Genomic DNA, 57045 nt, shown 5'->3' with positions numbered 1-57045 from the left:
CCAGATGCTGGGTTCGGAACCGGCCCCGAAAAAACCGCCCGAAAGAAAGTTTATACCTGCGCCGGTGAAAAGGGTGGAGTTCATCTTGCGGAAAATCACATCGGTGGGCATGATGAGGCTGGATATGATACCCACATTTATGAGACCCTGGATTTTTTGTCCCGCCATGGCCATCATGGAACCCACCTGCTCCATCATACCGCCCACCATGGCGAATCCGTAAAGCATCACCACCAGGATGCCGGTGTTGAGGGTGGAAAGCCTGGAGCTGCCCCACAGGGCCACCGAAAGCAGGATAATGGGGCCCAGTATGAACAGCAACATGCCCTGTATTAAATTCGGAATTTGAATAATAATCTTAGCCCCCAGAATTTTATTTAAGGCGATAATGGCCGTAAAAAACAATGCACTGTAAAGGGATATCATGGCTCCTATACCCAGGAACTTGCCAATCACCACTTCCCATCGCCGTATGGGCTTTACCAGCAAAGCCTGCATGGCGCCGCTTTCCACATCCCCCGAAATGGCGCCCACTGCCGAGAAAGCCACCAGAAACGCGACAATGAAGTTTGCAAAATAAAGCCCCACGGAAATCAGCTGTGACGAAAGTGCCGCCCTGTATATCTCATTGGAAGTACCGTGCCGGTAAACCTCTCTTAAGCCGAAGCCGTAAAGAGTGAGATACACTATGGTAAGAAAAATTACAAGGCCGAGGGCTTTTTTATTGAGCATTTCCTTAAACGAGAATTTTGCTATCGTCATCATGTTTACCGCCCTCCTCCAGCAGCTTTACAAAAAAGTTCTCAAGAGAATTGTTTGCAGCCTTTATTTCATACAGCAAAGTCCCGGATTCCACGATTATTTTGATGATTTCCGGCACGTCCCGCCGGTTTTTTACCTTAAAGATGAGCATATCGCCTTTGAGCTCCAGATGTTCTGTTTTTCCTTTTAGAGCGTTCAAAAGATTTTCTGAAGGGTTCGAGATCCTGGCCTCCATTCGGGTCCCCGCTTCCAGCATATCCGCAAGTTCGCCCCAGGCAATGATCCTCCCCCGGTTTATTACGGCGACCTCATCGCACACCATTTCCACTTCGCTCAGCAGGTGGCTGTTTAAAAACACGGTTTTACCCTTTTCTTTCAAAGATTTAATAATCCCGCGCACCTCTATTCTTCCCACCGGGTCCAGCGCCGATGTTGGCTCGTCGAGAAACAGAAGGTCCGGGTCGGGGAGAAGCGCCACAGCCAGGCCCAGCCTCTGCTGCATGCCCTTGCTGTAGCCAGACACCCTTTTTTTCTCATGGCCGGTGAGCTTCACCAGGTCGATGAGCTCGGAAATCCTTTTTTGGGGATTTTTCATCCTGTAAAGCTCCGCATGGAATTTCAAGACCTCCAGCCCAGACATCCAGTCGTGGTACTTGAAGTTTTCCGGCAGATAACCTATGCGGCTTTTCACTCCCGTGTCTCCCAGAGGTCTGCCCAGAATTTTTGCGGTGCCGGAAGTGGGCTGCAAAAGCCCCACCAGGGTCTTTACCAGGGTGCTTTTACCGGCGCCGTTGGGGCCCAGCAAGCCGAAGACTTTGCCTTCACCGACCGCAAGGCGGATGTCTGTACATCCGCCCCGGCCGTTATACTGCTTCGTAAGGTTAAAGGTCTCTATTACCATTTTTTCACCTCAAAGACTCCGCTATCTGAAGAACCTGCTCTTCCGGCAGTGAAGTATTTATCCAGTACATGAATTTTCCATCGGACCATACAGCGGAATTACTGTGCCGTGTAGATATAAATATCCCCTGACTGCCGTTTACAGCGATATTCCTGACATCCGTATCATCTCCGACAGGCACGGGCAAAGTATTTTTCCAGTCTTTTATATCGACCAGCTGTTGCCTTATATTTTCCGGCATAAAGGGAAGAGAAACCACTGCGTCCCTCACGGCTTCCAGGTCCACATTATCAGGCACAAGAATATCAGGTGATTCCGTTTCCTGTATGGTTATCCACTGCGTTATACCGCCGCGTTTTAATGAGCCTTCATAGGACAAAACGACGTCGTTTTTTACGGAAATTGAAAAGGTCTTGCCGTCCAGGACTTCGGGAAAGAACTTCGTCCCGCCGAATGTGGAAATCAGCTGATTCAGATTTTTAACATTGGGAGTTATCTCTATACGTGCGGGATTCGACACCCGTATATTTGTCAGTCTGAAGCCTTCGGGGACTTCCGGCAGCACAATGTCTATACCCATATCATCTTCTATTGATTTTAAAGCTGATTTTAAAACCTCATCCGATGATGAACCTTCCTCAAACTTAAGCTCTTTACTCAGACCCCCTCCTTCAACCTTCACCCTCCCATATTGTTTAAGGTCAATATTTTTCATACCTTTTTCTTCAAGTTGCTCCTTTATTCTGGCCAAATCGTCGGAGGTGAAAGTTACAGCTTTAAATTTGGATACTCTGAAAATGCTCAGGAAATCCGCCGCCGCATTTCTCACGGGAGCCACCCATATTATTGAAGAGATAAGCACCGCTGCAGCCGCTCCGGCCGCTATCTTTTTGTACCTGTTTATCATGTAAAACACTCCTTTTTCAATATTGTTTTTAGCGGGGCGCCGGTTAAATCTATCCCAGGCCCCGTCTTTGCAGAGAAGGTTAAAAGCCTTTTCCTCCATGGCCAGCTTCTCTTCCACAAAAGCATCGACTGCACTCATCTCATCGTATTTTCTCCGGCATTTTTCGCATATTTTCAGGTGCTTGCAAACCTCTTTCGATTCCGCCGGAGAAAGTTCCAGGTCTATATACGCCTGGATCATGCCCTCATCATAGCACACGCTTCACACCTCCCCGTACAGTTCTTTAAATTTCCTCTGGGCCCTGGCCACAAGGGTCCCCACCGAAGTCTTTTTCACCTTCAAAACTTTTGCTATCTCATCATAGGAATAGTCCGAATGCTTCATTATCAGGATGGTCCTGTCCCTTTCATCCATCGCGTTTAAAACCTCGCGCACATGCATCACTTCTTCATTTTGCTGAAAGGGCGTGTATACAGGCAGCCCATCCATCTCCCACACCCTGGCTTCTCTCAACATACGGCTCCTGTCACTCCTTATGCGGTTTAAAGCTACGTTTTTCGCCACCCGGTAAAGCCATGCTCCCAAATACTCTTCATTTTTCAGGGGATGTTCGTAAAGCCTTATAAAGACTTCCTGGGCCAGATCCTCCGCCAGGTACGGGTCATGCAGCATGCATGCGAGCTGTCTCAATATCCTGTCATAGTATTCCATGAATACTTTCTTGAACTCCAGAAGAACACCCCCTCCTCCGGGCCCGGTCTTCATATATATTAACACAGCAAAAAAGGAAAATGTGACAGAAGGCAATAAATTAGCTATAAAACAATCCCGATCATCAGTTCTTCGCCCCTTTTATTGCCCGTTACCCCGTCTATGACCTCCCGCTGGAGCTGCTATCATAAACCCGCCTTTTAATGCTCAGTGGCGGGCCCGTAATATCACAGGCTGTCCTGGCACCCTGACTTCGATAATTCAGAGTTATCCCTCCCGGTCTAGAAGTCATTTTTCATTCTTCTTCTTGCGGTTTCTCATTCGTGAATATTTTTGAACACCTCCGATTAAAAGACCGATGGATATGAGGAAAGGAATGATTAAAGATATTAAAGAAAACAAGGTAAATTTCGAAGAAACGAGAACCATTATGGCTGGAGCAATATATAGCAGGCCGACAATAATGAGTAAAAGGGGGTATTTTGTTAACCTGCCTACAGGTCTCGGGACGCGGCCTGTGCCTATGTAATGTCCGGGGTTATACTGGTTATCCAGCCAATCCTGTAAATCTTCCATATCCTTTTCAAATTCATTTTTCTCTTCTGGGGAATCTTTTTTCAAGAAAAAACACCTCCCATTTTACGGTACTACCCGTTATGGGGCCATATATTTTTAACCATCATCGGGGGTCTTGTCGCTTCAGGTATAAGTCACCGCAGGTTTCTGGTTGAATTGCCCTGATCTGCGGAAGATGCGGTAAGCCGCCGGCGGCAAAACTACAAAAAGTCGCCATAGAGGCGGAAAAGGCCGTGGCTCCTCCCGGTGTATTTACAAGGCCTCCCCATGTACCGGCCGTTGAAGAAAAGAATATGCAAAAATCCTCTTTTAAATCATGGTCTGTTCTATCAGCTGTTCTTTTTTCTGCCTCAATTGCGCCATTTCCGAGGCATTTTGACTCAGCTCCTCTTCCAGGCGATCCTTCAATCGTTTTACCCTTTCGTTCACTTCACGGGCTTTGTTCAGTGCTTCATTGATATTGGATTGCACCATCCAGTCCACTATGATCCCATCAAAGAAGTAATCGGCAAAGGTCAAACATCCATCTATATTTATTTCAAGATCCGTATCCATCTGGACATCTTTCAATTCTCTTTGCAGGCGTCGCAAATTGTATTGAACATCGGCTATGGCGTCTCTGGCGTCATCGATTTTTGAATGTTTTATGGCAGTGGAAATCAGGCCTCCGCCGAGCATATCCCATATTCCCCAACCAGCGGCACTATCCAGGCTGTCCAAAACCCTTTCCAGAGATGATAGCACATAACCTGCAGCTTCTCTGGCTTCCAGGAGTTCCTTTTCCCTGGCCTGAAGACGCCCCTCTTCCTCGGAAAGCTGAAACAGTTCGCCCGCTGCCTGGTTTTTCTTATTTTTCAATATTTCCTCTTTTTCTTTCAAGAGCATTTGATACTCCTGCTCGGCGTGTTCCAGTGATTCCATTTGAGAGCTCAGAGATTTTAACTGCTTTAAAAGCTCTTGTTCAACTCTCTGAGATGTTTCATATTCCAACCTGGCCGCAAGATACTCCTGCTGTTCTTTGTCAAGTTTCTCATCTTTGTTACCCATGATGGTGGCAAAAACATTAGCAAGACTCAAATGTTTTAGATTTTCCACATCTCTTCTTTCTTTCTCGAGAATCACGGCTAATTCCATTTTTCTCTGCGTTGATTGGGATAAATCTTTTTTAACAGATTCCAATTTTTTCTTTATTCTTATAGCCGTATCCCGTTTTTCTCTCGCTTCCCGAATTCGTTTTTCCAGTTCACTGTTCATGATCTTTCCTCCCGATTCTTGTAATTATATTTTAAATATCAGATTTGAAACCATTCAGGTTCATTACCACTATATACTATTTTTAGATGGTGAAGGAATAGAGAAAGGTTTAAATATAGCCTTGGAAGTTCATTACCACTATATATTATTTAGACGGAAAAATGGCCGAAAAAGTTCCGTCCTTTTAAAAAAACATGGGACTAATTCCGCCATCTTTCAGAACAAAAACCCCGGGCATAAGGCCCGAGGGTTTGAAACAAAGATTCTTGTATTTTTTCTCTCAATTTTAATCGATATACTGTAATTTTTCGTAAAATGTTATCATATCTTTTTCTGCTATAAAGCCTGAGGCGGTAAAAAAATTTTTTGAGAAAAATGTATTTTCATGGAATAATTTTTGAGGTCCGATGTCTTTATATCATAGTAGAAGGTTACGGGTCAGTAATTGAAATTTGCTTTCTTTTCTATAGGACTCAATAGTTACGCCGATTTCTTCCATGGCAGAATAATTCTCAGTATAGCCTTCTACGACCAAATCACAGCAGTCCCTGTTTAAAAACAGAAACGGAATTCACCTCTCCCCAAACTTCATAAGTGTTATATTCTTCAATGACAGACTATGTTTCATACTCTGACCATTTTTCGTCTGTATATCTTTCCAGATAAAACCTTATACCAATAGTGTCGAACGAATAATAATCCATCTCTCTTTCAAATATTTTCTTATAAAACCTGTTATTGGCATTTGCCCTTTCGATAAAATTCAATTATCTCAAGAATCAATTCCTTTTCAAGATCTTCCCTGATATTATGCGTTGCCAAACGGAAATATTTTAATATCAAAGGCATGTATTTTTTTTATTATCTTTTCTTCCATAATCCCTCCTTGTTGCACTAAGTCTTTTTGCAATTTTTATTACTCCCTTCTTTTGTATCCTATTCGGTTTAAATAATCTCTCATTTTTTTAGGGCTTTCTTCATCGTTTTACTTACTTTTGACTAGCTGATTCTTAACTTTTTGGCTATTTCGGTTTGATTGTAACCTCTTACGCTGATAAGATAAATTTTTCTCTCTAGAGACGAAAGAATTGATAAAGCTTGTTTCAAAACTAATCGTTCACAGGCCTGATCTTCAAAAACGCTATCTTCTGTAGCTATCAGGTCAATTACCTCAACTTCATTACCTTCCATTACCACCGGACAGTTTAATATTAATTTCTCTTTTTTATTCTGAGCATGGTTTTTCTTCAAAAACCTGTAAGTTTTATATTTAATCCATTTTTCAATATACGATTCCATGAAAACTCCCCATTTGCATTTCCCTATATATTAAGACGAAGAAATGCAAAAAAAGGTTTCATTTTTTAAAAATTTTTTTAGAAAAGTGGGTTTTTATGGAATAATTTTTGAGCTCAATGTCTTTATATATAGTAGAAAGGTAATTTATTGGGAAAGAGGGTGATTCCATTGAGATAGGCATCGGTTCTTAGAAAATAGTGATAAAACAAGCTGAGAACAATTTGTACTGGGAGGAAAAATTTTAAGAGAAAGCATAAGATTCTTTTAGATACAATTTAAGTTTAAAGGTTCAGACTAGCGGATCTTTTTATAGTGCAGTATATAACGGATTACTTTTGTCAAGAAGGAGAGGTTATTTATGAGAAAAATAATTAGCATTTTAGAAGCGGCTACTGATATGGTTATAAAAGCTATAACGAAAATGGTACAATAACTTAGACGCATATTCAATGACAATTATTCCTTTTTCCGGACAAGGGGACTCAATTTTTACAATTATGAATCCTGGATGTACATTTTCAATCTCTTGAATTAAGTCCTGGTGTTCCTCTACAACAGGTAGTTTTTAAGGCCCTGTGTATGCTCTTCCATAAGTAAAGTCTACCCAATCGCCATTATTGTCTGTGCAGCCTTTCTCTTTGACATCACAAATATCGGATAAAACGGCCGCTATTACTATGAGACTTACACCTATCAATGGTCAAGCAATTACTCGCGATTTTTGAGAGGTTGTAAAATTTTTGGACAGTCAATTTTAGCAGAATGCGATCAGAAAACATGAGCAACAACAAGAAAGTCTATGTTATTGAAATGCGAATCAACGATTTAGGTTTATCACGACTTTTTTCAGTTCCTTCCTGCCTCTTCTGCTGATAATTGCTTTTTCTTCAATACAAAAGAACTCTATTTCCCATTCACCATAATTGTTAATAATTCTCTTAATATAATTTAAATTTACCAAAAATGATTTATGGCTGCGAAAAAAATTGTCACCCTTCAACTTACTTTCAATCTCTTTTAAAGTGTTTTTAATAATATAAGTTTCCCCGGTTTTTGTATATATTTCGGCTAATTTACTTTTTAGACAGATCATTACAATTTCATTTGGATTAAGGAAAACAATCTCGTTTTTATTTTTAAGGTCAAAACACACTGTTTCTACATTGCTCATTTTCCGTCTACATATCCCCTTCCTTCCCAAGTTTGGCGACATACCTTCTCCGGTATACGCACCAAAAATTCAGTTACATTTTCCCCGTTAATATAGACGAAAAAAGTGCCAAGAAGGTTTCTTTTTTTAAATGGATTACAATAAAAAAAGAGCCCTCGGCTCCTTTATAATTCAGTTAAATTGAATAACTTTTATTATGCTTGCTTTTATTACGCTACTCCTCCCGAACCTCTTATTTGTTTATTATCAGGGCTTATAAATTTAATATAATATTTTTTACTTCTAGACAAATTATCTATCATCCATCTATATCCATCGTCAATATATTCTTCAAATTCTGCAACAACTTTATTTGTTCCTGACTCTATTAGCTGCATTTTCAGGTTATGTGAAGTCTCGGGTTTATCAATTGTAATACATATAGATGGAGCAATTCCATCATCATAAGGTATATAGTTATAATCTGAATATAAATATGATTTAAAACTATACGTAAAGCTTCTACCACCCTTTTGTAAATCCCAGGTTTTAGTTGGTATGCTTGTTCCATACGGGCTAACCTCATCATCACTTAAAACGCTGATATTTTCCGGCGAATCTTTTTTATAGCCCCGCAGGCGCCTGCCTTCCAGTGCTTTGATAATTTCCTCACCTTTAATAATAATTGTTTGCACTCCTTGATCTTTTTCCGGCGAGGTATAATTGTAAGATCTTATAATACCTCTATCCGCTAACTTTTTGAAATTTTCTTCCCCCTTAATAATAATCGATTTTACTCCTTCGGTTTGTTCATTTTCCGGGGTTTTATTATCACCAAGCTTAACTTTTATACCTGATACAATATCAGATGCAAAAACAACCGACGCTGAAGTTATAATAAGCAAACTACAGATCAGCAGCGATATGAGTCTTTTGCGGATAAACATTTTTGATTCCTCCCAGTTAAAATATCATGGATTCACCCTCTTCTTCACATAGGGGAAAGGCCCGGGATAGCTTCTCATACTGTATCATGGACGCCTAGCTTTAACCACATCACCATCCTCTCTTTGTTATTTGAAAATGGTGAAATCTCAGTTATATTATATCATCAATTATGGCCAGTTTAGGAAAATGTATCCTTATTTGCATATTTTTAAACCTTAACTGTCAATTTTGCAATTTTTTTGGTCAATTTTTCAACTTTACGGTTATAATTTTAATCGAATGATAAACCTCATGATAAAAAAGCGGGCCAGCAAGGCCCGCCAGTTTTTTAATTTGAGCGCTTCCGGTAACACTTATTGCAATAGCCGTAAATCTCGAAGCGGTGTTCCGTGGGGGTAAAGCCCCGGGCGTCCAATTCTTTTTCCATGGCTTTCATGGGACAGAAGTCCACAGGAATTGCGGCCCCGCACCCTTTGCAGATGACGTGGTGGTGGTGATTTCCCCGGCGCCGGAGTTCGTACAGCACCCCGCCGCTTTCCGAGGCTATCCGGCACAGGATTCCCCTCGAAAGCAGCAGGTCCAGGTTGCGGTATATGGTGGAAAAATTGGTGCCGGGCACGAGCTTTATGACCTCCTGGAAGAGCTCCTGGGCGTTGAGGAGTGCCTTTGACTTTTCAAGGACCTGCAGAATGGCCTTCCTCTGGGGGGTAACCTTGAGTTCGTTTTCTTTGAGCAGTTTTTCTACATCCACCGGCTTCTTACCCCCTTTAGGATGAGGACGGCCATTAACACGGCCACCGCTATCAGCACTATAGCGCCGCCGGGGGCCAGGTCCAGGGCAAAGGATACATAAAGCCCCAGAATTACCGAAAACAGCGCCACCGCCAGGGCCACGCCGAAGGCCGCTTTAAAACTGCGGGCCAACTGAAGGCTCACGGCGGCGGGTATTACCATAAGGGCCGAGACCAGCAGGGTTCCCACAACCCTCACGGAAAGGGCCACCGCCAGGGCCGTCACTACTGTAAAATATATGTTCACCGTCCGCACCGGAACTCCCGAAAGCCTTGCCGCCTCTTCGTCAAAAGTGATGGAGAAGAGTTCCCGGTAAAGCAGGGCTATCGAAATGATTATGAAAAGGCCGGTGCCGGTTATTATCCTGACGTCGGACGGCGACACCGCCACCAGACTGCCGAATAAATAGGAAAAAAGATCCGCGTTAAAGGATTTCCCGAGGCTGATGAGCACCACCGCAAGACCCATTCCTCCGGACATCGTCACCGCCAGTGCGACTTCGGCGTACTTTTTAAAAGCCTCCCGGATAACCTCTATGAAGACCGCCGCCACGGCGGAAAAAACCAGGGCGCCGTAAAAGGGATAAAAGCCGAACAGCATGCCGGATGCCACACCGGCCAGAGAAGCATGGGACAGGCTGTCTCCCACCATGGACATGCGCCTCAAAACTATAAACACCCCGATGGCCGAAGCCATTACGGCTGTCATAGTTCCGGCCGCAAAAGCCCTCACCATAAAATCATAGCTGAAAACTCCCATCTTAATCTCTCCACATCTTTCAAAATCCTTTACCCGCAGCAGCCCGGCACCGGGGGATATCCCTAGCCGCCAGCCGCCCGGGAACCATGCGGTAGCCTGTAGCCCAGAACTTCCGCGATATGTTCCTCTGTAACTTCATCCGTATTTTCGTGGATAAAGACCTTTTTATTTTTTACGCAGCAAATCCTGGTGGCCTTGTCGAAGGCCGCCCCGATGTCGTGGGTTATAATAACTACCGTAATGCCCAGGTCTTTGTTCAGGCGCACCAGCAATTCATAAAATTCCCGCTGCGAAGCGGCGTCGATGCCTGTGGTGGGTTCGTCGAGAAATAAAGCTTCGGGACTCCTTACCAGGGCCTTTGCCAGGAAAACCTTTTGCCTCTGGCCCCCGGAAAGCTCCCCAACCAGGCGCCCCGAAAGCTCAGCAATGCCTGTGAGCTTCAGAGCTCTCTTAACGGCCTCCTTCCTCGCAGCGTTGTCAAAAACTTTTCCAAAGCCGCTGTAGTACCCCAATGAAACCACCTCTTCGACGGTGGCAGGAAACTCCGTATTTATCTGACCCGCCTGCTGTGATACATAACCTATCCTATGCCATTCCTTAAAATTCCTCACATCCGAGCCGAACAGGCGCACCCGGCCCGCCTTCGGCCTCAACAGCCCAATCATGATCCTCATCAGAGTCGACTTGGCGGCGCCGTTGGGCCCGATGACCGCCACAAAATCCCCAGCCTTCACCGAAAGACTTACATTTTCCAGGACGGTGCCGCCGTCATAGGAAAAAGTGACGCCCGAAAGCCCGACCACCTCCCTTCCGGCAGGGGCGAATGGAGCTTTCCCCGCGCCGGTCTTGAAATCAGAATCTCCGCATCCGGGAAAAATCCCACAGAACATAACATCACCAGCCTAAAAAAGTTTCGGATTTTTCATCATTCCGAAAGTGCTTTCTTTAAGTTCACCAGGTTCTTTTCCATGATCGAAAAGTAATCCTCCCCGGCCTTGACTTCTTCGGGAGTCAGGCCCTCCAGGGGGTTTAAGACCAGTGTCCCGGCGCCCACCTCCCGAGCAAGAGTTTCCGACAGTTTGGGGCCCGTCAGGGTCTCGAAAAAAACGTACTTTACACCTCTTTGCCTGCATAGCTCTGCCAGTTCCACCATCTTCCTGGGAGACGGCTCTTCCTGGGGCGAAAGGCCCGTTATAGGTATTTGATTTAAACCATAGCGCTCGGCAAGATATCCAAGTACCGCATGAGAAGTCACAACGTCCTTTTTTTTGGCTCCGGAGAGGGTCTCTCTGTATTTCCGGTCAAGGTCGTCAAATCTTGCTGCAAGCCGTTCAAAATTTTTTTCATAGTAGGCCTTATTTTTTTCATCGATTTCCACCAGTGCAGTGAAAATCCTGCGGGAAACCTCCTTTGCCAGCACGGGGTCCAGCCAGATGTGCGGGTCATCGCCCTTTATCAGGTTTTTGCCCGCTTCAATGACCTTCACCCCTTTGCCTTCTAGTTCTCCCTGCAATTTCTTCGCCCAGGGCTCCATGGTCCGGCTCAAAAATATAAAGGCCTTTGCCGACTGTATTTTGGCCACATCCCTGGGCGACGGCTCAAAGTCATGGGGCTCCACCCCTGCCGGCACCACGTTTTCAACCCGGACCTTATCGCCCGCAATTTTTTCAGTAAAATCGTACAGGGGATAAAAAGTGGTGTAGATTTCCGGGGAAACCGCCCGGTCCCCCACGGGTGACGGGAGGCTATTTTTTACGGCGCAACCCGCGGTTGAAATAACAAGGACAGCAGCCAGCAAATACACGATGATTTTAAAGGTGTTCCTGTCTTTTTTCATAAAGATAAGGTCCTCCAGCTGCAAAATATTTGCATTTGCATTTGCATTTAGTATTATATATTTTGCCTTAATTTATGTCAAATAATTCATGAGTCATTTGTGGTTATTTTATGATAATGTCACCTTGTAGACTATCGTGATAAAATGTCACTATGGGGAATGAGGTATTTTAAAAAATTTAAAAACCCGCCCCGAATCAGGAGCGGGTCTTATGCCATTTGACGGTAATGAGAACATCAGGAAAAATTTCGCAAGGTTTTTATTACAACTTTTTTTCACACACCGATTTCGGATAAAAGCTCGCGCTTTGGCCTGAAGCCTATCATCTTGTTGACAAGCTGGCCGTTTTCAAACACGAGCAGGGTGGGGATGCTCATAACCCCATAGCGGGCGGCGGTGTCCGGGTTTTCGTCGACGTTCAGCTTGCCCACTTTCAAAGTCCCCTCGTATTCCTCCGCGATTTCGTCGATCACGGGCCCCATCATGCGGCACGGCCCGCACCAGGGCGCCCACATGTCGACCAGAACTTTGCCTTCGGCCTGGATAACCTCCCTGTCGAAATTTTCATCGGTTAATGTTATCGGTTTCATGGTAATTCCTCCTTACAGATTTTCAAGTTTTTAATTCGGGCTGAAAGTTCAGCCCCTTGCCGCCGGAGAATTCGGAGCAAGGTTTCAATATAGGGGATGGTGCAGAAGTTGTAACAGTCAGTAAAACCGCATTCTGATTACTTTTTTATTTTCCCTTAAAATGCCTAAAAAATGTATGGCGCATCGAGCCTGCGGTGTGTCCCGGCAGGCCCGTGTGTGCTCATTGACGCCGGTTTATGGTTATACTATAATGTAACTATAGTATATATAATTTTGTGAAGTACCATTAGGGCAATCCTTTAAGTGATATCCGTTATGTTTTGAGAAAATGCCCAGACAGCGCTTCGAAAGCATCGCCTGGAAAGTATATGGAAAGGAAGTCATGCTTATGATAGACGGCAAATTAATCCGGGATTTCCGGCGTAAAAGAAACCTCTCCCTTCAGGAGCTGGCCCGCCGGGCCGGCCTTTCGGTATCCTACCTGAGCGAAATCGAACGGGGCAAAAAGCAGCCTTCCCTTGAGACCATCGATAAGCTGGCCACGGCTCTCAATATTTCCAGAGAGGGATTTTTTGAGCGCCCCGATGCGCCCGCGCCCAGACCCGTGGCCCTGGGGGATAAGATATCGCTTCTGCGCCGGGAAAAGAAGATGACCCTTGCGCAGCTGGCGGAAAAGGCGGGCATATCCGGCGCCTATCTGTGCCACATCGAGACCGGCAGGGCCATGCCGTCCCTTTCAACTTTAAAGAGCATCGCCGCCGCCCTGGGCGTATGCCCCGACGACCTGATGGCCGCCAGCCACGTGGGCTACAAGCTGAAAAAGGTCAGATGCGAGCGCGGCCTCACCCAGTCGGAACTGGCTAAAAAAGCCGGAGTCTCCCCCGGCCTCATCGGCCAGATAGAGAGCGGCAGGGTGGAACCCTCTATCAAGACACTGGAAAAGATAGCCTCCGCCCTTTCCCTTTCCCCCTGCTACTTCGTGGCCGACGACGACGAAATATCCGCCCTGCTGCGTCCCATGAACCCGGCCCTGAAAGAGCTTTTTCTGGATCCCAGGGTGCGCTCGGCGCTGGAACTGCTGGCCGACTGCACCCCCGACGAATTCAATTTTATAATAAAGTTTATACAGCTTTATAAGGAACACCGCAAATAGCCTAATAGTTGAGCGGTGCCACCGCCAGGCCTTTAAACGGCCCGAACCCCGACATGAATATTTTGAGTCCGTCTTCCAGTCTCACGAAGGGGCTCACATAAACCCTTATGCCGTCCACATCTTTTACAGTATATTCGCTGGTATCGGCTGGTGCGCCTACATACACGGCAGGCAAATATGTGCAGCCGGCTCACCCCCCGCCGTAGCGCTCCAGCTTAACGGTTATCGCGTCGTTATTCTTGTCGAGAATGTATTTTCTGGCCCTGTCGTCTATTATTATGTCTCCCATCAATGTCACCTCCACTTACGGTAGTTTTATTATACTATTATTATTTTTCGCTGTCAATAAGTATATGCCGTTTTTTATAAACCTTGAGCAAACTTTTAGATTTCTTTAACAATTTTATAACAACTATGTGATAAACTAATAAAAAAGTTATGGAAGATGGTGGTAAGCTGAATGAACGTAGGTAAACCATTGTCAAAAAAAACAAAAAAAATAATTAAAACTGCCATTATAGCGTTTTTAATCGTCTCGTCAACGGCAGCAGGTTTTTTGTGGTGGAAAAAGAATGCTTCGGGGAAAACCCAGGCGCCGTCTTTCAGGACGGCCAGGGTGACCCGCGGTAACCTGGATGTGGTGCTGAAAAGTTCCGGCACGCTGGAACCTGTGGAAGACGCTACCATTAACCTGAAAGTGGACGGCAGGGTTAAGAAAGTGTATATTAAGGAGGGTGATGTGGTTAAAAAAGGCGATCTGCTGTATGAGCTTCAGGATGACGAACTGGAAATCGAGCTGCAAAAAGCCCGGATAAGTGTATCCCAGCAGCAACTGAATCTGGAAGAGGCTTTAAAGGACAGAAATAAAACAGAAATCTACGCCCCCGAAAACGGCGTGATAACGGCCGTTGATGTAAAACCCGGAGATTTGGTAAGTTCCGGCACGGTTTTAGCCACTTTAGAAAACCGCGAAAAGGCCAGAGTCAGAGCGCCTTTTAATCCCGCCCAGATTAAAAGTATCAAAGTCGGTCAGAAAGCCGATGTGCTCTTCCTGGATTCTCTATATTCCGTAGAAGGGAGAGTAACCGGTGTAGACAGAGCCGGCACCCCTTCTGCCGGCGGCGGCGTGTATTATTATGCCACCATAACCATTGAAGGAAATTATTATGTGGAGGGCCAGGAACAAAAAGTGCAGGTGACCGTTGACACGCAAAACGGCAGTATGCAGGCTGTGGAAGAAGTCGTTCTGGAACCCCGGGAAACCTTCGAAGTAAAACCCCGGATATCGGCCGCCGTTTCAAAAGTGCTGGTGGAAGAGGGGGATTATGTAAAAAAAGGCCAGAAACTGTTTTCTCTCGACACATCGGACGTCGATTTAAACATAGAAAAAATGCAGCGCTCTCTCGAGCAGGCCAAACTGGACCTGGCATCCAAAATGAAGCAGTTAGACGACCTCAAAATATATTCCCCCATTGACGGAACCGTAATTGAACAAAATATCAGAGAAGGAGATTTGATAAAGCCCTCCTCAAATAGTTCATCAGAGGATGAAAAAGCGGCCGTCATAGTAAATTACTCAAAAATGCAGGTGGTAGTCCCCATCGACGAACTGGATATCAACAAAGTAAAAGAGGGCATGCCGGTAAAAGTGACGGCTGAAGCGGCGCCGGGCAAGGTTTTTGAGGGTGTGGTGGAAAAAATCGCCGAACAGGGGGTAAGCCAGAACAACGTCTCGACCTTTGATGTCACCGTAAGCCTTGATAAGACACCGGAATTAAAGGCTGGCATGACCGTGGATGTGGAAATACCTGTAGCCAGCGCCAGAGATGTTCTCATCCTGCCGGTGGCGGCGATTCAGGAGAGGAACGGAAAAAGCTTTGTAATGCCGGCTGCAGATAAAAATGCAGGCAATAAGAGAAACAGGGCCGCAATGGCGCCTTCACAGGGCGGCCTGGTAGAAGTCAAAACAGGCCTCAGAAATGAGGATTATGTGGTCATTGAAAGCGGCCTGAAAGAAGGTGATGTGGTGTTGATACCGTCTAATTCCGGCAATAGCGGATTCACCACTAACAGAAGACAGCCCGTCGGCGGCCCGCCTATGTTTATGAGATAAAAAGGCAGGAGGTAGCCAATGCTTATAGGCATTTACAATATATATAAGATTTACAAAATGGGCGATACGGAGGTCCGGGCGCTGGACGGTGTTTCGCTGGAAATAGAAAAAGGTGAGTTTGTGGCCATCGTGGGGCCTTCGGGATCCGGAAAGTCCACGCTCATGAACATACTCGGATGTCTTGACATCCCCACCAGCGGAGAATACTTCTTCGAAGGCAAAGATGTGTCCAAACTCGACGACGATCAACTGGCGCGTATAAGAAACCGCCACATAGGCTTTGTATTTCAGAATTTTAATCTGCTGCCAAAGCTGACCGCTCTGGAAAACGTGGAATTACCGATGATTTATGCAGGATTTTCTACGGCCGCCAGGAGGCAGAGGGCCCTGGAATCATTAAATGCGGTGGGGCTCGGCCACAGGGTAAATCACAAACCCACCGAGCTTTCCGGCGGCCAGCAGCAAAGAGTGGCTATTGCCAGAGCGCTGGCCACGGACCCTCCGGTTATACTGGCGGACGAACCCACCGGAAACCTCGACACAAGATCCGGCCGGGAAATTATGAATATTTTAAAGGAGTTAAACAAAAACGGAAAGACCGTAATCCTCATAACCCATGATATCAACATCGCCCGGCAGGCCGGAAGAAACGTGTATATTCAGGACGGCAAGATTATTAAAGATGAAAAGGTGGAAAATTAAATGGGTGTGATTCAGGCCATTAAAATTGCGTTTCGAGGTATCCTGGACAATAAGGTGCGTTCTTTCTTGACCATGCTGGGCATAATAATAGGAGTGGCTTCGGTCATAGCCCTTGTATCCATCGGCCAGGGGGCGACATCCCGGGTAACCAGCCAGATTCAAAGCCTGGGTTCCAATCTCCTGACCGTAAATATAACCGGCAGAGGCGCGGTCACTTCATTAAGCTACGAGCAGGCCATGGAATTTGCTAAAAGCCCATATGTGAGCGGGGTGGCTCCGGTTTTATCCGACAATTTAACCGTAAAGTACGGCAGTAAAAATTCTACCGTACAGGTTCAGGGGACCAACAGCGAGTTTTCTACAGTAAGAAATTATAACGTATCAAAGGGCCGATTTTTTTCGGCGGAAGACATAAGTCTTCGACAGCGGGTGGCCATCCTGGGCCCTCAAGTGGTGGAGGATTTGTTCGGTTTTGTAGATCCGGTTGGGCAGGAAATAAAAATAGGCGGGCAGAGCTTTAAGGTAATCGGGGTCCTGGAGTCCAGAGGAAATACCATGATGGGCTCAAACGACAATCAGGTGCTTATACCCGTGACAGTGGCCGAAAGACTGATGCGTTCCCGTGGAATCAGAACCATTTATATTCAGGCCGCCGATGCCGCTTCGGTTTCACCGGCGATGGATGAAATCACATCAAAGCTTGCAAAGATATTCAGGGATAATCCCGATGACGATGTTGAGTATTTCAGGATATTTGATCAGACCCAAATGCTGGATACATTGAATCAGACCACCAGTACGCTTACCATGATGCTGGGGGGTATCGCCGCCATATCTCTTCTTGTTGGTGGAATAGGCATAATGAACATCATGCTGGTGTCCGTAACGGAACGCACCCGGGAAATCGGCATAAGGAAAGCGCTTGGTGCCAGGAAAAGGGATATACTGTACCAATTCCTTATCGAATCCCTTTTTATCAGCGGCAGCGGCGGGGTATTGGGGGTCGTTCTCGGCTTTCTGTTGAGCTACGCAGCCGCCGCTCTCATGAACATCAGCGTAAAAGTTACAATTCCCGTAATAGGCGTGGCCTTCGGATTTTCTCTCCTTGTGGGGGTCTTTTTCGGGCTTTATCCCGCCGGTAAAGCCGGGAACCTTAACCCCATCGAAGCTCTCCGCTATGAATAGGATACAGCCGGCCATGTGGCCGGTTCATCCTGCACAAAAATGATATAACATCCTTTTCACAAAAATCATATTCCGTCTAGCTATGGCGATAATATTTCATTATTACCTCATATAACGGGTGCTTTTCAGAGATACCACATATTTTTTCCAGAACCTTTTTAACTCCCTCATTGCCTATCATATCCTGGAGGATCCTGGCTTCCTCATCCCCCTCGTAGTCGAACTTCAACGCCGCGGCGATGCCCCGGGCCAGGTTCTCCGGGGTTCGCCCCAGCTCAGCCGCCTTCACGGCGGGGTACACCAGCCTGTCTTCCGGTCCCAGCTTCCTCAGGGGCTGGCGCCCCACCCGGACCACTTCATCTTTCAAAGCCGGATTTACAAAGCGCTTTAAGGTCTTTTCTATATACTTTTGGTGCTCACCGGGAGAAAAACCGAAGCGTGCCACAAGATACGTACCCGCCTCCTCCATGGCGCCTTTTACGGTTTCAAATACGGCCGGATCTTTGAGGGCCTCCCCTATGGTGCCGTATCCCCTGAGGTATCCGAGGTAAGCCGCCACGGCGTGGCCTGTGTTCAGCGTATAAATCTTCCGCTCCACATAGGCCCCGAGGTTTTCCACCGCCCGCATGCCGGGTATTTCGGGAATCGGGCCTTTAAAGGCCTTTCGATCGGCGACCCATTCGAAATAGGGCTCCACGGTAACCGCCAGAATATCATCGCCCTTCCGGGGAGGGACTATGCGATCCACCGCGGCATTGGGAAATCCCACCGACTTTTCAAGGGCGGCAATCTCCTCAGGCAAGAGGCGCTTGAAAACTTCCCCCCTTAAATATTCCGACGCCCCGACCATATTCTCACATGCGATTATGTTCAAAGGGGCGTCCGGATTGACAGAAATCTTCAGTTGCAATCCCCGGGCCAGCGCTGGAGCTATCCTTTGAAGGACTCCCGGCCCGACGGCCGTAGTGACGATATCCGACCGGGAAACGGCTTCAGCCACCCGCTCCTCGTCGGTGAAAAGAACGCCCCTGATGTTCTCGACCGTGAGAGCTTCTTCCACCTCTCCCGCCAGGGTCACGGTATAGCGCCCCCTGGCGTTTACGGCGTCAATTATATCTTTCGATATATCGACAAAAGTCACCCGGTATCCCGCCCGGGAAAGCAAAAGCCCTATAAATCCCCGGCCTATATTGCCGGCCCCGAAGTGCACCGCGTTCTTCAATTGTGTCCCCCTCCCGTCAGTATGTCATAAATCTCATCCTTCGAAGCGCTGTTTATGAGCTTCCTGACCCGCTCCCCGTCTTCACATGCCGAGGCGATATTGGCCAGAATATCCAGGTGCTCGTCACCCTTCCCTGCAATTCCTATGACAAGATAAGCCTTGTTCCCCCCGAAATCCACTCCCTCCGGAAACCGGGCCACCGAAATGCCGCTCTTGATGATTTTTTCTTTGGCTTCCCCCACTCCGTGGGGAATGGCTATGCCGTTTCCGATGTAAGTTGTCAGCATATCCTCCCGGGCCTTCATGGCGTCTATATATGAAGGATCAACTTTGCCCTGCTTTACCAGGATACCCCCTACTATCTCTATGGCCTCGTATTTGTCTTTTGCACTGGCGTTCAGTAAAATGGAGTCTTTTGTCAGGATTTCATCTTCCTTTTCTTTTTTCTCCTTTTTTCTAAACCAGTTGAAAGTCATGCTTTTCCTCCCTATCTCAATATCTTGAGCAATTCTCTGATAATATCCGCTTCAGCACCCTCCCGCAGCAGTGCGTCAAAGCCGGGGTCCTCTATAATGGCGGCGCTGATTTGACCCATAACCTCCCTCTCACCGGGCGATGGGTTTGATGGCAGCAGCATCACCAGCGATGTCGAAACCGCCTCTAAAGCTCCGTCCATATTTCTCATGACCAGGGGGTTTTTCAGGCGGAAAACCCCGAGGAAAGGCTTTGCGACCCCGGCGCTCCTGGCGTGGAGCACCGCCAGACCCTTACCAGGCACCCCGCAGCCCGCCATGTTGTGGCGGGAAAAAAGGTCTTCCTTTATTTTAGCCCGGCATACGCCCGGGACGGCATCCGATATCGTTCCGGCGATTTTCGTAACAAGTTCTCTTATATCCCGGGCTTCTATACCTTCTTTCAGCATGAAGTCTTCCAGCAGGTCGAAGATAACGCCCGCCCTGCCACCGGTATCCGCTTTGTCAGCTTTTAACGGGGCATCTTCGGCGCCGGACCTGCCGCGGTTTTTTACTCCGAGTTTTAAGCGCTCCCTTATCGACCTGATATCCTGTTCGGTCAGCAGCGGCGAGACTTTAAGCGCGGGTATCCCGTCGAGCTCGAGGGGCACCGTCGTAAGCACCATATCCACAAAGGGGTCTTTCTCCAGGGCTTTCATCACATCCGCCAGCGACACCACCTGCTGCACATCCAGCTCCGGCAGTTCCTTCTTTACCCTGCCGGCCAGCATCCGTGCGCTGCCTATGCCGCTGGCGCAGACCAGAAGCACTTTTACCCTGCCCCCGCCTTCCTTTCTCTCCAGGGCCGCGCCTATGTGCATGGCTATAAAACCCAGTTCGGGTTCGGGCACCTTTACGCCGAACTTATCTTCAATGATACGGGCGGTTTTTTGGGCCACTTCCATAAGCCGGGGATAGTTCTGCCGGAGTTCTTTTATCAGCGGGTTTCTTATCTCCATCCCAAGGCAGAGGCGCGAGATGGCGGGTTTTAAATGCACAGCCAGGTCTTCCAGGGCCCTCCTGTCCTGGAGAAGATCCGTGCCGAGTTCCTCACCGGCCTTTTGCAAAATAAGCCCGGCGGCTTCGGTGGCCTCCCTGTGGTCTATCAGGAAGAATTCGTCGAAACCTCCGTCAGCGCGGATTTTGGCGCCCAGCAGGTGCATGGTGATATATCCCGTCTCTTCTTCGGGTATTTTAATGCCGAAAGATCTCTCCAGTTCCCGGGAAAGTTTATCCGCCAGGTCGAATTCCCTGGTTTTTTTCAAACTCATGAGCAGATTTTGATCCATGGATACTGTGTCCCGGCCCTTCAGTCTGTCCAGGGCCAGGGCGATGTGCACCACCAGCCCGGCATAGGCGCTGTCGGCCAGGGGAAATTTCAGATCGTCCAGCAGGTCGTCAAGGGCCCTTTCTATTTTTTCGACCACCCGGGCGTCTATCAGCTTCAACAACCGGTCTCTCACCTCTCCGGAGTTGAAACCCTGCGGCGGTTTTCCGCCAGGGATGTTATCCTTTAGAATCTTCAACAGCTGGTCTTCCTGAAAGTTCCGGTAGAAAAGGTCCAGGATAAGCTGCCGAAGCCCCTCCTCAGGCCCCTCAAGCCTTACCCCGAGCCCCGGCCGGCGGAGGAGTTTCAGGCCGTAGCGGCTGACGTTTTCTTCAATCCTGTCCAGATCGTAGCTGATGGTAGCTTCGGTCACGTTGAAGCGGCTTGCAATGGCATAGAGTTTTACGGGTTCCTTTTGCTCCAGCAGATAAAGCAGTATGGCCTGCCGACGCTCTTCCGGGGTTATCCTGGATTGGCCCGTGGTGCTTTCCAGCTCCCGCCGCAGCCTTTTCAGGTCTTCCTCATCCCCCTTTAGAGACAGGCCGCTCCCGGCCTTCCTTTCCAGGGTTACATTAAAGGCCTCCAGTTTTTTGGAAAGATCCGGCAGCTCCCGGAGCACAGTTCTGCGGCTTATTCCAAGGTTTTTTGCTATTTTCTCGGCGGTGGCGGGACCCTGCAGTAAAAAACCCACCATTTTGATCTCTCTTTCGGAAAAAGGCAAATCCATGTTTTTCACCGGTCCCAAAAAGAATATATGCGCCTCACGGGCATTTCCCCGGGCCCGGCAGGGCATCAACCGGTCCCGCGGGATTTTCCCCGGCAAAAGTTAGAGTAACAGCAAAGCTGTTACTCTTATTATTCACCATTTTCCCTTATTTTTTCAACCTTTCTACTATCTCGTCGTACACCGGGTTGTTGACGAAAGCCTCTATGGAGATGTGTTCCGCATTGGGGGCGGCAGCCCTGGCCCTCGGGGTCAATTCCCTGTGAGAAATGACCAGGTCCGCATCCGGCGGAATCTCGTTTATAGCCGCATGGACGACTTCTACATCAAGTCCTGCCTGCTGTATCTTCTTTCTCAACACGGAAGCCCCCATGGCCGAGGAACCCATGCCGCCGTCGCAGGCGAAAACTATTTTATTTATGGCAGCCTTTTTTTCAACGGCGTGAAAGGCTTTCTTGCCCTTGAGCCGGTCCACCATCTCCTGGGCCTCGTAAATATCTCCTTCTTCCTGACCGGCAAATCTTTTCAGCAGTACCGACGAAACCAGGAAGGAGACCAGAGCCGACAGCGCAATGCCCGCCAGCACCGGGAAGTATCCGCCTTTAGGCGTCATGGCAATTTCGGCAAAGATGCTGCCGGGTGAAGGTGTCGCCACAAGGCCGGCGCCCAGCACCACAAAGGTGAATACCCCCGTGGCTCCACCCAGGATGACCGCCAGGATCAGAATTGGATTCATCAAGACGTAGGGGAAGTATATTTCGTGAATTCCGCCGAAAAAGTGGATTATGACGGCGCCGGGTGCCGATTGTTTCGCCGTGCCCCTGCCCACCAGCCAGTAGGCCAGCAGCACGCCCAGGCCGGGCCCGGGGTTTGTCTCCAGCAGGAAGAATATGGATTTACCCGTCTTGGCCACCTGCTCGACTCCCAGGGGTGCCAGAATGCCGTGGTTTATGGCGTTGTTGAGGAATAAAATCTTGGCCGGTTCTATAAAGAGCGACGCCAGTGGCAGTAGGCCCGCATTGACTATGGCCTGCACTCCGGCCTCCAGGACTTTGTTGAGCCCCAGCACCACCGGACCTATTACTACATAGGCCAGCAGGGTTATAATCATACCTATGATTCCCGCCGAAAAGTTGTTGACAAGCATTTCAAAGCCGGCCGGTATTCTGTCCTGCACGGCCTGGTCAAATTTCTTGATGACGTAGCCGCCAAGGGGGCCCATGATCATGGCGCCCATAAACATCGGGATGTCGGAACCCACCACAACGCCCATGGTGGCTACGGCCCCCACGACTCCTCCCCTGGCGCCGTGCACCAGCTTGCCGCCGGTGTATCCTATGAGCAGCGGCAGCAGGTAGGTAATCATCGGGCCCACCAGTTTGCCCAGATGTTCATTGGGCACCCAGCCGGTGGGGATGAAGAACGCCGTAATCAAGCCCCATGCGATAAAGGCGCCTATGTTGGGCATTACCATACCGCTCAGGAATCTCCCGAAAGCCTGAATTTTCGCCCTCATTCAAAATACCTCCTTAATTTGACTTTTCAGGTTATTTTAAAATATGTCACCGGATCTATGGTGACATATATTTAATAATTATGATCCTTCTAATTGTATTATACTCGCTATAGTCCCGCTTTATCAAGAAAAAGATATTAAGTCACAAAGGCGCGACTGGTGACATTTATTTAATAATTCCAAATCACTTAAAAATATCTCCGCCTTAATCAGAAACAGGTACACATTATATTGATAAAGGTAGTAGAATATATTTATTTGAAAGACCAGGGTTGGAGAATAAACTCACAAATATATTGATAAATTATCCCCTATGCTATTTCGTTTTCCTACCTAGTTACCATTGAAAAACGTTCCTCATCAAATCTGTAGAACACCTTTATACCTAAAGAAATGGAATTCCTCAGCCAAATAAAAAATGTAGAACCCTTGACAACTTGACACTAATTAACCAATCATAAACTTCCTTCATAAAGCTAGTGTATGGCCATAATAAATACTACCGCCCTATGGCGATTTCCAGTACGACCTTGGCTTTGAACTCTCCTGTAAAGGCATCGCTAAAAAATATTTTATAAAAGTTTGTATAATGTTGAAACTTTTTTAGGGGTTTATGCGACTATATATTGAAAAAATAAAATAAAGATCACAGGTGAGGTTAAAAAGTTAAGTTGAATAAATCAATTAACAAAAATTCTCACTTCATTAAATTATCCTTGGAATAAAATGACGGATTTAATATAATATTTAGCATAAATTATATAAAATATAAAATAAAATTATAATCAACATTAGGAGCGAAGGATAAATGATAGTCAACACAAATTATTATCAAACAACGCCATATGTCACGACAAATATGAAATCTAATGTACGCAATAATCCCAAAACATATTGCTTGACGCAGGAAAAAGTAAAGACGGAGCATAAGACGGGGTATTCTTCAAATATTTGGGAAGAACTTGCTAAAGAATATGATATCAGAAATGCTTCTTTAGAGGAACTTTGTGATATATCCTCAAAACTGTATGAAGCAGGAGAGATATCTCTAGCAGATCATGCGATCTTAACTTTTGATCCTGGTAAATCACCTCAAAAAGTAAGGCCCAATATATTCTTAACAAAAGCCAGCGCAGACGGCAGGAGGGATTGGATAGCAGAATACGAAGCAAGGGCGAACATGGATTTGAAGATAGGAAATACACCCGGTTATAAAAATAATCGCCGCATACTAGATATTTTGAGACGCCTTGTTTAAGGCATAATAGAATTTTCAAATTTTATCTTTAAGATTTTTTTGTCAATTTATTTTGTTGTGAAATATGACTTTCATAGTTCGGTCTATTCAAATGGAACGATTCTATATGAGCGTTCATATTTTATCCATTTTTAATCCCTGTCATAAAACAACCACTTGGATAAATCATCTGCATCATTTATTTCATGAAGAAATTCTTCAGGGATTTTGAAATATTGTCCACTTTGATTATATTCAACCATAATAAATGTAATTTGCATTTTTTTGTCTTTGATAAAATCTATAAGATCCAGCAGTTTTTCATACTCACGTTTTTTATTTTCTTTTGTAAGACCATATCTTATAGCAATATCAATTTCTATAGGAACTTTTGCCGTTATATAGTCAGGTATTTTTCCCTGAAAGTCAAGCTGAAGGTCCAGTATTTCATCCCTATCCGGTTCAGCAGAAAAGGTGCACTTCTCAGGATATCCGTATATATCTTTCAGAACAGATTCGAAATCATTACGGGCTTGATGGCGCCAGAGCACAATATTATAATCGTCTTTAAAATTTCTTATATTAAAGACCAATTCCGGATGAGATTCGGGGAAAGCCTCCGTCGAGTAACGGTTATGTAAGAAATCATACGATATTTCTCTTATTATCATGGGTTCTGTATATTTATTCTTTAAATAATCTATAACCTCTTTTCTATATTTTTCACTTTCCCATGGCTTGCCATAAAAAAAGAACAAAAGATACATTGCAACCTGAATAATTAAAGTGGCTTTAGCAATTTTGTAAATTCTTTTAATATCAAATCACCACCTGTCTCAAAAATTAAAATATCGTGTAAAAGGCAGCCTACCGGACTGCCTTTTACATTCATCTCCTTTAAGGCCATAAATATACTGCATCCATATCACTACTGTACTCTCGAAATTTACCCAAATTTCTTCAGGGTCCCAGGGATCGTAGTGGTATCCTGTTCCGCCAAAAAGCTATCTGAACCGCAAAGATTAGTATGTGTTATCATGCCGGCAGTCCAATTGGAAGTCAAAGTACCGTAAAAAGGTTTCAACATTATGCTACATTTTAAAAATTTTTTCTCCCGTCTACGTGACATTATCATAAAATAACCACAAACATTATATTAAAACAGTTGTTGCCCTTACACGAATATGGTAAAATTAATCAGGGGAGAGGATGTGATGAGTATGCCGATGGAGGATTTATCAAAAGCCAAAAGGGAAATTGCCAGTGGAACCGAGTCAAACGAAACTAATATGGCAAAAATAAGCGAAACAGCATATTTTTATCTTTCGCAACAGATAAATGATTTAAGGGACAGAACCGATTCAAAATCGGAGTTGTTAAGGGCAGAACTGAAACAAGAAATAAATTCCGTAAAAACAGAACTAAATCAAAAAATAGATTCCGTTAGAAACGAATTAAAACAAGAAATAAATTCCGTAAAAACAGAACTAAATCAAAAAATAGATTCCGTTAGAAACGAATTAAAACAAGAGATAGATTCCGTTAAAAACGAATTAGAACAAAAAATAGTTTCCGTTAGAAACGAATTAAAACAAGAGATTCTTACTTTAAATAATAAGTTTGAGCAACTTCATTCGGAAGTAAATCAAATCCGAGAGTCTGCGCATCAAACAAATGTAATGATAATCGTCACCCTCATCGCCGTTATTCTTTCACCATTAATAATACCCTCCATTCAACGCTGGATAGGTCTGTTAAAATAATACAATAAATATAGTCGGCAGCTCACCACTAAGGGTGGGCTACTGCTAAGGCTGAAAAAAACATTTTGATATCTGGGCTTATGTTTTGGGTAAAGCTTTGGCAGCTTAGACAAGGGTTCTATGGTGAAAAAAGCAAAATCAATTCTTGTAATCCCGGATTATAAAATCCGACCAGTATTGAGTAAGTCTTTTATAGTTAAACAACTGTAAATGATAGTATTCACTATAAGTGGATATATCTGTATATCCATCTTTCTTTGCAATCATTAACCCTGATATGCCTTTTAAATAAAACGTTTCATCTTCCCAATTATTTCTTAATTTAAAATCGATAGATATCTCACTAAAAATATTGGTCCCAATGTATTGAAACTTTTTTTCTCCATTTTTAGAGATATAATGCAATTTTGAGTATCCAAATAAATAAATCCAATCATTATTTCTAAGGTTGTGATCAAAAGATAAATGCTAATAATAGCAAGAAATAAGACTGTGATAATCTTTTTATAATTTAACTTATTCATGTAAACATCCTTTCTATTTTTTTAAACATGATGTGCACAGGAAAACTTTACTAATTTTTTCTGATGATCTATAATTTCATATTATACCCTACCGCAACCAACTAATAAGGAAACAAATAAAATAATGCTTAAAAGCACTGTTTTCTTCATCATAACCTCCATTCTGCCGCTACCGCTGGCAGCACAGGCAGCACAAATAGTATGTTCACTCACCAGTCCGTTTTTGGTAAATGTGTATTTGAATGAATTTAACCAGTATATGGCTGAATACCAAAACGCCTTGACCACAATGAAAAGCGTAAACGGTCACCCGATTACAACCGTGTCTAAAGCAAGGAACAAAACCTCCGAAATATAATTTCTAAGCTCCCTAACTCCTCCGTGAAGAAAACAAAGATAGTCCGCTCCGTCTGAAAGGATTCTTGCTTCTTTAAAATTTTTCACATCGATCTTTTTTATTGAAACAGAAAAATGTGCCCCTTTCGTCATTACTGTTTATTATGAGTAAATATTACATTTTTATCGATAAGTAAAAGAAAGCCCATGGGAATAAACATGATTATGTTTCCTAACAAAATCCTTATAGGTACTAGAAAACTGACACTATGAAACAAAATCGTATAAATCGACTTAAAATGACTTCATTTAATTTTTTTCACTATATAGTCTCGTGACTTTAAAATCAGCAGGCCAACGGTACAAAAATATTGCGGCAGGTGGTGGGGTTGAGTTAATTCCTTACAGCAAAAAGTTCATATGATCTTTTTTCCGTCTTTTTTTCATAGTAAGCCATCCCAACAAACACTATGTCATGTACTTCGTCAATAGCGATAGGAAGAGCCCCTGAAGCGTTCTTTTTTATAGAAGTAAACATCCAGCATTTATTTCCGTTTTTGTCCAGTTTAATAAGGTTATTGTTAAAAGTTCCCAAATAAATATTTCCCTGCTTATCGACAATAAAAGAATAATTGTGCCACCAGGGATCTATATTATATAGATTTTCAGTATTCCATTTGAGTCTTCCTTCTGCATCGAAGCAGCATAAATTGTAGCAGTCTCCCCGGAAACCTATTACATATATACTATTATTATTAGAAGAATATAAGATGTCGTCGGAACCATATTTCGCTCCAGGGATAGTACTAGTCCACTTTTCTTTGCCTTTATCGCCCAAACACACTACATTACACGGATTAGCGGTTTCTTTATCAATTTGGTCGTCAAAAATCTTTTGTATCAGTTCTGAATCCATACAGGAAAGATAAATTTCGTTATTGTTAACAGCAAGATCCATAATAACCGATGGATTTTTAGAGTATTCCCAAAGAATCTTACCATTATAATCAATAGCCCACACTTTTGAAGGTTTCATAAATGTGCCAACATATATTTATTTTTAATTAAACATTGTTCATTTAGTTGAATATTCCACTTTTCTTTGCCTGAAACATTTAAAGCCTTGATAGTATTATTGTCCATAGCGATATAAAGAGTCTTCCTAATTGGATCAACGTCAGCTATCGGAAAAATAGATTGTTCATCTTGTTCAGGATCTTGGACATTCCACATTATTTGCCCGGATGGAATACTTTTATAAAACTCAAGCCTGTAAATAAAACATAATGTCAATAAAACTCCAATGCTAATAATAAAAAACTTTTTTCCTCTTCCCATATTAAATCTCTCCTCACAAGATGGGCAAAAGCCCCTCTTGTTATGGTTTATTAATTATAAGCAGTTTTTTCAGGATACTAAAGCCCTTACCATATATGTTGTCATCACCCGCCCGTAAGCTCCTTGACTGTTCCCTTCATTACTTTCTACTGCGCAACTAGAATAATTAAAGCGGTTTTAGCAATTTTGTAAATTCTTTTAATATCAATCACCACCTGTCTTAAAAATTAAAAATTGGATATCAGCAATCAGACCGGAGCCAAATTTTCCCGCCGCAACCATGAACACAAAATACACTATCAATATTTAATTTCGTATATAACGAGCTCCAAACAGTGGTAAGGGGCAAACCATACCCCTTCCAAGGCGTGCTTTTAAGGTATGGGTGTATGGTAAAATAAATTGGGTCAAATTTCGGACGTTCAATTTGAGCAGAATGCGGTCAGAAAGTGCGAGAGAGCTACAGCCTCCTAACCATAATTTTCATCGAACGATCTTCACATACAGAATTTTTTATAAAAAAGTTGTTTACTACGATATATTTTTTATTATTTCAACTCGTTGGATCTCCCATTTAAAAGGTGAAATTTCGATTAAATCGAATAACAGTGATCCTGTATAATTATCAATTACTTGACCGTCTTGACCATATTCTATCCAGGTAAAAGATGCGATTATTTCAATTCTGTTTTTTATTTTTGCTGCCCTTCTTATAGTTATAATAGGTGGCTCAAATTGTTTGTGGGAAGTGGTATAATTGGTGAAAGATTTTATCTTTTCTATATCTGCTTGATCCAGCTTTAGATTATTTATATTCCCGGCATTAACCTGTTTCAATGTCCTTCCTACGATTTTTTCCGGCATATTATCAATGAGATAAAAACCGAATAAAAATAATGCTGCCAATAAGATAATAATAGACAATATGTTTCTTCTAAAATACATACAATTTGCTCCTCAATAGTTAGTATTTGATTCGTAATAAAGGGCTCTAAACAGTTTTAGAGCCCTCAATATTCTCCTAATATGGCATCCTGCCTTCAGCAGCCCAATCTTCTCTGCCATCTTCATATCTATAAAAATCACGAATGGGCTTTGAAAGTTCAGGCTCAACAGAGTATTGATACAATGCTACCTCTGAAATTGTTTCATCATCATAAAAGTCAGACGTCCACATCCACTGAATAGGTAAATAAGTTTCAGGAAAATAATTTTTATCAGTCGTATGTTTTACACTACCATCATCATTATAACTAATTTGTTTGTGACACCAGTACCATTCACTCTGATAAGTGTCATAGTAAGATTTCCAACTACCATTATGATAGACTTGACCGTATTTATGTACCAACCTGTAATATGATTCTGCATCACCTTTACCTTTTAAGCCATCTTCTAAATCATCAAGTACTAATCCTGTGAAAAAATTAATAAATTAACATAAAAATCAATAAAACAGAAACAATTTTTTTTATAGTATTTTCATCCTTTCATTTTTTTTAACAAGTTTGCAACTACCTTTTTGAGACTAATCAATTAATGTCCAACGGAACCACCCTCTTTCGCCTAAATTTTTCCTTCTACTATAGTACATCTACACTCTAAAATAACAACCGCTTGTACAAAAAAATTAAAAAATATTTAAGCTTGTTTATTACATAAATATTTAATCGTCCTTCATCTTCAAATACTCATCTTTCAAATAATCCTTCATTGTCATCGTAAGCCGGGGAATCGAGAATCAATAATTGTTTTTTCCGATATTCCCGGTGTTTGCTGGCAAGCCGTGGAACCGAATATCCCATAAATCTTTTTAACCATAATACAAAACGTGCTTCCAACAGGTCCATATCACGATCTCATCACCCCTTCCCTCTCGCTATAATCCCCTGGAATTGAATGAATATATGGCATGCATACACAAGTCTTTGAGTTCTTGTGTGAAGTCATCAATGGCAGCCAGGCTATCATAGTGCGGGGGCACTTTAGACCTTATGGCTTTGCGCCCTTATCTTTCGATAAGTTTGCCTTTATTGCTGATTTCTATTTTTCTCGGCGTTCTTTGCTTTCCTGATGGGTTTAATTGATTATGATCTTATCCGTTGTAGCGGTTGTTTCGTCTACCAACGATCCGTCTTCCGCATAGTGGTAGCTTTTAACCCGATAGTACTTGCCTTGAGACACCGGCACCGTCTTTGCCCCGTATGCATAATCCGATTGATAATTCACAAAGGTATAACTTTTTAAGTCTATCCATGAAGATCCCGATAACTGTTGAAGTACTAATTTAACACTTACTTTGTCGCATGTTCTGTTGCATTGGGTATAACCGTACAGTTCCACGTTCCCATTGCCCACATCTCTGATTTGGCAGTGCCATATGTCGATCAGATAATCATCGGTCTGTACCTCATACCCTTTTATTTTTTCCTTTAAAAAATCCCTTTCATTGTGGGAAACTGCATAGTTTTCTGATGCAGATATAGGAGCAGCGGCAACCAAAGGACTGAAGAGGGCTAGCAATAACAATATTGGTACTAAAAATCTATATGTTTTCAAACCGATCACTCCTAATTTTTAATTTTTTCGCTATATAGTCGTATATATCCCCAAAAAGGTTTCAACATTATGCTACATTTTAAAAATTTTTTTGTAACTTTAAAATCAGCAGGCCAACGGTACAAAAATATTGCGGCAGGTGGTGGGGTTGAGTTAATTCCTTACAGCGAGAAGTTCATACGATCTTTTTTCCGTCTTTTTTTCAATAAGCTGCAGCTTTCTAGCGAGGCCGCCAGGCAGGCGATGTGCCTTCAACCAAAGGCAATGCGTTTTATTGGGCAAAGATATGAGGTAAATCTGGTAATTGTCAGCATTACTCACCCTTACTACTGCCTCGGTACCATCATTTGACCAAGAAAACTGTCCGGCCGTGGACCACAAGTTCTCCAGAAGAAGTTTTAATGCTTCAAAGTCTCTAAATATATTTGAGTCAGAAACCTCGCCTTGCAGATTCACCCGTCCGTAAACCCCTTCACCAGAAGATTTAACGGGATCACCGGCTGTTTGAGAAAAACTATGCCGTCTTTATCCCAGTCGATGGGCATGAGATAATAGTCCGCGCTTCCTTATAAGATGACGCGAATAGATGCCGTTTCCGGATCAATTATCGCAAGACTGTAAGAGGTGCCTTCCTGAATATCCAAAGGAGGATCAACAGGCAACGGTATACTTGTTGCGATAAATCTGCTGTCGGGAGACCATATATACCTAAGGGAATAAGGGACCCGGTTTTTAACTTCATAAGTTGAACCTGAAAGTATGTATAGAGATCCTCCTGCATCTACCGCAAGGAATTTGCCGTCCGGCGACCAGGAACCCGAACAACCAGGGCGCTCTTCTTTTAAGGCTATCACTTCGTTACCATCATCAACCGTTAAAATCCAAAGAGATGATTCCTCGTCGTCCCACCTTTGATATGCTATTTTGCTTCCATCCGGCGACCATGCCAGGGATCTGGCTTTATGACTGTTAGATAATCGGCGCATATGTTTTCCCGAAGAATCAACGATTGCTATCGACCCGTTCCCATCGATAAAAGCTATTCCTTACCAGTTGTAGAGGAGGAGCAGGAAGCTGCGGTGAAAAGCAATACGGTTAATATGAAACAGGATGCAATAAGTTTGGGTGTAGACACGGTCTGTACATTATCACCTACCGTTTGGAAAAGATAACGATATAACGTTCATATTTATTTCCGGTTGTAAGATCTGACAGAAGTTTAACTTTACCATCCTATGGATCGTTGACATTTGCTTTTACAAGGGTAATTAAGCAGGAAAACGCAGTAGTACAGGGGCTAATTTATCAATATATTTGAGAGTTTATTCTCCAACCCTGCTCTTTTAAATAAATATATTCTACTACAGTTTCTTTATAATGCGTACCTGTTTCTGATTCAAACGGAACTAAAAATACTGCTCGAGCCATATTTTTATTAAATTTTATATCATAAATTATTGCGTTTTCCCATTTAAAAAGACCGCAAATATCACTAAGTTCTTTGTAAAACATTCCATTCACCGTTTCAAACCCTAAAGTTTCATAAATAATTCTAGCTCTTTCACTGGTAAAATATTTTTTTAAAAGTGCAATTACTTTTTGCTCAGAGTCTATATTTTGATCAAGGATTCTCAGTTTGAATATCTTTTCATCAACCGTAGATTTCTCCCCGCCTTCTAAAAGATAATTAAATGCTTCATAAGAATTTCTGGCCAGGTCTTTTGCCTCTTGTTCTGTAAGTTTTGGAGATTGAAATGCATAAAAATGGTAAGTTATAAATATCATTATGGTTCCCAGACAGATTAAAAAAAATAATTTCTTTCGCATTTTAGACCTTCCTAACAATTATAATGTTTGGAGTAGGGTAAAAACCTGCTCCAAGATTATTTGGGTTGATAGATGATTATTTCATATGGTGTCCGGTTTTCGAAATAATCTAATGTTCTAATAACGCCGCCATTAGGATCAATTAGTTCAAAATCATCAGCGGATCTTCCATCACCATAAACCCCTTTTACAACCACAAAATGCTTTTTCCCACTTTTTATAAAACCCACAATAACAGGCGTTTCATCTTCTAATGCACTAACACAAGTGCTATAAATGGTATTCCAGCTTGGGTACTGTCTAAAGGTAACAACTTCAAGTTGACCATCAGCACCCAGTTTTGGAGCCTTATACCAATCTAGTGGATAGGCAGCTGTACCAAGATCATTATTAAGAGTCAATGGATCAGTATCTATATCAAAATATTTAAAAACCATTGCTACACTACAAAGCGCACAGCCTTCCTCAGAAAATGTTTTTGCCGGCTCTGAACCATTAATGATTTCTTCTGCCCAATCGGGATCGTGCTGGCTAAACCTGGGAACTGGTAAGTCTATATTCAAAATTGCTTCAATACCTATACTGGATGAGTAATTTTCATTAATATACTTATCAAAATCCCCTTTTGGTATAATTTCAGGAATGTGCTCTCTTATTCCTTCCAATTGAGTAGCAGAAGCTACAGGCACTATAAACAGGCAAAACACTAGCAGCACGATAAAACTTTTTCTAATCATTATTTATCACCTCTTATTTATTTTTAATCAAGAATATTAACTTTAAAGATAATCCTTCAATAGAATCACCTTCTTTCTTGTAAAAATTCCCTCTACTATATAACAATATCTGAGACCTTCTTAGTATTTTTCCCAATCATCATAACTTACCATTTCTTTTTTTGAGGTTAATAGAAGGTATAACTTTTTAAGTCTGTCCACGAAGACCCCGATTTTTTCATTATATAGTCGCATGAACCCCCAAAAAGGTTTCAACATTATGTAAACATTTTAAAAATATTTTATAATCTTTTTGTGATATAATGGACATGCAGGGAAACATTGTAAGGGGTGATGGAATTTTGGAAAACAGCGAACTGTTTGAAATGCTTTACGACAAGTATTTTGATAAGATATATAAATCGACCTGTTTGATTACCCTCAATGATTCCATCGCCGAAGACGCCGTCCAGGAGGCTTTTATATCGGCATTCAACAACTTTGATAAATTGAGAGATATAAAAAAATTTCATGCCTGGGTTGCCGTTATAGCTTCGAATAAAGCTATCGATATGATAAGAAAAAATTCCAAAATGTTTCCTTCAGATGAGCTGGATAGTTTACAGCAAAAATATTTTTCTGAAGATCCGTTAGACTTAATCCTTGATAAAGAAAATAAGCTGAAGATAATCAATGCTTTAAATAAGCTGAATTTATCCTACCGTCAAGTTGTAATATTAAGATACTATTATGACCTCCCATTTAAAGACATAGGAGAAGTTTTGGGTATTTCCGCAGCGGCAGTTAAAAGCAGATTTCATAGAGCAAAAAACATATTAAAGAAATTGTTGGAATCCCAAAAATCCCAGGAGGGGCGCGAAGTTATATGAAGGAATATAAAGATGAATTTGATATGTATTTTTCCGAACAGATAAAAAAAATTTCCGATGATATTGTTTCACCGGATAAAAAGCGGATATGGCTAAAAATAAAAAAAGAGCTCAGTGTTTCAAAGAAGGTTAAAAAACAGGTGTGGGTGAAAAGAACACTGGCTGCCGCAGCCGTCCTGCTCGTATTTTTTATGGGATTTGTTGCAGGCACGGGCAACAGCGCCTTTGCAGGTCATGGTTTTTTCAAAACTATAAAAAGTTTTTTTGGAAACGTGGTTAATATTTCAGGCATTACTCAGACAGGCAAGGATTTAGAGCAAGACCAGGATGAAATAAATGCCGTGAGTGAAAAAGCCTATCGCAGTCCCGACGAGGTTCAAAAAATGCTGGATTATGAAATTGTCCTTCCAGCATACATCCCCGATGGATATCGGCTTTCCGGAGTATTCATAAGAGATGAAAACAGCAGAATGTCTTCCATCGAGCTTAAATATGAAGCCAGCAACAATGACAGATATTTCACCATAGAGGAAACTCCTGTTACCAGACCCACCGCTTTTTCTTACAATTTCAGAAAAAACAATACCGATGTTAAAACAGTGGATGTGAATGGTTTTGAGGCCACACTCATTTGGTTTAAGAATAACGATACCCGCCAGCTCCTCTGGCACACACCGGCGATGTTCTACAGTATTTCCGGCCCTCTGGCGGAGGAGGAAATTATAAGCATAGGAAAATCTATAAGGTAAAACTAAGACCGGTTAAAAGCCGGTCTAATATTACAATAATATACTTAGCTTATAGCGAAAACCTCCAGTAAGGAAATATCGGAATTTATAACAGTGATTTGTTTGAAATGCTTTATGATAAAGGATATATTTTGTTCTGTGGCAAGGGCTGAAGTTATATTCATCCTTAATCTTCAAATGCTCATCTCTCAAAGGCCAAATGGGGAAAGTACCTTATTTGTCAACACCTTGAAGTTGGGGCGGGATATATTTTTTACAATTTAGGTACGTCCACATTTGTGCTCGTCCCCATTTTGGGTGGGGAACGGTGGAGTTGTGAAGTGACAAGTACCCTGTCCCATCGTCATATCTCATATAAAGTTGATTAACGCATAATTAATGGCGGACTCCTTGCTTTCTTTTTTAAAATCTCGGGACTTCTGTATATCCTTTTTCCGAAAAATAGAAATAAAGCCTCGTGCTTGCAGCTCCTTTTGGGATTTGAAAAACAACTATATCATTATATTCGGCTGTATGAGAAACTTTGGTTTTGGCAGGTATTTTAGTTTTCCCGTCAGTAATGTAATATTTATTCCAGAGGCTGTGTTCAGCGTTGTACAGTTTCAACAGGATAAGATCACAATCTTCCAGGCGCCTGAATTTATAACCGGAAATCGAGGAACTCATGGTACGGCCGTCATATCCTTCAACGGCTCTGTCTGAAGTCTTCATTCTGTAGCTGTTCATGAACGAGGTCATCTGTATGTATTTTTCCGTCATGGAAAGGGATGGCACCTGGTCGCTGTTCTGTCTTACTCCGCCGGATGCCGATTTAAAGAAATTCAGATAATCATTGGAGCAAAGTAAGGGTTCTTCCAGAACATGGTTATACTTCTGGGTCATCATTGCATAATAAAATATTAAAAGGTCTCCTTTTTCCGCCTTATTTATCTCCCGATTCAATAATTTTTTTGCAAAGGAATCAATTTGTTGGTTGTAAGAGCTGATGATGTTGATGTTGTCCAGCAGTTTTACAGAGTAGTACAGGGGAAGTATGGAAGCTGTTGTATTTGATTCAGGTTTTCGCCGATTATTTTTTCGGAGTTAGTATATATTTTTTGCTTTAAAGTGTCCGGGATTTCTTCGCCCAGCATCACAAGGATTTCGACGTAGCTTGATATGTCGTATAGCGCCTGTTCAAAGTCCTGCCGGTTCAATTGTTCTTCAAGGCCCTGATAGGTGTTATGGATGAATGCTTCATATAAATTCGAGTCGGGCTCTTTTAGAATGGATTTTATGTTTTTGTCTTTACTCAGTATTTGGAGGGCTTTTAATATGTTCAGCATCACCAGGGGGTGATAGTCCGGGTTTTCCAGTAATGCCTTTAGAGTGTTTCTCAAGTATTCTTCTACAATATCCGGGTTTTTAACTTCATATCCCAATTTTGTCAGTATGTACAGGCTTTTGTAAGTGGCCTGGGGGGAGGATGGGCTTGTAGATGAGTCATCTTTAAATCCTCCGTCACTGTTTTGAAAGGCATATAGCTTTTCCTTTACAGTTTCTTTCCATGCATCTTTTTTTAGATCATAACATGATGTTATGTATATCATAAAAAAGGTTATTAATGATAAAAGCAGTAACAAAGATAATATCTTTCTCATAACTTGTCTCCTTTGATTTTTTCCAGATTATTGTATTGTTTTAATACAAGTTGACAATTTAGGTACGGCCCCATTTGTCAACTCCTGCAAGTGACGCTACTGAGAATCAGAAATTACATTAACTTTATTTTCCCCCACGAAAATCTCAAAGTTTAGGTTAAATTGAGAGGCATAAATAGCTATGCTTTTTACTAACAGTTTTAACTCTGAACTATATCGTTTTTCCGGCAGAAATATTTTCAGTATATTATCTTCTATCTTGTAAGTATACTCTTGGTTACCATAAATTTTTTTAAAAAGAGAAATAACGTTTGGTAAATATTCATCCGGTTTAAATTGTATATTTATAGTTTTTTCAATAATTTTATTTATAGAATCTATTTCAAGTAGTTTGCCATCAATAATTATTTTTTCCGGAACGGGTATGGTATAAGGTATTAAAATAGGTTCTTGCAGATCTTTCTGGATTGCATAAATCATTACATTTTTTCCTTTGATATCACTAAAAATGGCAGCCATATTAACCAATCTATCTAAAGGCCCTTTGCCATATTCTTCTGCTAAACCTTCTGATGCTATTTCAGCAGCTTTTTCCCCTTCTACTGTTGGTCTTATGCTTTTTATTCCTTCAAATTGAGTAAAGTTCTTTACCACCGCATCCATCGCATAGGCAATAAAATGAGGATTATTTATAGAATGCCCGTAATCAATGATTCCTTTAGTAAAATCCAAGTAAACTATACCATCTTTTATTGTCAAGCTTTTTATATAATCTCTCTTTAGAAATGACATATATGGTTTGTTTTTAATATCCAGCGAATTTAGCCACTCATGTTTGAAATCCTGAACATTTTTCGATTTTGCCGGGACCGGAATCAGTAATGAGTTCTCAAAATTATAGTAAATGTATTTTTGATCGGCAGGAGGTATTTCTACGGTTAAAGGTTTCTTTGAGTAGTTGCAGCCCGATGTAATAATGATAATCGAAAAAATAATGAGTAATGTGCCTAGGAATTTTATTGCTTTTTTAGGGACGTAAAAATGTGTACAATAAAGCGTTATTATAATGAAGGATAATCCATAGAGTGAATAAACCGCTACTCCAAAATAATTTTGAAATGAAGCCAAATTAAAAATAAAATTTCTATGTAAACGATTTGTCATATAAACATAAGAACTTAACATCAAATTCATTCCTATAAAAAAGCCCGAAATTAAATATATTATCTTAATGAGGTTTTTATTTATTTTGCATTTTGTATTATAACTAGAAATAAAAATACTCAAGCAAATGAATCCCATCCACAATCTTGTGGAATCGAAGTTATTGATTGTTAACGCATAATCAAACAAATTAAATTCCTTGTTTAAACCATAAGGTAAAATCCCAAAAATTATATAGTATAATATTGCTTCCATTGTCAAGATAAAACCTGGAATGAAAAAAAAGATTGATTTATTCATTTTATGATACAACCTCCTATATAAGGAGCCCTTAAATAGGGCCCCTAAATCATTATAACATTTTAATAACCCAGCCAATAGTTTCTTATACCCAGATATAAATGATATGCTATTTCGTCACGGTATGAGCTACTATTTATTATTTGATAGTCATGATCAGTATTGGAAATAAAACCTGCTTCTACTAAACATCCGGGAACCGTAGTATCTCTGAGAACATAGTAATTTCCATATTTTACACCTCTATCACTAAAATACCCATAAGTTGAGCCAAAATATGCTTCCTTTGCTTTTATATGAACATCATCGGCTATATAATGATCCGCAGAATCATAATAATATGTTTCAATACCATTTGCTGTATGGTTGGTTGTTGAATTGTGATGAATTGAAATAAGTAAATTACCACCAGAATTATTTATTCTACTTTCTCTAAGAGTCTCACCTACTGTTTCATCTGTAGTTCTTGTCATATATATAGATTTTGCCAGACTTCCACAATAAGATCTTAGTTTTAATCCGATATCAAGGGTTGCAGTTTTTTCATATATACTACCAGACACTTCTGTATTATAAGCACCTGGATCTGTACCTCCATGTCCCGGGTCAATAACTAAGTTCAAATCTCCCGGATCTACACCTTGCGGTTCTGCTATAGCTGATTCTTTGGGTTTAAAATAAAAAACATCCTCAAAGTTGTATCCATTTATATATTTTAATTGTAAAAATATAATGTGATTTGATCTTCAGCTAATCCTAAATTACAAAGCACTGTTGAAAATAATACTATTAAGAGGATAAAAAGTATCATACTTGACTTTATTGATTTAATCATTGTATTTGCCTCCCATTAATGTTTAATTTTCGATAAAGTTACTGTCCTCGTATATAATTTTTAATGTGGTTACTTTTCTTTTCGAAGAAAGGTTATACAACACCATTCTTCTTTTTAATTGGGCCTTTCAAGATTTCCAGGACCTCAGGGCGGTAAAACCACCCTATACACATAGGTTCAATAGCAGCGACTGTACCAATAAGTGTGAATAAACATGCAGCACTTATTATAATTTTCCTTTTTAACAATTCTGTCATAATTCTTCACCTCCTTTCTATGTTTCCATGATTTACTTGTTCTTTTAATTCAGTTTTTTGCCCGATTTTATAAGTCGATACCGATATTCTGGTGGGAAAAAAGAGATTGATAATTCACAAAGGTATAACTTTTAAGTCTATCCATGAGACCCCGATTTTTTTCGTTATATAGTCGTAAAAATCCCTTAAAAGGTTTCAACATTATGTAAACATTTTAAAAATATTTTATAATCTTTTTGTGATATAATGGACATGCAGGGAAAGATTGTAAGGGGTGATGGAATTTTGGAAAATAGCGATCTATTTGAAATGCTTTAGACAAGTATTTTGATAAGATATATAAATCGACCTGTTTGATTACCCTCAACGATTCCATCGCCGAAGACGCCGTCCAGGAGGCTTTTATAGCGGCATTCAACAACTTTGATAAATTGAGAGATATAAAAAAATTTCATGCCTGGCTTGCCGTTATAGCTTCGAATAAAGCTATCGATATGATAAGAAAAAATTCTAGAATATATCCCTCGGACCAACGCGATATCTTTAATTACAAAAAAATCCCTCCGGTGTGCAATAAAAAAAGACGCCTTCAAGACGTCCGGCAAGTTACAGCATGATTACGCCCAGGATTTGTGGCCAGCATCCGCCATAGGGGCCCGGGTGCTCCAAAAAAAGCCTGGTCAGGCCCACGACAAGATAGCTCTCCCGCGTATTCAGCAGTTCTCTGGTCTCTTTTAATTTGGCCGACAGCAGACCGGGGTTTTCGCGTATGAAATCCTCAAATATCCTGTGCCACAAAAGGTCGGTAACCATCCAGTTGTGTTCCGTATTCGACAGCATATCTTTAAATACCATGCGGGCTTCGTATGAGGCCGGATCGTAAGGATTTCGCCGGAAATTCACATCCTTTACTACGGGCTTTATCAGCCCCAGGGTCCTCCCGCGGCTGAAAATGGCATCCACCGACGGGTCCACCAGGGCTCTCAAGAGCCTTACCCTTTCCACCTCGCCCAAAGTCTTCACAAGGCCGGGGGCCGTCTGTTCGTTCCTGATAAAGAAGCGGTCCTCCGGGCGGGGAGCCGGCCCCCACCAGTCGTTCAAGCTCATTTCCGTTACGCCGAAAATCTCAAAAATCTTTTCATCGCCCCTAAAAAGGTCCGATTGATACATGGGCATGGGCCTCACCCATCGCCGGTTTTCGTCCACCCCCACCATGCTTATACGGGTATTGTAGAGCTTTGAAATGGCAAGAAGTGTAAACCTGGTCCTTCCCTGATTTTGCATAGGCACTCCCCCAATTTGCTATTAATTAGACCTGTAGCGCGCCCTTCCAAAAATCCGATTTCTTTATACAAATATATTTCATGCAAAATTAAATTATTAGCGGAAACGAGCCTGCTCGATATACATTACAAATGTTATCTGATACGATACTTTTGACAAAATAAAAATTTTTCCACTCTGGAGGGATAATTTTTGAATTCAGCAGACAATTTTAATCGGTATAAGATTTACGATATTTCCATGACCATTTCGCCCGGCATGCCGGTGTATCCGGGAGACCCCAGGCCAGATATAAAAATACACCAGGATTACAGCACCGGAGGCTGCCGGGTGTCAAGGCTCCGGCTGGGAAGCCATACCGGCACCCATGTGGATGCTCCTGGGCATTTTATTCGGGACGGGGTTTCCATTGACCGGATTCCCCTGAAAAACCTGGCGGGCCCGGCCCGGGTTGTAGAAGTACCTCCGGGACAGATAAAAATAGAAGCTATACCATCAGATCTGAAAAACGGCGAAATAATTCTTTTTAAGACGGCGGTGCCTGACCTGGCCAGGAATAGTAATGGTTCGGCCAAACGCAAAAAACCAGAAATGTTTTCCACTGGGAACGGAACAAGCGCTGCCGAGAGCGGTATGATTTACCGAACCAATAAATGCCCCCATATCGATATCCAAGCCGCAAATCGTCTTGTGTCCATCGGGGCAAAAGCCGTGGGAATTGATTCCCTCTCAATCGAATCGCCGGAAGGCGACGGCTCCGTCCACCGGCTGTTGCTTTCCAACTCCATCCCCATCATAGAAGGCCTGGTACTCAAAGACGTGCCGCCGGGAGAATACTTCTTTGTCTGCCTTCCCTTAAAAATAGAGAACTGTGACGGCTCTCCCGCCAGGGCCATACTTATAAAATAAATATAAAATAAAAAAGAGCCGATCCGGCTCCATTTTTTTATCATTCATTTTTCTCTTTCAGTTCGTTAATCTCGCTCTGCAGCTGATTTATGATATTTCTGAGTTCCTTTATTTCATTAAATGCCCGGTTCCGCTCCTGCCTCAGTTGTTCAATAGTGGTATCGTAACTTGCTTCAATCGTTTGACGCCCGGTTTCTTCGCCCGCGTCGCCGCTTTCTCCGCGGCGTCTTTTCAATCCTTCAACAGTCTCCCTGCCTTTTTGCGCCAGGTTCATTACACCGCTGGCTCCTTTTTCGAGCATCGGCCGCGCCATTTTTTTAACCCCGGGCGAAAGCATGTAAGCCAGAGCCGCGGCACCCAGCCCAAAGAAAAACGACCTTAAAATCGACAATCCTAATCCCCCCTTATCGGGAATTGAAATAAAAAAATTCTCCTCGTATTTAATCTGCCCCGCGAAAAATTTTATATGCCGAGAAATTTTTGAATCCCTTATAAAATGAGCTATTTGTGTTATTTTTTTCCACAAACAGTTCCATGTATACTGCAATTTTCCAGCTCGGCGGCAACAGCCCCGGAAAAATGCATTATACAAAAATTTTTAATAAATTCATGGAACCAAACGGGCTTTTTAAACGTCTATTAAATGGTAGCTTGCGAATCGGGAGGAAAAACATGAAAAACACAACCACTCTCTTGTTGGGCAGGGAGCCGGGCATATGTAGCCGGATTTTCAAAAACAGGATTTTTCAGGAGAGTTGATATGAATAGAAAAGTCGTTATCAGCGTGGCTTTGGGTATCTTTATAATTTCCTTATTGACGAGTTTGGGGTTGTATATTTATAACACGCATCAAGAAAGGCAGCGGATGAACAAAATAAACGGGAAGTTTTTGCAGTCGTGGCCTGTAAAACAGCCGCAAATTGGAAAACTGATTAACGAAGATGGGAAAAGTTTACGCGAACGGATAAATGTACCGGATGGATTCGAGAGGGTCAGGGTTGAAGCGGATTCGTTCGGTGAGTATTTAAGAAACCTGCCGCTCAAGCCCCACGGCTCCAAGGTGCATTATTACAATGGAGAAATAAAAAGGAACGATGCGCATGAAGCCGTTGTAGATATGGATATCGGTACAAAAGACCTGCAGCAGTGCGCCGATGCCGTTATCCGCTTAAGGGCGGAGTATCTGTACGGGCAGAGGCAGTATGATAAGATACACTTTAACTTCACAAACGGCTTCAAGGCCGATTACAGCAAGTGGATGCACGGGTACAGGATTGCCGTTTCCGGCAATAATGTTACATGGGTAAAAACTGCAGGATACTCCACCGATTATGAAGACTTTCGAAAATACCTGGACACGGTATTCGCATATGCTGGAACTTTATCCCTGTCAAAAGAACTAAAGCCGGCGGCACCGGAAGACATGAGAATCGGAGATGTCTTTATACGTGGAGGAACTCCCGGGCACTGTGTAATCGTAGTGGACATGGCGGAAAACAGGGATACGGGAGAAAAAATTTTCATGCTGGCCCAGAGTTACATGCCAGCCCAGGATATACATATATTGAAGAATCCCCGGAACCCGGAATTGAGCCCCTGGTATACTATAGAACCGGAAAAAGCTTTATTATTAACGCCTGAATGGACATTTGAATGGGATGACCTGAAAAGGTTTGAATAATTTCCCGGGGATCAAGGGGGAAATAAAAGGTCAGGAGTTGATAAATGTTATTAATCCTCTTTTAAAGAAAGTTTACAGTGCGAATTGGGACGAGTAAATTCATAGTTGTGTTTATGGTTGTAATTATATGTCGACAACGGATGAAACAGCCGAAAATAAAAATCAACTTGAAAGTCGTGTTAATTATGTTATTAATGCTGTATTTTGTTTTCGGTGTTATCAGGCATGCGCATTTTTCCCGACCGCAGGAATTCGGGGAAATAGTTCCCCCGGACGATTCCGGAAAGCGGGGAATCCATTCATATCACCGGCCCCGGTGTCGATACCCGTATATGGCCCGCAGGCAGGGTAATCTGGTTGGCTGCCGGTAAACGTCAGATTATTGCAGGAACCAATAAGGGAAGGGTCTATTTGGTTGAAGTGCCGGCTACATTAACCTCAAAAAATCCACATGGTCCTCTGCCTACTGAAGTTACCGTCCATAAACCCACAGAGTTCTTATTTAAGTAAAAGAAATGTACTTCTTGACCCAATTGACGCTCGCGATAACCCTCGACAAAGAATTGCCACCCGTAAGCCGTAGTCGCCCAGTGGCGTTCGTAAAATCCCCCCGGTGTGATTTTAACCCTCGCCGCTGCAAAAGGTCCACCGTGTAAAGCAACATAAAATCGGATCGCCCCCGCAGGGGTAAGGTGAAAAATTATTACTACGAAAAAGATCAAAATGACAGCCAACAGAATCTTTTTCAATACTCATTCCACTCCCAAGGGGTGACCAGCGGGTCGCCCCTGTAATATTGCCCGATATTCACGGGGACAGGTTTTTTACAACCTGCCCTTTCCGGCCATCGCGGAGGTTTTTTCTTTAACTTTCGCAAAAAGATGATTGAATATAGCGGCGGCGCCGAACCATACAAAAAGCGACACAAAAAGTCCCACCGCCCAATTATGAAACAGCGGTATCAGGGTTACTGCCGCCAGGATACAAATAATTCCGCCCAGCATACCGGCAACGGCGCCCAAGGCTACTTCGCCAGCGGCCGATGAACCCTGTTTGTATCCGGTCATTATAATCGCCGCCGCCATGACGGCGGGAAAAGCAGCAAACACCCCGGCCAGGGACGGCCACGGCACCGCCAGGGAAACCAGGTAACTTGCCACCACTGCACTACCGCCGAACAAAAAACGAACCAGGATATCCAGCCAATCCCATCTCATCTTTTTCACCTCACCCATCCCAGCGAAAAAGCAGCAGCATATATGATCCCGGCAAGCATCAGCCATACCGCTATGGCCAAAGCCAGGCCTTTTTTCCATCCGTGCCTGGGAATGGATACTGCCGCCAAAGCCGCACTGAAAATGTTAGCAGACATCCCCACCAGTGCCCCTTTGGATACTTCCACCGTAGCAGTCAATGCGGATGCCGCCGGTACACTCAACCCTACGGCAACCACCGCTGAAATATAAACCGCCGGAAAAGCGGCAAAAATCCCGCCGATCCGGTCTCCCAGCAGCTTAGCCACAACGGCGGAAAGGGCGACAGCTCCGCCGCCGAACAAAAAGCGAAGAACCACTTTCAAGCCGATCTCTGAAGGCATTTTAACTCATCCTTCCTTTATTTATTCCCGTCCGGGAAAGAGCTCTCTCAGTTTAGTCCATTACTGAAAATTCCCTCTACCGTCAAAAAACATCAAAATACAGCTCCTTTTCTCATATTCCGGCAAACACTGGCCCAAGATCAATCACAAGAGATGGGGCAGCCTGCATATAAGCTATACCGTCGATAATCTCGTATCTTTCATCTTCCGGCCAGGTCAAATAATCCATAGAGGTATATTCTCTTTTTTTGCGGTAATGGCATAATACCTCTCCTCTTTTTTTACCATCATTTTTTAAAGTTATGTTCAATATTTATATTATCATAATAAAACCTTACATTCCAACTCAATGCTATTTTCCATTGTTATAGAAGAGTTAAAAACCAGTTACATCCATCCCTAATTTCTTTGCCTCAGTTATAGCCCGAAACAAGTGAAAGTCGTGGGTTACTATAATGGCTCTTGCCAGGTGCTTCTCGGTTCAATGCCTTCGGGAGCTACTGCGCCTCGAAGCCGTTGAAACGGTTCATGGCTTCATTTACGCCGTCTGAGATTATGGTGAGGGCCGCTTCGGCCGCCGCCTCAACGGCGGCTTTGATTTTTTGCAGTTCCTCCTCATAGAATTTTCCCAGTACATGGCCCACCACATCCCTCTCCCCGGGCCGCCCTATGCCTATCCTTATGCGGTAGAACTCTTCCGAGGAGAGTTGATAGATGATAGACTCCATTCCCCGGTGCCCGCCGGAACTCCCCGAAGGTCTAATGCGCAGCTTCCCCACCGGCAGGTCCATGTCATCGTATATTACGATGAGGCGGTCCAGGGGAATTTTATAAAAATTCACGGCGTCGGCGACACTTTCTCCGGACAGATTCATATAGGTCTGGGGCTTTAAAAGCAGGACTTTTTCGGCGCAATAATTCCCCTCGCCGATCAGCCCTTTAAATTTCACTTTATTTACAGTTGCCCCGAGTCTACCGGCTATTACGTCAAGGGCCGCAAATCCCACGTTGTGGCGGGTTCCTTCGTATTCCTTCCCCGGGTTTCCGAGACCGGCTATCAGATACACTTTCATCACCTCAAACCGTCCATGGTTTTCAAATTAGAAACGGCGCAACAAAAGTTGCGCCTCGTCGACTTTTATTCTTCCTCTTTCTTTTCCTTGCCTTTTGCCACCACTTCGGGCTCCGCGGCCTGCTCTCCGGCGGGCACTTCGGTATCCTCGGCAAGCTTCGGAGCCAGCACCGTCACGACCACCTCTTCGGGGTCGTCGAGTATGGTAATTTTCTCATCCACTTTCAGGTCCCCGACAGTCAGGGTATCGCCTATCATAAGGTGGGATATGTCCACTTCCAGGTGTTCGGGAATATCGGCGGGCAGAGCTTTTGCGGAAAGCTCCCGCTTTTGATGCTGCAATATTCCGCCCATCTTCACGCCTTCGGGGTCGCCCTTCAACACGATGGGCAGGTCGAATTCTATCTTCTCGGTCATGGACACTTTGTAAAAGTCAACGTGGGTTATGGTGTTTTTAAGGGTATCCCTCTGGATCTCCTTCATCAGGACGGGGAAGGTTTTTCCATCCAGTTCCAGGTTTATCAAGGCACTTTCGCCGTGAGTTTTCAGAATCTTTAAGAGTTCTTTCTGGTCCACGGCCACGGGTTTGCTTTCCACATCTTTGCCGTAAACCACCCCCGGCAATTTGTGGTTGTTTCTGAGACTTTTACTGGCGCTTTTCCCGGTCCTGCGCTCCGTCGCCTTCAAAACCAGCTGTTCCATAATCATCCTCCTTCCTGAATTTATGGCAAGGCTTCAGATTTTTAATCCGGAGTGGAATTTACATCTTCTAACATTTTCTTATTATTATACTTAATTATATTTTATATAGCAAGTTTTGTCTCAATCAAACAGCGTGCTTACCGAACGGTTCTCATGGATCCTGGCAATGGCCGACGCAAAGAGCTGCGCCACCGACAATACTTTTATCTTGTCCAGTTTCTGGTTTTCCCTGAGGGGGATGGTGTTGGTCACCACCACCTCCACTATGGGCGAGGCCTTCAGCCTTTCAATGGCGGGCCCTGACAGCACCGGATGGGTGCAGCAGGCGTACACCTCTCTGGCCCCGTGCTCTATCAATGCCTGAGCACCCATGGTAATGGTGCCGGCAGTGTCTATTATGTCGTCGGTCATGATGGCGACCTTGCCGTGCACTTTTCCGATTATGTTCATCACTTCGGCCACGTTGGGCTCCGGCCTGCGCTTGTCGATGATGGCTATGGACGCCCCCAGCCTGTTGGCAAGTTCCCTGGCCCTGACGACCCCGCCGTGGTCCGGGGAAACCACCACAATATCCCCCAGGTTTTTCTTGTTAAAGTAGTCGGCCAAAATGGGCACGGCCATGAGGTGATCCACGGGGAAATTGAAGAAACCCTGGATCTGGCCGGCGTGCAGGTCCATGGTCAGGACCCTGTGGGTCCCCGCCGCCGAAATGAGGTCCGCCACCAGCTTTGCCGTGATGGGGTCCCTGGGGCGGCTTTTCCTGTCCTGGCGGGCGTAACCGTAATATGGTATCACCGCGGTGATGCGCCCGGCCGACGCCCTTTTAAAGGCGTCTATCATGATAAGGAGTTCCATTATGCTGTCGTTTACGGGATATGAAAACGGCTGCACCACAAAGACGTCGGCTCCCCGCACGCTTTCATTTATCTTTACCTGGATCTCCCCGTCGCTGAACGTATTGACCACCGCGTCACCCAGGCGAATTCCCAGGTTTTCCGCTATTTCCCGGGCAAGTTCGGGGTTAGCGTTGCCGGTGAAAATCTCCAGCCTGCTGTCCATTTTACTCATTGCCTCCTTCGATTTTCTTCCTCCGTTTTTCCACCCATCCCGGTTTGTTTTCCTGCCTGGCCCTGGCTATGGCCAGAGAATCGCCGGGCACTTCCCTGGTGATAGTGGAACCGGCGGCCACGTACGAGCCGGCCCCGATGGTCACCGGAGCGATGAGATTGGAGTTGCACCCCACAAAGGCCCCGTCTTCAACCACAGTCTGATGTTTTTTGTATCCATCGTAATTTACAAAAATTACTCCCGCCCCGATATTCACACCCCTGCCTATGACGGCATCGCCGACGTACGAGAGGTGAGGAACTTTCGAGCCCTCGCCGACCCTGGCGTTTTTCATTTCCACGAAATCCCCTATTTTTACACCGGAGCTTATAACACAGCCCGGGCGCAGGTTTGAAAATGGGCCGATTTTCACACCGTCTTCAACGACGCTTTCCTGGATCTGAGACATGGTAATCTCCACATGATTGCCTATTTTGCTGTCTCTTATGCGGCATGGGCCTATCAGGGCGCAGCCCTCTCCTATTTCGGTGCGGCCTTCAAGACACACGCCGGGGTAGATCACCGTATCCCTCCCGATCTTTACATCCGCCTCCACCACCGAAGTATCGGGGTTTATAAAAGTTACGCCCTCACTCATCCAGTGGTTTAAAATCCTCTTTTGCATGACGGCCTGGACGACGGCCAGCTGCCGGCGGTCGTTTACGCCGCTCAGTTCTTCCGGGTTCCGGATTTTGAAAGCAAGAACCGTTTTGCCATCGCCGTTTAAAATCTCCACCACATCCGTCAGGTAGTATTCTCCCTGACGGTTGCGGTTGTTCACCCTCGAAAGTGCTTTAAAGACTTCCTCCCCGTCGAAGCAGTAAAATCCCGAATTAATCTCGCATATGGCCTTCTCTTCGGGGGAAGCGTCCTTTTCTTCCCTGATGGCCAGCACCCTGTCCCCTTCTTTTATAATCCTGCCGTATCCTGTGGGATCGCTCACCGACGCCGTCATCACCGTGGCGCACGCTCCTCGCTCGCGGTGGAAATCGACCATCGCGGCTATGCTTTCGGGTCTCACCAAGGGCATATCCCCGTAGAGAACCACGATGAGTGAGCTTCCGCGGGCCGCTTCTTCAGCCTGCATCAGTGCGTGGCCGGTGCCTTTCTGCTCTACCTGCAGCACAAATTCGAGCCCCTGGCCTTCGAAGGCCTTTTTCACCATTTCGGCGCCGCTGCCTATGACAACTATGATCCTGCCGGCCCCGGCGCTTTTTGCGGCCCTTACGACATGACCCAGCATGGGAACACCGCAGACCCTGTGCAGTACTTTGGGTGTTTCCGACTTCATGCGGGTACCCTCGCCGGCGGCAAGGATCACAGCCGTGAAATCCGACATGATATCCCTCCTGTATTTTTACTGGAACTAAAAACATCCCTTTGTTATTTCGACATTTGTTGCAAAATCCCTTCAATATTTATATTATTTATATTAAAAATTCATATAATAATAGTTTCCTAAACTAAAACCTTATATATTCAAGTTACTGCCTTTTGAAACGTACAGCCGAGACGCTGCCGGTGCGGGGTGAAATTCAGGAAAAGCACCGCACGGTCAGTTTTAAAAAAATATAGGACATCCTGCGATGTCCTTTTTTTAATCCGGCTGCTGATTGTAGTGCTGCAATATTGCTTCCTGAATCTTGTTTCTGGTCCTGGAGTTAATGGGATGGGCTATGTCCTTGAACTGCCCGTCGGGGGTCCTGCGGCTGGGCATGGCTACAAAAAGCCCGTTCTGGCCCTCTATAATTCTGATGTCATGGACAACGAATTCGTCGTCAAAAGTTACCGATACCACCGCTTTCATCTTTCCTTCGTCTGCCACTTTGCGTATGCGAACGTCCGTTACCTCCAACCTGCTGCACCTCCCTGTAAAATTTCCAGCAAGTACAAATTCTATATAAAATTCGAAATTCCTCCAGGGAAATGTAAATTTTTTAACTATTTAAAGGTTATCCCGGGCTTCAAATTTATAACGCCCTTTTTTGTATCAATGCCTTCCAGGATCAGCAGGGGAGTGTAATCCCTTACCAGTTTTTCTTTCGGGGCTCCGGTGGCCACCAGCACCGCCACCCCCACCGCCTCGGCCTTGAACTCCGCCACCAGGTCGCTCATGCCCCGGGCGGTACCGCCTCCTTTCATGAAGTCATCGATAATGAGCACCCTGGCGTTTTCCGAAAGGGCCCTCTTCGGAAGAGACATGTTCTGTATCCTCTGGCTGGACCCGGAGATATAGCTGATGTTTACCGACGGGCCTTCGGTCACACGGCTGTCCCGGCGGGCCACCACCAGCGGTACATTCAGCGCCCGGGCCGTCATAAGGGCTATAGGTATCCCCTTGGTTTCCACCGTGAGCACGCAGGTCGGCTCTTTTTCTACAAAAATCTGGGCCAGGATTTCTCCAAGCCTTGCGGAGTATTCCGGTGAAAAGATCACATCGGTCATGTAAATATAACCGCCGGGGATGATTCGCTTCTCGTCGCTCAAAATCCGGCAAAGTTCCTCCAGGAAGGTGTTTATCTCCTCTCTGGACCTTTTCACGCGGTAGCGCACGCCGCCTGCGGCGCCGGGAATGGTGGTAAGTTCGCCTTCTTTTGCGGCGTCAAAGGCGTTTTTTATGATGTTCAGGTCCTCGCTTATGGAAGACTTGGCAGCACCGAAGCGTTCTCCGAAGTAATTCAGCGAAATGACCTTGTTGGGGTTCTCGCACAAAATTTTGGCAAGCAGCGCCAGCCTTTCACTGCGCCTCATCATAAACCCCCCCGCTCAAAACTTTCATGGCAAGCTCCAGGTCGCTTGCCTTATCCACATCGGTCCCGATTTCGGGATAGGGGCTGATGACCGCCCTGGCCTTTACGCCGAAAAGGGCCGAAACCTTTTTTTCCAGTTCCGAAATGGTGAGGGTGCCCATTACGAACTTCACGACAAAAGCTATACCCAGGATTTTCGCCAGCATCCACGGCTTTTTGCGGTAGGTGAGAAAGGCCTCAGCCCTGTGGATGGCCTTCCTCACCACCCCGGCTTTTACAAGGAAGATATTCCCCCCCGTAAAAGTGCCGTCTTTTATCCTCACATAGGTCCTGTGAACTCCGGGGTATTTCCTCTCGTTGTCCTCTTTTTTCACTATTGGATAGCAGAATTCCGCATCCAGCCGGCGGGCCTTTTCCACAAAGTCGTTAATGGCCTCCGGAGTTATCATGGGAATGTCACAGGTCAGCACCAGGATATCCTCTTCATCGGGGAAAGGCTCCACACCTTTAAGCACATTGTCGGGCAGACTGCTTCCGCCTGCCGTTATGGCGTCAACGTGATCCCGTATGGGCGAAAGCTTAGCCTCGTCACCCACCACGGATATGCGGTCGATGAAATCCAGTTGTTTCAAAGCATCTATGACGTACATTATCATTTCCCGGCCATTGATTTTTATCAATGCCTTGTTGCCGCTTATCTCCTTAAGAGGGCCGTCCCCCTGACCCCCCGCCAGTATCAGGGCCTTCATAACGGTTCCTCCTCAAAATCCATCTGCTTTCTAAGTATGTTCATCACGTTGTTCTCGACCTTTTCGATGTGTGCTTTGGCCAGCTTTTCCGCTCTCTCCGCATCCCGGTCTTTTATGGCGTCCACAATCTTCCTGTGCTCTTTCATGATGTCCCTGATACGCGACGGGTTGCTGAAGGACTGCACGCGGAACCGGTCTATGTGCTCCTTCAGGTTGTTCACCATCTGGGCCAGACGTTCGTTCCTCGTAGCGTTAAAGAGTATCTGGTGAAATTCCGCATCTTTTTTGATTATGGCCTCCACGTCACCCTTTTCCGCCGCCTTTGTGATCTCCTTAAGAATTCTTTCGAGTATCTCGATCTCCTCGTCGGTGATGCGTTCAGCCGCCAGGGCCGCCGCCAGGCCTTCCAGGCTCTCGCGGATTTCAAAGACGTCGGCGGCGTCTTTTAGAGAAAGCCCCGCCACATAGGCCCCTTTGCGGGGTATCATCACTACAAGGCCCTCCAGTTCCAGCTTTCGGATGGCTTCCCTCACGGGGGTCCGGGAAACCCCCATCTCCTCCGCCAGCTGGACTTCCATAAGTCTTTCGCCGGGCTTGAGTTCCCCGCTGATAATGGCCTGTCTCAAAGCTTCAAACACCACTTCCCTGAGAGGCTTGTAGTTATCCAGTTTGATACTTGAAAATCTCCGGTTCAAACTTATCCCCCTCTCCTCAACTTACTTCCGACACCATGATCAGGCTGTCCTTAAAACTCACTTTCTCGCGGGCTCGCCTTACCTCTTTTTCGCTTTCAAATATGCCGAAGACGGTGGGACCGCTGCCGGACATCAAACTCCCCAGAGCCCCGTGGCGCTTCAGTTCCTCCTTTATACTTTCAAGCTCCGGGTGAAGTGAGAAAGTCACCTCTTCCAGCACGTTGCATAGCTCTCCGGCCATGGCGTAAATATTTTCTTCTTCAATGGTCCTGACCATGGCGGGGGTGTCCGGCCGCTTTCTAATGGCTTTTACATCCAGTCGACTGTATACTTCCCTGGTGGAAACCAAGTACGGCGGTTTGACCAGCAGCAGGGCAACTTTGGGCAGGGGTTTTAAAGCCTCAACTTTTTCCCCTATACCCCTGGCCAGGGCCGTGCCCCCGTGAATGCAAAAAGGCACATCGGCCCCTATCCTTTTTCCCAAAGTCATCAATTCTTGTCTGGATTTTTTCAGGTCAAAAAGCTCGTTCATCCCCAGGATAACCGCGGCGGCGTCGGAGCTGCCTCCGGCCAGACCCGCGGCCAGCGGTATGTTCTTATTTATGGTTATTTTTACGCCTGCATCCAGATTAAATTCACTAATCATGAGCTTTGCGGCTTTGTATGCCAGGTTGTTTTCGCCTGCCGGAAGGCACGGGCAATCGGTGAACACTTCTACGACCTTTTGAGGCAGCGGTTCCAGTGTTACATGGTCCTTCAATGCAATGGACTGCATTATCATCTCCACTTCGTGATATCCGTCGGGCCTTTTATACAGCACATCCAGAGTCAAATTTATCTTTGCCGGGGCGTCTATGTCGATTCTGGGCAAAATCATGTCCCCCTCAGCCTCTAAAATAAATAGGTAAATCGTAATATATTATAATATTTCACAAAAAAAATTAAAATCCTGCTGCCGCTAAAAATTATTAAACAATGACCGCCCCGGAAATCCTCCTGACCCCGGCCGCCGATTTTTTTATGGCCTCCAGCGCTTTTTCATAGTGTTCGTAGAAAATGACCACCAGGTCCCCTTCCATGGCGTTTTCCAGACTGTATGCGATAGCATCCTCCTCTTTCAAAATAATTTCTATTTTATCCCTTTTCAATCCCGCCGAAAGGGCGCCGGTAAACAGCAGTGACGCCACTTCGCCGGGATTGCGCCCCCTGAGGTCCTCATCTTCTTTTATAATGAGGCGGTGGAATCCCCTGCCGGCGATGCGCCCCAGCGCTATAATATCTTCGTCCCGCCGGTCGCCGGGGCTGGCTATGACTCCCACCATGCGGCCGGGTTTCAGGGATTTGGCGGTGTTGATTATGGCCTCAAAACCCGCGGCGTTGTGGCCGTAATCCAGCATAACGGTAAAACCCGGCATCCGCATTATGTTCATCCGGCCGGGATTAATGTCCCCGCTGCAGTCAAATTCCCTCAGCGCCCTGCTTATAATCTTCGGCGGCACGTCCAGGGCCCAGGCGCAGGCCGCTGCGGCCAGGGCGTTTTGAACGTTGTGCCGCGCGATGCCCTTGAGAGTGGCGGGAATGTCTTTTACTTTCAGGAGAGGTCGTTCGCAGCCCTCCCAGGCAAGGTAAACAACCCCGTCCCTGACGTATACTCCCCGCCCTCCACAGTTCAGGTGTTTCCGGAGCACCAGGTTGTCTTCCCGGTCGCTGAAGAAGATGACTCCACACTTCGTGCGCTTTCCGGCTTCCACCGACATTATGTCGCCGGCGTTTAAAACCGCGTATCCGCCGGGTTTTACCTGTTCCACCACCAGGGACTTTACAAACAGGAGGTCTTCCAGTGTGTGAACCCCATCCTGGCCCAGGTGGTCTCCCGTGATATTCGTGATGACGCCGACGTCAGCCTCTTCGTAGGCCAGCCCTCCCCTTATAAGGCCGCCCCGGGCCACCTCCAGCACCGCCGCCTCCACCCTGGGGTCGAAGAGCACCATCCTGGCGCTTTCTGGGCCGCTGCAGTCGCCCTTCTTTATGCGTCTTTCGCCTATATAGACGCCGTCGGTGGACGTCATGCCCACATTAAGGCCCCAGGCGGATAAAATCCGGCTTATCATCCTGACGGTGGTGGTCTTGCCGTTGGTACCTGTAACCGCCACCAGAGGGAATCTGGGTGAACCTTCCGGAAAGAGCATATCGACAATGGCCCTGGCCACCGGCCGGGGCTTGCCCGAAGAAGGATAGAGGTGCATCCTGATGCCCGGCGCCGCATTGACTTCGATTACCGCGCCGCCGCTTTGCTCCACGGGGACGGCTATGTCTCCGGTGGTTATGTCTATGCCCGCTATGTCAAGGCCCACGATGGAAGCCGCCCTCTCGGCAAGGAACCGGTTTTCGGGGCACACCAGGTCGGTGACGTCCACCGCTGTGCCGCCTGTGCTCAGGTTGCCGTTTTGTCTCAGGAAAACCCTTTGCCCCTCCCGGGGCACGTCCTCCAGGGACAGGCCCTGCTTTGCAAGCACCATATGGACTACGGGGTCCAGTTTTATCTTCGTGAGGGGTTTTTCGTGTCCTTCGCCCCTCATGGGGTCCATATTCGCAATATCCACCAGTTCTTTTACAGTATGGACCCCGTCGCCCACCACGTGGGCGGGTATTCTCTCGGAGGCGCAGACAAATTTGCCGCCTACCACCAGCACCCTGTAGTGGCGGCCGTGGATGTGCTTTTCCACTATGATTTTGGAAGAGTATTCTCTCGCCAGATTGAAGGCTTCCAGGACCTCCCGGGGATTCTTAAGATTCAGGCTTACCCCCTTGCCCTGGTTGCCGTCACAGGGTTTTATGACGACAGGGTATCCAATCCGGGCCGCAGCCTCCACGGCTTCCTCCCCGGTGTAAACCACCAGGCCGCCGGGCACCGGTATCCCCGCCATGGAAAGCAGTTTTTTTGTGAGCGTCTTGTCGCAGGCCACATCCACCGCAATACACCCGGTATCCTGGCTCATGGTGGCCTGTATCCTTTTCTGTGCGGCCCCGTATCCCAGTATCAAAAGGCTGCCGTCGCCTATGCGGGTCACCGGGATACCGCGGCTTTTAACCTCCTCCGCAATGGCGGCGGTGCTGGGACCCAGACCTGCCTCGATGGTCTCCCTTTCAAGCTTTTCCAGCCTGGACTTTAAGTCAAAGGTTTCGGAGTTCAGGATGGCGTCCACCAGTTGAACCGAGATTTCCGCCGCTTTGAGGGCCGGGGCCTTTTCTCTGTAGCCAAAAACCACATCGTACATGCTGCCCCGGTTCCTTCTGGCTTTGCCGAATTTTACATCCTGGCCCGTGACGTTTAAAATCTCTATGGCCACATGTTCTATCACATGCGGAAAATAGGTGCCCTCTTCCAGGCGCCGCAAAAATCCCCCCGGCTCGTCAAAACAGCAGTGATGACGGGCCAGGCCGGGCAGGTAGTGAAGAAGGGTTTGATTAAATCCTGTTATGCACCGGGTAGGCGTGTCTTCCAGGTCTTTTACGTCAAGGGTCATTTTAATGACCGGTTTCGGGCTGTAGATATTGGGTCCTTCAATAGCCCGAATCTCCACGATATCCATCATATTCCTCCTTTAAAATTGACACGAACATCTCTTTAATATGCTTTCCATTTCCTGAAGGGCTATTCAAACTAAGCGGTGTCTTCAGCAAAGCTCTTTATATATAAACGCCCCAAAACCATCGATCCAGCGGGACCCTTACAATATTGAACTTTTTTCCGCCCACTCATCCGCGGTTCAGCGGCCGGCGGTTTTTCAAATCAAACCCCTTGCCTGAAGAAAGCACGTGAAGTCTGGCGTTGAACAGCGACAGAGGCTGGCCCGGAGAAATTTCCGAAACGTTGGTAAAATCCACAGCACTGCCGTCCACCACCGTCACCGTCTGGGACCCCACCACCGTGAACACGGCGCCGGGGTCCACCAGTATGGCCGTGTCCTCGTCGATGCCCACACCGATGATATACGGGTTCTGGGCCACGGCCAGGAGCAGCCGGCCTATGCGACCCCGCTGGGCAAAGTGCTGGTCAATAACGACCTCCTCCAGAAGTCCCATCCCCGGGGCCATGCTGATGGAATTGCCCCTGGGAGCCGCATCCCCGTCGCCCCCCACTATCATCATGTCGCTCATGGCCGAGGCTCCGGCGCTGGTGCCGGAAACAAGCACCCCGTTTTTGTACGCCTCATGAAGGGCGCTGTAAACCGGACTTCCGCCGAGCAGGCTGGTGATTCGCAGCTGGTCGCCCCCCGTAAAAAAGATGCCCGTCGAATTCAATATCCTGTCGACTATGTCCCCTCTGTAGGCTTGCTGCCTGGTCTCAATGTTCAGCGCTTCCACGTGCCGTACTCCCAGCCGGGAAAAAATTTTTATATAGGTTTCCCCAACCTCACGGGGTTCTTCCGCCGCGGCGGTAATCACAGTAAGGCGGGCCCCCTCTCCCCCCGAAAGCTCCACCACCTTTTTTAGTATGACGCACTCTTCGCCCTTGTCCTCGGCCCCTCCTATAATCATCAAATAGCCTCTCACTTTTTCCCCCAAAAAAATCACCTCAAAAAATATTATTCCCCCGAATCCATCAAAACAAAAATCCCGCCGGATGACGGGACAAGAGGGGGGATGAGGAGCGTTTAGAATAATTCATTTCTCTGGTATATAATATTTGCCGGGGGCGGCGGGGGTGAAAATTAATTGTTGAAGTAAAAATCGGCAGGCTATTTTCAACAGGAATTTGTCTCCAGCCAGACACGAACCAGACTTTCCAGAATTTTAGTCTCTTTTGAAGGACTCTTTTCCGCATCTTTTGGAAGTTTTTTGTAGTATTTGACGCACATGGCAGATTCCGTTTCTTCCGGTTGAAAAGTAACGGCAGCCCACCTGGGCTTGCTGGCACAGCATGTATCCACGATCATTTCTACCTTTCTGCTTTCTCTGTTAATCCATCGCAAGTAAAGCGCCATACAATCACCTTTTTGATCAGTGTGATTTTATATATAATACATGTATTATAAAATTCGCCAAAAGTATAAAAATTAGAAAAACAGCCCCCGCTAAACTTTCCGGTGTTCGGGCGGGGGCTGCCGCATTTGCCATGCGGTTATCAAGCGGTCCTTTTTCTGATGGGCGGAATCAAAGCTTATTTTCGTTTCAATTTTTCACTTTTTCAGCGATTCAGGGATATCCGGTTCATAGAGTATCCACATGCTCTGAGGTTTAATGCCTGAAAATGCCACCAGTGTGATCAGCGAAGCCAGCGAGGTGAAAAAGCTCAGTTTAATTTTTTTGAACATTTCTTTCACCTCCTCGTATAATATATTTGGTAAATCAAACTTATTCAAATTCCAGTTAAACATGGACCTTGAAAACTAAATATAGAAGTTAAAAAGAGTAATGAGA

62 protein-coding genes and 1 riboswitch (1 of these 63 only partly in view) are annotated in these 57045 nt (G+C 44.9%); of the genes, 11 read left to right on the top strand and 51 right to left on the bottom strand.

Going from position 1 to position 57045, the window contains the following annotated elements:
* The 14 genes from ACKX14_RS08370 to trxA form a co-directional block, all read right to left on the bottom strand.
* Window positions 1-765 carry the 5' portion of an ABC transporter permease gene (locus ACKX14_RS08370; RefSeq protein ID WP_422446568.1) on the bottom strand. It extends 78 nt beyond the left edge of the window, so the window shows 765 of its 843 coding nt (coding positions 1-765); its start codon is at window positions 763-765; its stop codon lies off the left edge, out of view.
* Entirely contained in the window at window positions 737-1663 is a 927-nt protein-coding gene (locus ACKX14_RS08365; RefSeq protein ID WP_422446566.1) for an ABC transporter ATP-binding protein, read from the bottom strand. The genes ACKX14_RS08370 and ACKX14_RS08365 overlap by 29 nt, the downstream gene beginning before the upstream one ends.
* A 4-nt stretch (window positions 1664-1667) precedes the next feature.
* Window positions 1668-2828 (bottom strand): DUF2275 domain-containing protein, encoded by a 1161-nt coding sequence (locus ACKX14_RS08360; RefSeq protein ID WP_422446564.1) that lies wholly within the window; start codon window positions 2826-2828, stop codon window positions 1668-1670.
* 3 nt (window positions 2829-2831) lie between these two features.
* On the bottom strand, window positions 2832-3335 hold the full coding sequence (locus ACKX14_RS08355; protein WP_422446562.1) for a sigma-70 family RNA polymerase sigma factor: 504 nt from the start codon (window positions 3333-3335) through the stop codon (window positions 2832-2834).
* Between the two features lie 234 nt (window positions 3336-3569).
* A complete protein-coding gene (locus ACKX14_RS08350) occupies window positions 3570-3902 on the bottom strand; it encodes a hypothetical protein (protein WP_422446560.1) in 333 nt (110 codons plus the stop codon).
* Window positions 3903-4166: 264 nt separating this feature from the next.
* Window positions 4167-5111 carry an AAA family ATPase gene (locus ACKX14_RS08345; RefSeq protein WP_422446558.1) on the bottom strand — a complete coding sequence of 315 codons (945 nt, stop codon included), beginning with the start codon at window positions 5109-5111 and terminating at the stop codon, window positions 4167-4169.
* 999 nt (window positions 5112-6110) lie between these two features.
* Window positions 6111-6410 (bottom strand): sigma-70 RNA polymerase sigma factor region 4 domain-containing protein, encoded by a 300-nt coding sequence (locus ACKX14_RS08340; RefSeq protein ID WP_422446556.1) that lies wholly within the window; start codon window positions 6408-6410, stop codon window positions 6111-6113.
* Window positions 6411-7227: 817 nt separating this feature from the next.
* Window positions 7228-7581 (bottom strand): LytTR family DNA-binding domain-containing protein, encoded by a 354-nt coding sequence (locus ACKX14_RS08335; protein WP_422446554.1) that lies wholly within the window; start codon window positions 7579-7581, stop codon window positions 7228-7230.
* A 209-nt stretch (window positions 7582-7790) separates the two neighbouring features.
* Window positions 7791-8507 (bottom strand): hypothetical protein, encoded by a 717-nt coding sequence (locus ACKX14_RS08330; protein ID WP_422446552.1) that lies wholly within the window; start codon window positions 8505-8507, stop codon window positions 7791-7793.
* Window positions 8508-8836: 329 nt separating this feature from the next.
* Window positions 8837-9259, bottom strand: a complete 423-nt coding sequence (locus ACKX14_RS08325) for a Fur family transcriptional regulator (protein WP_422446550.1) — start codon at window positions 9257-9259, stop codon at window positions 8837-8839.
* On the bottom strand, window positions 9250-10059 hold the full coding sequence (locus tag ACKX14_RS08320; protein ID WP_422446548.1) for a metal ABC transporter permease: 810 nt from the start codon (window positions 10057-10059) through the stop codon (window positions 9250-9252). Before ACKX14_RS08320 ends, ACKX14_RS08325 begins: the two co-directional genes overlap by 10 nt.
* Before the next feature lie 62 nt (window positions 10060-10121).
* Window positions 10122-10949 (bottom strand): metal ABC transporter ATP-binding protein, encoded by an 828-nt coding sequence (locus ACKX14_RS08315; protein ID WP_422446546.1) that lies wholly within the window; start codon window positions 10947-10949, stop codon window positions 10122-10124.
* Between the two features lie 35 nt (window positions 10950-10984).
* A complete protein-coding gene (locus ACKX14_RS08310; protein ID WP_422446544.1) occupies window positions 10985-11896 on the bottom strand; it encodes a metal ABC transporter substrate-binding protein in 912 nt (303 codons plus the stop codon).
* A 275-nt stretch (window positions 11897-12171) separates the two neighbouring features.
* A complete protein-coding gene (gene trxA / locus ACKX14_RS08305) occupies window positions 12172-12486 on the bottom strand; it encodes a thioredoxin (RefSeq protein ID WP_422446543.1) in 315 nt (104 codons plus the stop codon).
* Between the two features lie 328 nt (window positions 12487-12814).
* Between trxA and ACKX14_RS08300 the strand changes: the two genes are divergently transcribed.
* Complete coding sequence (locus tag ACKX14_RS08300; RefSeq protein WP_422446541.1) at window positions 12815-13639, top strand: helix-turn-helix domain-containing protein; 825 nt, start codon at window positions 12815-12817, stop codon at window positions 13637-13639.
* A 1-nt stretch (window position 13640) separates the two neighbouring features.
* Here the strand turns inward: ACKX14_RS08300 and ACKX14_RS08295 are convergent, their stop codons facing one another.
* On the bottom strand, window positions 13641-13928 hold the full coding sequence (locus tag ACKX14_RS08295) for a CC/Se motif family (seleno)protein (RefSeq protein WP_422446539.1): 288 nt from the start codon (window positions 13926-13928) through the stop codon (window positions 13641-13643).
* Window positions 13929-14099: 171 nt separating this feature from the next.
* Here ACKX14_RS08295 and ACKX14_RS08290 point away from each other — a divergent pair, with 171 nt between their 5' ends.
* From ACKX14_RS08290 to ACKX14_RS08280, 3 genes are read left to right on the top strand one after another with little or no spacing between them, the layout of a single operon-like run.
* The gene (locus ACKX14_RS08290; protein WP_422446537.1) at window positions 14100-15752 is read left to right on the top strand and encodes an HlyD family efflux transporter periplasmic adaptor subunit; all 1653 of its coding nucleotides are present in this window, start codon (window positions 14100-14102) and stop codon (window positions 15750-15752) included.
* 18 nt (window positions 15753-15770) lie between these two features.
* On the top strand, window positions 15771-16454 hold the full coding sequence (locus ACKX14_RS08285) for an ABC transporter ATP-binding protein (RefSeq protein WP_422446535.1): 684 nt from the start codon (window positions 15771-15773) through the stop codon (window positions 16452-16454).
* Window positions 16455-17639 carry an ABC transporter permease gene (locus tag ACKX14_RS08280; protein WP_422446533.1) on the top strand — a complete coding sequence of 395 codons (1185 nt, stop codon included), beginning with the start codon at window positions 16455-16457 and terminating at the stop codon, window positions 17637-17639. It abuts the gene before it with no gap.
* Window positions 17640-17715: 76 nt separating this feature from the next.
* On the opposite strand, the gene ACKX14_RS08275 is transcribed toward ACKX14_RS08280, so the two are convergent.
* The 4 genes from ACKX14_RS08275 to ACKX14_RS08260 form a co-directional block, all read right to left on the bottom strand.
* Window positions 17716-18861, bottom strand: coding sequence for a mannitol-1-phosphate 5-dehydrogenase (locus ACKX14_RS08275; protein ID WP_422446531.1), 1146 nt, complete (start codon window positions 18859-18861; stop codon window positions 17716-17718).
* Window positions 18858-19337, bottom strand: a complete 480-nt coding sequence (locus tag ACKX14_RS08270; protein WP_422446529.1) for a PTS mannitol transporter subunit IIA — start codon at window positions 19335-19337, stop codon at window positions 18858-18860. The genes ACKX14_RS08275 and ACKX14_RS08270 overlap by 4 nt, the downstream gene beginning before the upstream one ends.
* An 11-nt stretch (window positions 19338-19348) precedes the next feature.
* Entirely contained in the window at window positions 19349-21436 is a 2088-nt protein-coding gene (locus ACKX14_RS08265) for a BglG family transcription antiterminator (RefSeq protein WP_422446596.1), read from the bottom strand.
* A gap of 136 nt (window positions 21437-21572) precedes the next feature.
* A complete protein-coding gene (locus ACKX14_RS08260; RefSeq protein ID WP_422446527.1) occupies window positions 21573-22940 on the bottom strand; it encodes a PTS mannitol transporter subunit IIBC in 1368 nt (455 codons plus the stop codon).
* 808 nt (window positions 22941-23748) lie between these two features.
* Here ACKX14_RS08260 and ACKX14_RS08255 point away from each other — a divergent pair.
* Window positions 23749-24198: a hypothetical protein gene (locus ACKX14_RS08255; protein WP_422446525.1), complete on the top strand. Its 450-nt coding sequence runs from the start codon at window positions 23749-23751 to the stop codon at window positions 24196-24198.
* 131 nt (window positions 24199-24329) lie between these two features.
* Here ACKX14_RS08255 and ACKX14_RS08250 read toward each other — a convergent pair whose 3' ends face one another.
* Both ACKX14_RS08250 and ACKX14_RS08245 read right to left on the bottom strand, forming a co-directional pair.
* Window positions 24330-24944 (bottom strand): hypothetical protein, encoded by a 615-nt coding sequence (locus ACKX14_RS08250; RefSeq protein ID WP_422446523.1) that lies wholly within the window; start codon window positions 24942-24944, stop codon window positions 24330-24332.
* A gap of 14 nt (window positions 24945-24958) precedes the next feature.
* Window positions 24959-25084, bottom strand: a complete 126-nt coding sequence (locus tag ACKX14_RS08245; RefSeq protein WP_422446521.1) for a hypothetical protein — start codon at window positions 25082-25084, stop codon at window positions 24959-24961.
* A 307-nt stretch (window positions 25085-25391) separates the two neighbouring features.
* Between ACKX14_RS08245 and ACKX14_RS08240 the strand changes: the two genes are divergently transcribed.
* Window positions 25392-25940, top strand: a complete 549-nt coding sequence (locus tag ACKX14_RS08240) for a hypothetical protein (protein WP_422446519.1) — start codon at window positions 25392-25394, stop codon at window positions 25938-25940.
* Between the two features lie 1254 nt (window positions 25941-27194).
* On the opposite strand, the gene ACKX14_RS08235 is transcribed toward ACKX14_RS08240, so the two are convergent.
* The 7 genes from ACKX14_RS08235 to ACKX14_RS08205 form a co-directional block, all read right to left on the bottom strand.
* Complete coding sequence (locus ACKX14_RS08235; RefSeq protein WP_422446518.1) at window positions 27195-27836, bottom strand: hypothetical protein; 642 nt, start codon at window positions 27834-27836, stop codon at window positions 27195-27197.
* Window positions 27833-28138 carry a hypothetical protein gene (locus tag ACKX14_RS08230; protein WP_422446516.1) on the bottom strand — a complete coding sequence of 102 codons (306 nt, stop codon included), beginning with the start codon at window positions 28136-28138 and terminating at the stop codon, window positions 27833-27835. Before ACKX14_RS08230 ends, ACKX14_RS08235 begins: the two co-directional genes overlap by 4 nt.
* A gap of 531 nt (window positions 28139-28669) precedes the next feature.
* A complete protein-coding gene (locus ACKX14_RS08225) occupies window positions 28670-29083 on the bottom strand; it encodes a hypothetical protein (protein WP_422446514.1) in 414 nt (137 codons plus the stop codon).
* Between the two features lie 1006 nt (window positions 29084-30089).
* Window positions 30090-30177: riboswitch (cyclic di-GMP riboswitch) on the bottom strand.
* A gap of 40 nt (window positions 30178-30217) precedes the next feature.
* A complete protein-coding gene (locus tag ACKX14_RS08220; protein WP_422446512.1) occupies window positions 30218-30697 on the bottom strand; it encodes a hypothetical protein in 480 nt (159 codons plus the stop codon).
* 566 nt (window positions 30698-31263) lie between these two features.
* Window positions 31264-31683 (bottom strand): hypothetical protein, encoded by a 420-nt coding sequence (locus ACKX14_RS08215; RefSeq protein WP_422446510.1) that lies wholly within the window; start codon window positions 31681-31683, stop codon window positions 31264-31266.
* 319 nt (window positions 31684-32002) lie between these two features.
* Window positions 32003-32524 carry a DL-endopeptidase inhibitor IseA family protein gene (locus ACKX14_RS08210; protein ID WP_422446508.1) on the bottom strand — a complete coding sequence of 174 codons (522 nt, stop codon included), beginning with the start codon at window positions 32522-32524 and terminating at the stop codon, window positions 32003-32005.
* Window positions 32525-32580: 56 nt separating this feature from the next.
* Window positions 32581-33261 (bottom strand): C39 family peptidase, encoded by a 681-nt coding sequence (locus ACKX14_RS08205; protein ID WP_422446506.1) that lies wholly within the window; start codon window positions 33259-33261, stop codon window positions 32581-32583.
* A 341-nt stretch (window positions 33262-33602) separates the two neighbouring features.
* Between ACKX14_RS08205 and ACKX14_RS08200 the strand changes: the two genes are divergently transcribed.
* Together ACKX14_RS08200 and ACKX14_RS08195 are read left to right on the top strand one after the other, a co-directional pair.
* Window positions 33603-34130, top strand: a complete 528-nt coding sequence (locus tag ACKX14_RS08200) for an RNA polymerase sigma factor (protein ID WP_422446504.1) — start codon at window positions 33603-33605, stop codon at window positions 34128-34130.
* Window positions 34127-34879 carry a DUF4367 domain-containing protein gene (locus tag ACKX14_RS08195; RefSeq protein ID WP_422446502.1) on the top strand — a complete coding sequence of 251 codons (753 nt, stop codon included), beginning with the start codon at window positions 34127-34129 and terminating at the stop codon, window positions 34877-34879. The genes ACKX14_RS08200 and ACKX14_RS08195 overlap by 4 nt, the downstream gene beginning before the upstream one ends.
* A 402-nt stretch (window positions 34880-35281) precedes the next feature.
* On the opposite strand, the gene ACKX14_RS08190 is transcribed toward ACKX14_RS08195, so the two are convergent.
* The 5 genes from ACKX14_RS08190 to ACKX14_RS08170 form a co-directional block, all read right to left on the bottom strand.
* Window positions 35282-35821 (bottom strand): hypothetical protein, encoded by a 540-nt coding sequence (locus ACKX14_RS08190; RefSeq protein ID WP_422446500.1) that lies wholly within the window; start codon window positions 35819-35821, stop codon window positions 35282-35284.
* A gap of 68 nt (window positions 35822-35889) precedes the next feature.
* Window positions 35890-36519: a hypothetical protein gene (locus ACKX14_RS08185; protein ID WP_422446498.1), complete on the bottom strand. Its 630-nt coding sequence runs from the start codon at window positions 36517-36519 to the stop codon at window positions 35890-35892.
* 96 nt (window positions 36520-36615) lie between these two features.
* On the bottom strand, window positions 36616-37983 hold the full coding sequence (locus ACKX14_RS08180; protein ID WP_422446496.1) for a GerMN domain-containing protein: 1368 nt from the start codon (window positions 37981-37983) through the stop codon (window positions 36616-36618).
* 62 nt (window positions 37984-38045) lie between these two features.
* Window positions 38046-38606 (bottom strand): N-acetylmuramoyl-L-alanine amidase family protein, encoded by a 561-nt coding sequence (locus ACKX14_RS08175; protein WP_422446494.1) that lies wholly within the window; start codon window positions 38604-38606, stop codon window positions 38046-38048.
* A 304-nt stretch (window positions 38607-38910) separates the two neighbouring features.
* Window positions 38911-39075: an AgrD family cyclic lactone autoinducer peptide gene (locus tag ACKX14_RS08170; RefSeq protein ID WP_422446492.1), complete on the bottom strand. Its 165-nt coding sequence runs from the start codon at window positions 39073-39075 to the stop codon at window positions 38911-38913.
* Between the two features lie 353 nt (window positions 39076-39428).
* Between ACKX14_RS08170 and ACKX14_RS08165 the strand changes: the two genes are divergently transcribed.
* The gene (locus ACKX14_RS08165; protein WP_422446490.1) at window positions 39429-39692 is read left to right on the top strand and encodes an RNA polymerase sigma factor; all 264 of its coding nucleotides are present in this window, start codon (window positions 39429-39431) and stop codon (window positions 39690-39692) included.
* Here the strand turns inward: ACKX14_RS08165 and ACKX14_RS08160 are convergent.
* A complete protein-coding gene (locus tag ACKX14_RS08160; protein ID WP_422446488.1) occupies window positions 39682-40359 on the bottom strand; it encodes a hypothetical protein in 678 nt (225 codons plus the stop codon). The two genes, ACKX14_RS08165 and ACKX14_RS08160, sit on opposite strands and share 11 nt — an antisense overlap.
* A gap of 192 nt (window positions 40360-40551) precedes the next feature.
* Between ACKX14_RS08160 and ACKX14_RS08155 the strand changes: the two genes are divergently transcribed.
* Window positions 40552-41268, top strand: coding sequence for a cyclase family protein (locus ACKX14_RS08155; RefSeq protein ID WP_422446486.1), 717 nt, complete (start codon window positions 40552-40554; stop codon window positions 41266-41268).
* Between the two features lie 40 nt (window positions 41269-41308).
* On the opposite strand, the gene ACKX14_RS08150 is transcribed toward ACKX14_RS08155, so the two are convergent.
* Window positions 41309-41659 (bottom strand): hypothetical protein, encoded by a 351-nt coding sequence (locus ACKX14_RS08150; protein WP_422446484.1) that lies wholly within the window; start codon window positions 41657-41659, stop codon window positions 41309-41311.
* A gap of 369 nt (window positions 41660-42028) precedes the next feature.
* Here ACKX14_RS08150 and ACKX14_RS08145 point away from each other — a divergent pair, with 369 nt between their 5' ends.
* Entirely contained in the window at window positions 42029-42949 is a 921-nt protein-coding gene (locus tag ACKX14_RS08145) for a DUF4846 domain-containing protein (protein ID WP_422446482.1), read from the top strand.
* Window positions 42950-43356: 407 nt separating this feature from the next.
* Here ACKX14_RS08145 and ACKX14_RS08140 read toward each other — a convergent pair whose 3' ends face one another.
* From ACKX14_RS08140 to ACKX14_RS08065, 16 genes are all read right to left on the bottom strand, one after another.
* Window positions 43357-43698, bottom strand: coding sequence for a hypothetical protein (locus tag ACKX14_RS08140; RefSeq protein WP_422446480.1), 342 nt, complete (start codon window positions 43696-43698; stop codon window positions 43357-43359).
* A gap of 75 nt (window positions 43699-43773) precedes the next feature.
* Entirely contained in the window at window positions 43774-44166 is a 393-nt protein-coding gene (locus ACKX14_RS08135) for a DUF3147 family protein (RefSeq protein WP_422446478.1), read from the bottom strand.
* 5 nt (window positions 44167-44171) lie between these two features.
* The gene (locus ACKX14_RS08130) at window positions 44172-44546 is read right to left on the bottom strand and encodes a DUF3147 family protein (RefSeq protein WP_422446476.1); all 375 of its coding nucleotides are present in this window, start codon (window positions 44544-44546) and stop codon (window positions 44172-44174) included.
* A 497-nt stretch (window positions 44547-45043) separates the two neighbouring features.
* Window positions 45044-45613, bottom strand: coding sequence for an aminoacyl-tRNA hydrolase (gene pth, locus ACKX14_RS08125; protein WP_422446594.1), 570 nt, complete (start codon window positions 45611-45613; stop codon window positions 45044-45046).
* Between the two features lie 71 nt (window positions 45614-45684).
* Window positions 45685-46320 carry a 50S ribosomal protein L25/general stress protein Ctc gene (locus tag ACKX14_RS08120; protein ID WP_422446474.1) on the bottom strand — a complete coding sequence of 212 codons (636 nt, stop codon included), beginning with the start codon at window positions 46318-46320 and terminating at the stop codon, window positions 45685-45687.
* Window positions 46321-46440: 120 nt separating this feature from the next.
* Window positions 46441-47379, bottom strand: coding sequence for a ribose-phosphate diphosphokinase (locus ACKX14_RS08115; RefSeq protein ID WP_422446472.1), 939 nt, complete (start codon window positions 47377-47379; stop codon window positions 46441-46443).
* Window position 47380: 1 nt separating this feature from the next.
* Window positions 47381-48766, bottom strand: a complete 1386-nt coding sequence (gene glmU / locus ACKX14_RS08110; RefSeq protein WP_422446470.1) for a bifunctional UDP-N-acetylglucosamine diphosphorylase/glucosamine-1-phosphate N-acetyltransferase GlmU — start codon at window positions 48764-48766, stop codon at window positions 47381-47383.
* A gap of 258 nt (window positions 48767-49024) precedes the next feature.
* Complete coding sequence (gene spoVG, locus ACKX14_RS08105) at window positions 49025-49282, bottom strand: septation regulator SpoVG (protein WP_422446468.1); 258 nt, start codon at window positions 49280-49282, stop codon at window positions 49025-49027.
* Between the two features lie 86 nt (window positions 49283-49368).
* Window positions 49369-50178: a pur operon repressor gene (gene purR / locus ACKX14_RS08100; protein WP_422446466.1), complete on the bottom strand. Its 810-nt coding sequence runs from the start codon at window positions 50176-50178 to the stop codon at window positions 49369-49371.
* On the bottom strand, window positions 50165-50926 hold the full coding sequence (locus ACKX14_RS08095) for a nucleotidyltransferase family protein (protein WP_422446464.1): 762 nt from the start codon (window positions 50924-50926) through the stop codon (window positions 50165-50167). Before ACKX14_RS08095 ends, purR begins: the two co-directional genes overlap by 14 nt.
* Window positions 50923-51621 (bottom strand): GntR family transcriptional regulator, encoded by a 699-nt coding sequence (locus ACKX14_RS08090; RefSeq protein WP_422446462.1) that lies wholly within the window; start codon window positions 51619-51621, stop codon window positions 50923-50925. Before ACKX14_RS08090 ends, ACKX14_RS08095 begins: the two co-directional genes overlap by 4 nt.
* A 16-nt stretch (window positions 51622-51637) precedes the next feature.
* Entirely contained in the window at window positions 51638-52492 is an 855-nt protein-coding gene (gene ispE / locus ACKX14_RS08085) for a 4-(cytidine 5'-diphospho)-2-C-methyl-D-erythritol kinase (RefSeq protein ID WP_422446460.1), read from the bottom strand.
* A 97-nt stretch (window positions 52493-52589) separates the two neighbouring features.
* Entirely contained in the window at window positions 52590-55214 is a 2625-nt protein-coding gene (gene cphA, locus ACKX14_RS08080) for a cyanophycin synthetase (RefSeq protein ID WP_422446458.1), read from the bottom strand.
* A gap of 166 nt (window positions 55215-55380) precedes the next feature.
* Window positions 55381-56190 carry a cyanophycinase gene (locus ACKX14_RS08075; protein ID WP_422446457.1) on the bottom strand — a complete coding sequence of 270 codons (810 nt, stop codon included), beginning with the start codon at window positions 56188-56190 and terminating at the stop codon, window positions 55381-55383.
* A 179-nt stretch (window positions 56191-56369) separates the two neighbouring features.
* Window positions 56370-56609 carry a hypothetical protein gene (locus tag ACKX14_RS08070; protein ID WP_422446455.1) on the bottom strand — a complete coding sequence of 80 codons (240 nt, stop codon included), beginning with the start codon at window positions 56607-56609 and terminating at the stop codon, window positions 56370-56372.
* Window positions 56610-56804: 195 nt separating this feature from the next.
* Window positions 56805-56939, bottom strand: a complete 135-nt coding sequence (locus tag ACKX14_RS08065; RefSeq protein WP_422446453.1) for a cyclic lactone autoinducer peptide — start codon at window positions 56937-56939, stop codon at window positions 56805-56807.
* Between the last annotated feature and the right edge of the window lie 106 nt (window positions 56940-57045).

The organism is Thermorhabdus hydrogeniformans (assembly GCF_049310025.1).
Taxonomy (GTDB): Bacteria; Bacillota; Thermosediminibacteria; order Thermosediminibacterales; family Tepidanaerobacteraceae; genus JBJYKD01.
Note: the sequence above shows the minus strand (reverse complement) of the source record. Positions and strands in the feature narration are given on the sequence as shown.

Bases quoted from the DNA above. Each gene is read 5' to 3' on its own strand.
- ACKX14_RS08365 (WP_422446566.1), bottom strand. From the start codon at position 1,663: ATGGTAATAGAGACCTTTAACCTTACGAAGCAGTATAACGGCCGGGGC.
- ACKX14_RS08355 (WP_422446562.1), bottom strand. From the start codon at position 3,335: ATGAAGACCGGGCCCGGAGGAGGGGGTGTTCTTCTGGAGTTCAAGAAA.
- ACKX14_RS08345 (WP_422446558.1), bottom strand. From the start codon at position 5,111: ATGAACAGTGAACTGGAAAAACGAATTCGGGAAGCGAGAGAAAAACGG.
- ACKX14_RS08340 (WP_422446556.1), bottom strand. From the start codon at position 6,410: ATGGAATCGTATATTGAAAAATGGATTAAATATAAAACTTACAGGTTT.
- ACKX14_RS08335 (WP_422446554.1), bottom strand. From the start codon at position 7,581: ATGAGCAATGTAGAAACAGTGTGTTTTGACCTTAAAAATAAAAACGAG.
- ACKX14_RS08330 (WP_422446552.1), bottom strand. From the start codon at position 8,507: ATGTTTATCCGCAAAAGACTCATATCGCTGCTGATCTGTAGTTTGCTT.
- ACKX14_RS08320 (WP_422446548.1), bottom strand. From the start codon at position 10,059: ATGGGAGTTTTCAGCTATGATTTTATGGTGAGGGCTTTTGCGGCCGGA.
- ACKX14_RS08315 (WP_422446546.1), bottom strand. From the start codon at position 10,949: ATGTTCTGTGGGATTTTTCCCGGATGCGGAGATTCTGATTTCAAGACC.
- ACKX14_RS08310 (WP_422446544.1), bottom strand. From the start codon at position 11,896: ATGAAAAAAGACAGGAACACCTTTAAAATCATCGTGTATTTGCTGGCT.
- trxA (WP_422446543.1), bottom strand. From the start codon at position 12,486: ATGAAACCGATAACATTAACCGATGAAAATTTCGACAGGGAGGTTATC.
- ACKX14_RS08300 (WP_422446541.1), top strand. From the start codon at position 12,815: ATGCCCAGACAGCGCTTCGAAAGCATCGCCTGGAAAGTATATGGAAAG.
- ACKX14_RS08290 (WP_422446537.1), top strand. From the start codon at position 14,100: ATGAACGTAGGTAAACCATTGTCAAAAAAAACAAAAAAAATAATTAAA.
- ACKX14_RS08285 (WP_422446535.1), top strand. From the start codon at position 15,771: ATGCTTATAGGCATTTACAATATATATAAGATTTACAAAATGGGCGAT.
- ACKX14_RS08280 (WP_422446533.1), top strand. From the start codon at position 16,455: ATGGGTGTGATTCAGGCCATTAAAATTGCGTTTCGAGGTATCCTGGAC.
- ACKX14_RS08270 (WP_422446529.1), bottom strand. From the start codon at position 19,337: ATGACTTTCAACTGGTTTAGAAAAAAGGAGAAAAAAGAAAAGGAAGAT.
- ACKX14_RS08260 (WP_422446527.1), bottom strand. From the start codon at position 22,940: ATGAGGGCGAAAATTCAGGCTTTCGGGAGATTCCTGAGCGGTATGGTA.
- ACKX14_RS08255 (WP_422446525.1), top strand. From the start codon at position 23,749: ATGATAGTCAACACAAATTATTATCAAACAACGCCATATGTCACGACA.
- ACKX14_RS08250 (WP_422446523.1), bottom strand. From the start codon at position 24,944: ATGTATCTTTTGTTCTTTTTTTATGGCAAGCCATGGGAAAGTGAAAAA.
- ACKX14_RS08245 (WP_422446521.1), bottom strand. From the start codon at position 25,084: ATGGCCTTAAAGGAGATGAATGTAAAAGGCAGTCCGGTAGGCTGCCTT.
- ACKX14_RS08240 (WP_422446519.1), top strand. From the start codon at position 25,392: ATGAGTATGCCGATGGAGGATTTATCAAAAGCCAAAAGGGAAATTGCC.
- ACKX14_RS08235 (WP_422446518.1), bottom strand. From the start codon at position 27,836: ATGAAACCTTCAAAAGTGTGGGCTATTGATTATAATGGTAAGATTCTT.
- ACKX14_RS08230 (WP_422446516.1), bottom strand. From the start codon at position 28,138: ATGGGAAGAGGAAAAAAGTTTTTTATTATTAGCATTGGAGTTTTATTG.
- ACKX14_RS08225 (WP_422446514.1), bottom strand. From the start codon at position 29,083: ATGTATTTTAGAAGAAACATATTGTCTATTATTATCTTATTGGCAGCA.
- ACKX14_RS08215 (WP_422446510.1), bottom strand. From the start codon at position 31,683: ATGCGCCGATTATCTAACAGTCATAAAGCCAGATCCCTGGCATGGTCG.
- ACKX14_RS08210 (WP_422446508.1), bottom strand. From the start codon at position 32,524: ATGCGAAAGAAATTATTTTTTTTAATCTGTCTGGGAACCATAATGATA.
- ACKX14_RS08205 (WP_422446506.1), bottom strand. From the start codon at position 33,261: ATGATTAGAAAAAGTTTTATCGTGCTGCTAGTGTTTTGCCTGTTTATA.
- ACKX14_RS08195 (WP_422446502.1), top strand. From the start codon at position 34,127: ATGAAGGAATATAAAGATGAATTTGATATGTATTTTTCCGAACAGATA.
- ACKX14_RS08185 (WP_422446498.1), bottom strand. From the start codon at position 36,519: ATGAGAAAGATATTATCTTTGTTACTGCTTTTATCATTAATAACCTTT.
- ACKX14_RS08180 (WP_422446496.1), bottom strand. From the start codon at position 37,983: ATGAATAAATCAATCTTTTTTTTCATTCCAGGTTTTATCTTGACAATG.
- ACKX14_RS08170 (WP_422446492.1), bottom strand. From the start codon at position 39,075: ATGACAGAATTGTTAAAAAGGAAAATTATAATAAGTGCTGCATGTTTA.
- ACKX14_RS08160 (WP_422446488.1), bottom strand. From the start codon at position 40,359: ATGCAAAATCAGGGAAGGACCAGGTTTACACTTCTTGCCATTTCAAAG.
- ACKX14_RS08145 (WP_422446482.1), top strand. From the start codon at position 42,029: ATGAATAGAAAAGTCGTTATCAGCGTGGCTTTGGGTATCTTTATAATT.
- ACKX14_RS08135 (WP_422446478.1), bottom strand. From the start codon at position 44,166: ATGAGATGGGATTGGCTGGATATCCTGGTTCGTTTTTTGTTCGGCGGT.
- ACKX14_RS08130 (WP_422446476.1), bottom strand. From the start codon at position 44,546: ATGCCTTCAGAGATCGGCTTGAAAGTGGTTCTTCGCTTTTTGTTCGGC.
- ACKX14_RS08120 (WP_422446474.1), bottom strand. From the start codon at position 46,320: ATGGAACAGCTGGTTTTGAAGGCGACGGAGCGCAGGACCGGGAAAAGC.
- ACKX14_RS08115 (WP_422446472.1), bottom strand. From the start codon at position 47,379: ATGGACAGCAGGCTGGAGATTTTCACCGGCAACGCTAACCCCGAACTT.
- glmU (WP_422446470.1), bottom strand. From the start codon at position 48,766: ATGTCGGATTTCACGGCTGTGATCCTTGCCGCCGGCGAGGGTACCCGC.
- purR (WP_422446466.1), bottom strand. From the start codon at position 50,178: ATGAGGCGCAGTGAAAGGCTGGCGCTGCTTGCCAAAATTTTGTGCGAG.
- ACKX14_RS08095 (WP_422446464.1), bottom strand. From the start codon at position 50,926: ATGAAGGCCCTGATACTGGCGGGGGGTCAGGGGGACGGCCCTCTTAAG.
- cphA (WP_422446458.1), bottom strand. From the start codon at position 55,214: ATGGATATCGTGGAGATTCGGGCTATTGAAGGACCCAATATCTACAGC.
- ACKX14_RS08070 (WP_422446455.1), bottom strand. From the start codon at position 56,609: ATGGCGCTTTACTTGCGATGGATTAACAGAGAAAGCAGAAAGGTAGAA.
- ACKX14_RS08065 (WP_422446453.1), bottom strand. From the start codon at position 56,939: ATGTTCAAAAAAATTAAACTGAGCTTTTTCACCTCGCTGGCTTCGCTG.